Here is a 47148-nt window from a genome sequence, read left to right as displayed (position 1 = left end):
CGTGTTACTCACCCGTCCGCCGCTAACTTCTGAAGAAGCAAGCTTCTTCATCCGTCCGCTCGACTTGCATGTATTAGGCACGCCGCCAGCGTTCGTCCTGAGCCAGGATCAAACTCTCCATGAAAGACCATCCGAGGATGATCGATTGTAAGAGCGATAAGCTCATTTTGAATCTGACGAGATAAAATATCTCAATGATCCGTTCCGGTTTCCATACTGTCATAGACATGTACCCAAAACCTTCACGGGGCGATTTCACTTCGTGAAATCTACTCACTCGTTGTTCAGTTTTCAAAGATCAAACTTTTATTCCATCGCTTCAGCACTTCGCATCAGCAACTTTTATATCATAACACGCTCTTAGAAAATTAACAACCCTTTTTTCAAAAAAAGCTGCCGTCTTTTTCCTCAACCTAATTCATCTACGACAATAACGGAGGAGCCCCCAAAGAAAACTCCTCTTTATACGCTGCACTATTATTGATACGCTACCCTACCGTTTACGACTGTCATCAAAACTTTTTGCTTAGGCAGACTATCCGGAGCCACCTCAAAAATGTTCTGCTCTACAACTGTAAAATCAGCCGCATAACCTTCCGATATTAGGCCACGCTGATCCGTTTCACCCGCTGCGGCTGCACTTCCGCTCGTAAAGAGGCGCAGTGCCTCCCTTATATCAAGCTTTTCTTCAGGCAGGTAACCGTCATGAGTTTCTTCGAGCTTACGCCGGGTCACCGCCGCATGTATACCAAGGAACGGATCAAGCGGCTCAATCGGAGCATCGCTTCCCCCTGCGCAGGCAATACCTGCATCAAGAAGCTTCCTCCATGCATATAGGTAATCGGTCCGGTCTGGGCCCAATCTTTCCAGCACCCATGGAAAATCACTCGCCACGAAACGTGGCTGAATATCCGCAGCTACTCTGAGCCGGGACATCCTTGCAACAAGCTCCTCATCCAGCACCTGTGCATGAATGAAACGATCCGGCAAGCGAGCATGTGAATCCAACCTATTGGTCTCCATAGAAGTAAGAACCATATCTGCAGCCCCATCTCCAATGGAGTGCACAGCTATCGGAAAGCCGGCTCTTCGCGCACCTTGTGTGATATCATTAAGCTTCTCCTGACTTAATATTGCCATGCCTTTCGTTCCAGGAGCATCATGATACGGCTTGCGAAGCAAGGCTGTTCTTCCCCCAATTGCCCCATCAGCAAACAGCTTCACCGCTCCAATCGCCAGCCATTCATCAATGGAACCGGCCCGTAGCCCCATCTTTTGGGCCTCTTCAAGGAAGGGATAATAGATCAGTTGGTGTGTTCTGAAAGCTAGTCCTTCCTCACGCAGTTCCTTGTAAATACGAAGCATCGTCTCAACACTGCCCAGAAAGCGAAGATCCTCGGTATGGGCCGCCGTCAGGCCGAGCCGGAGCGCATCTTCGCAGGCCCGCTTAATACAAGCCTTTTTGACAGCATATTCAGGCTCAGGCTGAGCCTGGTTAAATGGCAGGGACGCTTCTTCATAAACCCAGCCGTTCAGCCTACCGTGTTCATCCCGCCCATAGGCTCCGGACACTGGATCAGTCGTATTTTCACCAATCCCGGCTCTCCGGAACGCTTCAGAATTGCCTAAAAAAGCATGAAAGCAGGTCCTTGTCAAGAAAACAGGATGTCTGTCAGTGACCGCATCCAGCTCATGAATGTCAGGCGCAATAGCCGGTTGGAACGCATTTTCATTCCAATTTAATCCCAGAATCCATTCTCCCGGAGGCGTTATCTGCGCCCGCTCACGAAGCATTTCCAGCATCTCTGCCTTGGATGTTGCCCTGGTAAAATCCAGCATCCCCAGCTTCATGCCGTGCATGGAAAGATGCATATGCGAATCTGTCAGCCCCGGCAGCACATAAGCACCTTCCCAATCGACAGTACGGTATCTGCGACCGCTAAGCTGCAGCTTCAGTTCGTCCGTTTGGCCAACAGCCAAGATTTTCCCATGCTCTGCGATGACTGCGTCGTTATCTATGCTAAAGCTGGTCAGCGAGGATCCCTGTGCCAGCCTGCCATTTGTAAATAAGGTCAAACTCATGCATGTCCACTCTCCGATCCATACAAACTCAAATCAATATTTCCACACGCAATAAAACGAACCGTGTCAGGAAACTCCTTATGCGCAGCGGCCACCGCCGCTTTGTAGCCTTCATCAATCATATATTTTTTAAAGTAACGAAACGGCGAAGACCAGCCCGCAGTATGTATGATACCTGAATCCACATATTCAGAAAACGTGACGTCCTTCAGCGGAAGCGAAATTCCGCGGCCATCAGCCTTGGCGAAGCTCTCCTTTAAAGTCCATAGCTCATAAAAATAGCTTAATCGCTCCGTTTCCGATCGCTGCCGCATCAGCGTGGCAAACTCCTGCTCCGAAAAGCACAGGCGGCCAACTTCCACATCAATGGGCCTTATTTCTTCAATATCAATGCCAACAGGCACGGTGTCAAGCGCACAGACAACCCATTTACCAGCGTGGGAAATGTTGAATTGCAGCCCGGAATGCCCTGTAATAGAAGGCTTGCCCTTCGGCGACTGTTCAAAGTGAAGCGCCTCATTCGGCAGACCCAGCCTGTTGCATGCCAGCCAGCGGGTCAGCACCTCTGCTCCGAGACTCCGCAGGGCGTCTTCTTTTCTGAGAAACCTATGAATGCGATCTCTCTTCTCAGCAGACACCCAGCTCAGCATCCGCTCAAAACGCGCAGACATCATCTCATCGGATATATCCATTGCAAAGACTTCCATCATAAGTCTCACCCTCCAATCCCTGTGTGCCAAAATGAATTCTATTCATCGCTATCTTAGCAAACATTTCTCCCCTAAAGTACGAAATCCTCTGAGGCATACGCCTATGTGCATGACATTCCTGTGTCAGGTGTGTATGAAATAGTGCAAGCTCTCATGTAATTTTAAGGTTCCACCGTTAATTTATATCTCACCCTATCACATAACAGACCGCTCCCTGAATATACTTAATAACCAAAGAATCTGATTGAATGCAGGGAAATCCACAAGGGGGTGCCTAACGTGTCAGAATTGCGCCAGCCATTGTTTGTTGTGTCCCGCGAAGATTGGTCGCTGCATCGTAAAGGGTACCAGGATCAACAGCGCCATCATCAGAAGGTTAAGGAAGTCATCAAACAGAACCTGCCCGATCTCATTACGGAAGAAAACATAATCATGTCCGACGGAAAGCAAATTATCAAGGTGCCGATACGAAGTCTGGATGAATACCGCATTATTTATAACTTCCAAAAGCAGAAGCATGTAGGACAGGGAGACGGAGACAGTCAGGTCGGCGATGTCATCGCACGTGACCCTGCTGCAAGGCAGCCGGGCAAAGGAGAGCAAGCCGGCGATCAGCCGGGTCATAATATTATGGAAGCCGAGGTCAGCCTAGAGGAGCTTGAAGATATCCTCTTTCAAGAAATGGAACTGCCGAATCTGAAGCAAAAGGATAAGGATGAGTTCGAAGTTAAATCCATCGTGTTCAACGACATCCGCAAGAAGGGTATGCAGTCCAACATCGACAAAAAGCGGACCATTTTGGAAAATTTGCGGCGTAATGCGCGAGAGGGTAGTCCAGGTATCCATCATATCAGCCCTGACGACCTCCGTTACAAAACCTGGGAGGATAAAGTCGTTCACCAATCCAGCGCCGTCATCATTGCCATGATGGATACGTCCGGGTCCATGGGTTCATTTGAGAAATACTGTGCGCGCAGCTTCTTTTTCTGGATGACCCGGTTTCTGCGACGCCAATATGAAAAAGTGGAGATTGTATTCCTCGCCCATCATACCGAGGCCAGAGAAGTTACCGAGGAAGAATTTTTCACCCGCGGCGAAAGCGGCGGCACGATCTGCTCCTCAGCCTATGTAAAAGCGCTGGAAATCATCGATAAACGCTACCCACCAGCAAGCTATAACATCTACCCTTTTCATTTCTCGGACGGAGATAATCTAACCTCGGATAACGAGCGCTGCGTCAAGCTTATCGGCGAGCTGATGAAGCGGAGCAATCTGTTCGGATACGGAGAGGTCAATCAATATAACCGCAGCAGCACTTTGATGTCCGCCTACCGCAATATTAAAGTAGAGCAGTTTATGTATTATGTCATCAAGGAAAAGGGCGAGGTGTATCAGGCTCTTAAATCCTTTTTCCGAAAAAGGGAAGACAATCCGGCCTAAAACCTTACGCGAGAAGGCAGTTGCCCACTCATTGGCAACTGCCTCTTTGATTCACCTGCTCATGGAAAACGTTCATCGTCCTCATAAATCGGTTGTCCCCACATACAATGGGATGAACCGTACTTCGACAAGCGGAGGGATTGCTATGATCCATGATGAAATGGAACTGCTGGAACGGTCCATTGCTGAAATCACCGAAATTGCAACAGGCTTCGGCCTTGATTTTTATCCAATGCGCTATGAAATTTGCCCGGCTGACATCATTTATACGTTCGGGGCCTATGGAATGCCGACCCGTTTCCACCACTGGAGCTTCGGAAAAAACTTTCAAAAAATGAAGATGCAGTATGACTTCGGATTGAGCAAAATATACGAGCTTGTGATCAATTCCAACCCCTGTTACGCTTTTCTGCTGGAGGGTAATTCCCTGGTCCAAAATAAGCTGATTGTGGCGCACGTGCTGGCTCACTGCGATTTTTTCAAAAATAACGCACGCTTCTCGGCGTCCAACCGCAATATGGTAGAAAGCATGTCGGCCACAGCCGAGCGGATCAGCAGCTATGAGCTTGAGTATGGCACCGAAGCTGTGGAAACGTTTATCGATGCCGTGCTGGCGATCCAGGAGCATGTCGATCCCCAACTGATCAAGCCGCGCCAACTGGATAAGCAACGCTACCTTGAGCTTAAAATGCAGGAGCAAAAACAAGCGCCCAAAGTGCATCGCCTCCCTGGTAAATATGATGATCTCTGGGCTTTGGACGACCTGAATGATGACCTTAACAAACCCAAAGAGGGGACAGCATTTCCTTTTCCGCCTGAGCCCGAGAAGGATATTGTCTGGTTCATTCAGGAATTCTCCGAGGTGCTTGAGGACTGGCAGCGGGATATCATGACCATGCTGCGGGATGAAATGCTGTACTTCTGGCCGCAAATGGAAACCAAAATTATGAATGAAGGCTGGGCATCCTACTGGCATCAACGCATTATCCGCGAAATGGACCTTACCAGCGAAGAAACGATTGAGTTTGCGATGCTGAATGCATCTGTGGTGCAGCCTTCCCGGCAAAGCCTCAACCCCTATTATCTCGGGCTGAAAATATTTGAGGACATTGAGCGCCGCTGGGATAATCCAACGAAGGAAGAACAAGAACGCGGAGGCCGGATTCCCAATCAAGGACGCGCCAAAATATTTGAAGTAAGGGAGTTTGACTCCGACACCTCATTTATCCGCAACTACATGACTAAACAGCTCGTGGAGGATCTCGATTTATATGTATTTGAAAAACGGGGACCAGATTGGAAAATTACCGATAAATCATGGGAGCATATCCGTGATGAACTCGTTTTCTCCCGCATCAACGGCGGAGCTCCTTACCTGGTCGTGCAGGATGCCGATTATAATCGCACCGGCGAGCTCGTTTTGAAGCATCATTACGAAGGCGTCGAGTTGGACCTTAAATATTTGGAGCGTACCCTCCCTTATATCCATTTCTTATGGGGAAGAACCGTCCATCTGGAAACCATTGTTGAAGACAAGAAAGCTATGTTCTCTTATGACGGCAACAAGCATCACCGGAAATTCTTGTAGCAGCCTGGGCGCTCATTTTGTATGTTCTGAGGCGCTCCGAGAACGAAGCATTCCTACAATCGCTGTTGACCCTTCGCGCCAAAGGCGAACGCTCCGCTTTTCCGGAATTGCTCCGTTCTCTCCGCTGCTGCGTGCGTACGCCTACGGAAAGCAACAAAACAGGTCGAGAACAAGGCAAGCTTCCCGTTGTTCTCGACCTGCTCCTTTAATCTAAGAAGTCGTTTCGGTATTTATGGTGCTCTATATGGTTAGCTAGGACTAGGTGTTTATTTTGTATTATTCACCTTTTTAGATACCGGACAGGATTGCACCACCTTCGACTTGAAGTACGGATCCGGTCGTGTATGTGTTTTTCGCCAAGTACACGTACGCCTCGGCGATCTCTTCGGGTTTGGCAACATGCTGTAGTAAAAGTGTCTGGGCTGCTTTCTGGAACATTACTACGCGACTTTCGGCGTCCATTCCACTGAAAACAGGTGTATCCACCACCCCTGGCGACACAGCGTTGACTCGTATCGGCGCCAAATCCATCGCCAAAGCACGGACAAGGCCCTCAAGGGCTGAGTTTAGTGCAACCACCGTCGAGGCGCCCTTTACCGGTCGTGCGGCAAAAGCACCGGAAGTCAGCGTGATCGACCCGGACTCCCTGATGAAAGGCAAGGCGGCCTTCACTGTTGCATATTGCCCCCAGAACTTGCTGTCAAACTCAGCCCTCGCAACATCGATTCCCAAAGTACCAAAAAGGCCATGGGAAGTCGCGTCACCGGCAGCAGTAACGACGAGGTGATCGAAGTCACCAATCGTTTCAAAGAACTGTTGCATCTGGCTTTCATTCTGGAAATCCAGGGCGTACCCTTGTGCTGTCCCGATCTCCTTCACTGCCGCATCTACTCTCTCTTGTGAGCGACTGGCAACGATGACCTGAGTACCTTGAGAAAGAAATAATTTAGCGGTCGCCAAACCAATGCCGGAAGTACCACCTACGATTACGGCTCGATGATTTTGCAATGACATGTTCATACCTCCAGTATAGAGTGATTTTTTTCATAAAACGGAACGTTTACTCCGTTTATTATACGGAACACAAACTCCGTTTGTCAATTTAGTGTATAATGGGTTTGTGAGGAGGTCATTCATATGCCAAAAAAAGAGCCTTCGCAAGCTCGAGAAGATAAGGGTTCAAATCCAATCGGTGCAGTTACAACGGGAAAATCATTACGAGCGGACGCCAGACGAAACAGAGAGCGTATACTCGACGTTGCAACAAAAGTCTTCGCCACTGAGGGATTGGAGATTCCAATAGATGAAATTGCCAATCGTGCAGGGATGGGGATTGGAACGGTATACCGTCACTTTCCGACGAAAGAAGAGTTAATTGAAGCTGTGGTGTTCAGTTTTAAGCAACGTCTCATTGAAAAAGCAAGGGAGATGCTCGAGCAAGACGATCCCGGTCAGGCTTTTTTTAACTTTCTGTCGCTAATTGTCAGAGAGGGTACGGGAAACAAAGCGCTTATCGCCGCTCTGGCCCGCTCTAGTGCAGACATTCAGCGTCCGCTCTCTGGCATCTCCCTGGATTTTCAAAATGCACTAGGGGAACTACTGAATTGCGCGCAGCAAGCGGGTTCAGCTCGCAGTGACATTCAAGTAACCGATGTAACAGCTATTCTATTCGGTGTTATGCGTACTCTTGAATACAATGATGATTCCGGATTATCGGAGCGCATCCTGTCGGTTGTATGCGACGGGTTACGTGGCCGTTCCTGAACTGACTTCAGTAAGGGTTCTCCCATCCGATATGCTGTATCTACCATGTTGAGCTTAACTTAAAAAAAGCGAGCATCGATGGTTAAATTCCCCACCAATCCTCGCTCTTTCTTCCCTGCATGGCATCAGGGCATTAAGAGCAATTGGCCGAGAACAAGAGGAAGCTTACACCGTTCTCGACTTTTTTACCTATGCAGAAATCGCAAAAGATTAGCGGTTTCCTTTTGTTGTTTTCCGTAGGGGGTTGCACGGAGCAGCGGAGAGAACGAAGCAATTCCGGAAAAGCGCAGCGTTCGCCTTTGGCCCGGAGGGTCAACAGCGATTGCAGGAATGCTTCGTTCTCGGAGCGTCTCCCCCCCACCCCCCGTTCATTTTAGCGGTTAAGCAGACTCCCCACATAACGCAGCAGATCATTGGCGCTGACTGCCGTATAACCATGCTCTTCCACAAGTCTGTTAATTACTTCATTCATACGTTTTAACTGGGTTGCATCAGGTGTTTTGGTCGACGTTGTGATCTTCACAATATCCTTCAGATCGGAGAACAGCTTTTTCTCAATTGCCTCGCGCAGCCTGTCGTGATTATTGTATTCGAATTTTTTATCCTTCCGTGAATAGGCCGAGATCCGGATCAAAATTTCCTCACGGAACGCTTTTTTGGCGTTTTCGGATACACCGATCTGTTCCTCAATGGAACGCATTAAACGCTCGTCCGGGTCCATCTCCTCATCCGTGAGCGGATCACGGATTTTTGTCCAATTGCAGAAGGCCTCAATATTGTCCAGATAATTTTCAAATAAGGTTCTGGCCGATTCTTCGAAGGAGTAAACGAATGCCTTCTGCACTTCCTTCTTGGCCAATTCATCGTATTCCTTGCGCGCGATCGCGATAAAATTGAGGTAGCGCTCCCTCTCATCCTTCGTAATAGACGCATGCTGATCAAGACCGTCCTTGATGGCCCGCAAAATATCAAGTGCATTGAGGCATTCCAGATCCTGCTTGATTAGGGCACTGGAAATTCGGTTGATGACGTAGCGCGGATCAACACCGGACATGCCCTCCTCCAGAAATTCGTTCTGCATTTCCTTCAGATCAGCGTCCTTATAGCCCTCAACCTCTTGGCCGTCATACATGCGCATTTTTTTGACCAGATCCATGCCCTGCTTTTTGCTCTCCTTAAGACGTGTCAATATAGAGAAGATAGCTGCTGCTCTGAGGGCATGCGGTGCGATGTGGACATGCTTCATATCACTTTGCTGGATCAGTTTGTGGTAGATTTTCTCTTCCTCGGAGACCTTCAGATTGTACGGAACCGGCATAACAATCATCCGGGACTGCAGCGCTTCATTCTTTTTGTTCGCGATGAAAGATTTGTACTCTGATTCATTGGTATGGGCGATGATCAGCTCATCGGCGCTGATGAGCGCGAACCGTCCTGCCTTGAAATTGCCCTCCTGGGTCAAGGACAGCAGGTTCCACAGAAATTTCTCATCACATTTAAGCATTTCCTGGAATTCCATCAGACCACGGTTGGCCTTGTTCAATTCTCCGTCGAAACGGTAGGCACGCGGATCGGATTCCGAGCCGTATTCCGTAATCGTGGAAAAGTCGATACTGCCGGTAAGGTCCGCTATGTCCTGGGATTTCGGATCCGAGGGGCTGAACGTGCCAATGCCGACACGATTATCCTCGGAAATGAGTACTCTTCTGACCTTGACCTGCTCGATATCACCGTCATACTCGGTGCGCAACCTCATTTGACAGGATGGGCATAAATTCCCCTCAATGCGTACTCCCAATTCTTCCTCCACTTCCGGACGCAGCTCATGAGGAATCAAATGCAGCGGCTCCTCATGCATAGGGCATCCATCTATGGCATAGACAGCCCCTTTATCTGTACGGGAAAATTGCTCCAGCCCACGTTTCAGCAGCGTAACGAGTGTTGATTTGCCGCCGCTGACCGGCCCCATGAGCAGCAGGATCCGCTTGCGGACATCAAGCCGTCTTGCCGCGGAATGAAAATATTCTTCCACCAGCTTTTCAACGGCTCTGTCGAGACCGAAGAGCTCCTGCTCAAAAAACTTGTATCGCTTGTAAGGTCCGGAATTGTCCACCCCGAAGGATTTTATCATTTCATATACCCTGGCATGGGCGGTCATTGCGGGGGTGGGGTCTTTGCTGAGAATTTCAAGATAATCTCGAAAAGTACCGGTCCAGGCGAGCCGTTCGCTCTCCGCCTGATATTGCGCAACTCGCTCAAAAATCTTCATGTCGTACCTCCCATGGCTTCCTTAATCATGTTCCCGACACCGGACTGTAAAAGTTCGACCTCTTTATAAGGCAAAAGTGTATTACATACGTATGCGCCCGGACAGGAATGTTGACCTTTTTTTTGCTTCGACACACTCGATTTATGGTCCGGTTGCCAGGCAGAGTCAGGAGGAGCACAGGCTCCTTATGCTATAATGAACCAGCAGTAGACAGTATCAAAGGAGCGGACAGAGGCATGGCTGTAACAAAGGAAACGGAATTGTATGCACCGGTTAAGGCATTTTTCGAAGCCAGGGGATACGAGATTAAGGGCGAGGTCAGAAACTGCGATCTGGTAGGAGTGAAGCAAGGGCAGAAGGAGCCGCTCATCGTCGAGATGAAAAAAACGTTTAATCTGGCTCTGCTGCTGCAGGGGATTCAGCGATTGAAGCTGAGCAGCGAAGTATATGTGGCTGTGGAACGAAACCGCAGCAAGAAGGGAGCCGTGAACCAGCGCTGGAACGAGCTTACCGATTTGTGCCGCAGGCTCGGAATTGGCCTGATCACGGTGACACACTACAAAACCAAACCACCGTTAGTAGAGGTGCTTTGTGTCCCCGTCGCAGCGGCTGTAAGACCAGCTCACAGAATTGGCTCCCGTCAGGAAAGGTTACTGCGGGAGTTCAACGCGCGCAGCGGAGACTACAATGTGGGCGGAAGCAGTCGGCAGAAGCTGGTTACGGCTTATCGTGAAAAGGCGCTGCGTGTAGCCGCCTCGCTGGCTGCACTGGGTGAAGCATCCCCCATGCAGCTTGCCCGGGCTTCCGCCGTGAGCAGCGCTGCGTCGATACTGCAGCAGAATCATTACGGCTGGTTCCGGCGTATCGTTCGGGGCAAATATGCATTGACCCCTTACGGGGAAGCAGCGCTTACCCAATATGCTGCTGTCCTCAAGGATCATGCGGCAGCCGCAGACTGGCAGACGGCCGACCGGATCGCGGAACTGGCTGCGGAGGTATCCGGGGAAGTTGCGGATCCCACTGAGAAATAAATAGCGTAATTCCGCTACCTGCGTGCAGTAAACTCTGCAATCGTCTCCCCGATCAGATTCATGCCAAGGAGGAGCTCATCCCGTCCTGGATGACTGAAATTCAGGCGAATATGCGATGCCCCCTCTTTACCTGCCGTGCATAACCCGCCCGGCATAAATGCCACTCCTTTCGGGAGTGCCGCTTTCAGCAGCATCGCACTGTCCAGCCCATCGGGAAGCCGTACCCACACATACATACCTCCCTCAGGCACACGCCAGGTTACCTCTTTCCAGAGCGGCCGCTTGAGCAGCTCCAGCATCAGCTTCAGCCTTGTCGAGTACTCCTTGTTCAACTGGGCAAGGTGATCATGCCAATTAAAGCGGGGACCCGTGAGCAGACGGTGCAGCAGCCTCTGATTCATCGTGCTGGACTGCATGTCGGCAAGCTGCTTCAGCACCGTCATCCCCTCAATGACAGGAATCGCTCCAGCCGCCCAGCCGGTTCTCAGCGCCGGAGCTATCGTTTTGCTGAACGAGCCGATATAGAGCACCTGCCCTCCCTGCCCCCCATCATCTAACGCAAATAAAGAGGGGTGCATTTCCCCTCTCTTAAGATTCAAGTCCAAGTCTCCGTAGGAATCGTCCTCGACGAACAGCACGTTATGACGTCTACACAGGTCAAGCACATCTTTCCGACGGCCCAGATCCCAGACGCCTCCCGTAGGATTAGAGAATGTGGGCGCTGCGAACAGCAACTTCGGACAATGCAGCTTCATCTGCTGCTCAAGCTCATGAACCAATAATCCGTTTCCGTCGGATACAACCGGAATGACCTTGGCTCCCTGCATGGACAACACCTGAAGGCAACCGGGCGATGTCGGATTTTGTACCAGCACCGAATCCCCTACATCCACTATAAGGCGCACTACCAGATCGATAGCCTGCTGAGTTCCGGTAGTCAGCAGCACCTGTGAAGGATCGACAAGTGTGTTCTTTCTGCCTCCCCACTCGGCTGTAAGCCATTCCCGCAAAGGCTTGAAGCCTTCAGGCTCACCATACTGGAGCACGTCAGGCCCCGACGCCAGCACGTCCCGGGCGGCCTCCTCTAGCAGCTTGACAGGAAATAGCTCCTGCGCAGGAAGTTCTTCAGCAAGAGAGATGAACGAGTTCAATCGCGCATTCTCCCTGATCTGGCGCAGGGGAGACGATAAAAGTGATACTGTCCGTGATGCAAAGGAATAACGCATACAGAGCCTCCTCGCCTTCATCCGTCGTTTCCTCCATCCGGACCACGTGTCCGCGAACGAAGCCGGAAGGAACTGCTACAGCATATTCGGTTCATTCCACGAGTATGCCCAGGTCTTAAGCGTACATCTGCTTGCTCTGTCGTGCATATAAAGCATAGTGCTCAATCGCCTGCGCGCGGCTGGACACACCGAGCTTCGCGTAAATTTTGCGCAGATAGTTATCAATTGAACGGCGGCTCACTTCAATTTCAAGCGCGATTTTGTCGTATGTAATGCCTTGAACAATTCGCTCCATAATAAATATTTCGGTCTCCGTAAGCTCGTCAAAGGGCTCATGTGCCATCAGCGGCATATTAGGCCAGCTTCCGCTACGTACCCACTCGAGTGGCACGGAAACAACATCTTCTCTTAAGCCATTGATTAAATGGATCAACTGATTCGTTGAGGCTTGTTTCGACAACACTCCACTGGCTCCCAAGAAAGTAACCTGCTGAAACAGAGCTACACTGTCTTCATCCGTCATCACTACAATATGACTGTCCGAGGAAATGCTCTTCATTTCTGTCAAGAATGGTTCGACCGTGCCCTCCGGCAATTTATAATCAATCAATATCAGATCCGGCTGAATTGAGCGAACCAGATCAAGCGCTTCTGTTCCGGTGGAGGACATGCCTCTTACGAGCAGGTCCTGCTGATCCTCTAGAATCAGCTTGGTCCCCAGCATACTCGTCGGATGAATATCAACCAGCACTACCTGCCATACCTTCTTCATTTCCGAACCTCCCGATGTTTTCACAAAAAACGACATCCTTCCCCTGTAAATCTGCCTGCATTGCGTTCGCTAACTTTTGCAGTGCGCTAGCTTTTTTTAGGTGAAGTTTTAAATAAAAATTGTTAAATTTTCATAAATAAACCATTTTTAACACACAATGCAGGCTATTCTAGTAGTTTTTGCGTAATTTATTACGGTCCCAGAACCTTTTCAAGGAAATAATATCCTAGTACTTCCCCCGCTTGCAATTATTTTTTCATATCTTAAAGTGGAAACTATTACACTTTTGCGTAAATTATAGAGCCCATGGTAGAATGAATTTGGAAAAACGAACAAACTGCGGGAGTGATTCAATTGCAACCAACCACCGAAAAGGCTGTCGAACCGTCTCAACGGCGCGACACCCAGACAAAGGGTCCTTCCGTCAAAGCTTTTCTCATACTTTGGTTACTGTTCATTGCCTTAGGCATTACAGCAACCTACCTGTATAGCAACCATCTGAAGCAGCAAGTGGTACTCCAGGTTCAAAGCCATACCGACAGCCAATTGGCGTCGTTGAAGGACGATTATGAACAAAAGCTTGACGGGATGTCCAAAGAAATGGCCGAATTGCAAAGCAAGGTGGACTCATTTAACGAGCTTCTTACCTTCACCAAGGATAACGCCAGCAGTAAAACGGATAACAGCAACAAACTCTACACCCAGCTCAGCGAGGTCCAAGAACAGCTCGATAAGCTGGAGAAGCAGATGGACTTATTAAAATGAGAGCTACTGAAATGAAAGTTATTGAAGTCAAACAGATGAACCGTTTTTTCATGATGGCTCTCGCTCCCTTCATCGGGCTGCTGCTGTGTCTGCTGCTGTTTAACCGTCCTGTACCCGTTACTTCTCCGGCTGCAGATTATGCATCGAACGGCAGCTTGACTGCCGAGAGCAAATCCGTGCTGCAGAAGCTAAATGAAGCTGAGATGTTAGCTGAAAGCACCCTATCCACGATCCATAAAACTGCCGAGCTGTACAAACAGACAACCCATGTAATGAGTGGTATTGTGAAGACCGCTGCCGCTCAATCTGCTAGACCCGGCACCCTATATAATCACCGGATCACGGTCAGACTGGGAACGCCATACCAAACGATTGACAGTGATAGGATCACCATCGAGCTGTATAAGGTAAACCCCGGTGCATACCGGGGGTATGCCATGAAGGTGAAGCTCAAAGATCCTTCAGCCATGCAAATGTCTCTTGGCAGCGGACAGCCCGGTTCTTCGGAAACGACATTGCGGGCCGTGCAGCGGACTGGAGCCGTAGCCGGCATCAATGCTGGCGGTTTCGCCGACAGTGGGGGCAAGCGTTATCCGTTAAGCACAACCGTTCTTGGCGGTAAATACACAAACGGCTTTCAACCCAGCTACAAGGATCTGACCTTTGTCGGTTTGAACGAGAATGGAAAGCTGATTGGCGGCAAATTTTTCAGCAAAAGCATGCTGGACAACCTCAAGCCTATCTTTGGGGCCACCTTTGTCCCCATTCTTCTCCAAAATGGACAGAAGGTTACCATTCCGAGCAAATGGAGGGATTCCCCCAAAAGGGCACCGCGTACTGTCATCGGCAATTACAAGGACGACCAGTTGCTAGTTATCGTCGTTGACGGCTATAACGAAAGCGGAAGCTCCGGTGCCACACTGCAGGAACTGCAAAATAAAATGTATGCTCTAGGCATTCAGGATGCCTACAATCTGGATGGCGGCGGCTCCTCTTCACTCATCGTCAACAGCCGAGTCGTCAATAAACCGTCAGACGGAAGTCTTCGGCCTGTCCCCACCCATTTTTTGTTTTATAAATAACCGTTTATTTTAGAGTATTTCAATTTCAAGTCTTAAGAATTTTATACAAAGAGCATCACGAATGAACCACATCGTGATGCTCTTTGTCACGGTGTCAGCCGTGCTCCGGCAGTTGAGTCATTTCAGACATGCATTGACCGCAGATATAACGTTCTTTAAACTCGGTCACATCTTCCATGGAACCGCAAAATACGCACTTCGGACGGTAACGTTCCAGAATGATATGGTCGCCCTGCACTAAAATTTCGACAGGATCCCCTTCATTCATTTGATATCTCTTTCTCAACGATTTGGGGAGAACAATTCTGCCCAGTTGATCCACTTTCCGAACAACACCAGCAGGTTTCATATGTTTCATACACCTCTCTGTCCTAAATATAACTATGTATATGGTTCTACACAATATGATACATTCGCCATTTTTGTGTCGAATCCTGCTGTACATAGCAGATTTTGTTATATTCTTTCATAAAGTCGCTAAAGCTGCAATATGCAAGAATTTTTACGCTATACTTATGTTATCGTCCGACAGCGCATGTATCATTAGACCTAAACGAAAATTATAGTTTTAGAGCATCCCTCCCCTTATTCCAAACCTGGGAAATCCAACTGTCTCAACGCTTCATAGACGATGATGGCCGCCGAATTCGACAGATTTAGAGACCGTACTTCATCCGTCATAGGCATACGCATACATGTACTTCTATTGGCATTGATCAGGTCTTCAGGTAGGCCTCTGGTCTCTTTGCCAAATACAAAAAAATCATGCTCTTGAAAAGAAAATTCCGTATATTTTTTGTCAGCTTTTGTTGTCGCAAAGAAGAAACGGCTATCAGAATACTTCTGCTGAACTTCCGCAAATGAATCATGATAATGGATATTCACCGCATGCCAGTAATCCAGCCCAGCGCGCTTTAAGGTTGCGTCATCTGTTCTGAAGCCCAGCGGTCTGACCAAGTGTAAATGTGTGCCGGTTGCGGCACAGGTTCTCGCAATATTTCCTGTATTAGCCGGAATCTCCGGCTCCACCAGTACGATATGCAGTGGCATAATTAGACCCCCATGTGCTTGTCACTTTCCATTTCTTCAAAAAACCTTCCCTGCCAGTAAGAAGGGAAGGTTTCTAGTATATTTCTTTATCATGAGAATGAAAGCTTATTAACCATGCTGTTTCTGGAATACATCCATAAAATCAGCCAGCGCTTTACAGCTCTCATAAGGAACAGCATTATAGGTGGAAGCTCTCAGCCCTCCCACGCTGCGATGTCCCTTCAGCCCAATAAAGCCTTCCTTCTCGGATTCCTTCACGAATAGCTTCTCCAGCTCTTCAGAAGCCAGTCTGAAGGTGATGTTCATCAAAGAACGGTCTCTAGGCTCGGCACAGCCTCTGTAGAAGCCGCCGCTTTGGTCTATGCCATCATACAGGAGCGCTGCCTTCTCACGGTTCATTTGCTCCATAGCGGTTAATCCGCCTTCCTCTTCAATCCAGCGCAGCACTTCATTTACCATGTAAACAGAAAAGGACGGTGGTGTATTGTACAGAGAGTTGTTCTTTAAAAATGTGCTGTAACGGAACATGGTGGGGATATTCTCCACCTGCTCAGCGAGCTTATCTTCCTTGGCAATGACTACAGTAACGCCAGATGGCCCTAGATTCTTCTGAGCACCGGCGTATATCATACCGAACTTATTGACATCTGTTACGCGACAAAAAATATCACTCGACATATCGGCAATGAGCGGCACCTGTCCCGTTTCCGGATATTTCTGAAATTGTACCCCCTCAATCGTTTCGTTTGAAGTAATATGAAGGTATGCTGTACGGTCAGGCAGCTCAAGGTGATCCAGATCAGGGATTCGCATGTATTGATCTTCCTTGGAGGAGGCAGCGATACTGGTTTCACCGAACAGTTTAGCTTCTTTTAAAGCTTTATCAGCCCAGCTTCCTGTCATCACATAACTGCCCACCGTTCCCTGTTTCAGAAAGTTCATGGGAATCATAGCGAATTGTGTACTGGCCCCCCCTTGCAGGAAAAGCACCTTATACCCTTTCGGATTGCCCAGCAGGCGAAGCAAACGCTCTTGCGCTTCATTGTGTACCGATTCATACACGGCCCCTCTGTGCGACATTTCCATAATGGACATCCCAGTTCCACGAAAATCGACAAACTCGGCCTGAGCCCGTTCCAGCACCTTCAAGGGCAGCGCAGCAGGACCTGCATTAAAATTATAGGCTCTCTTGTTCAAACTTTCCCCGTCCTTTCGTCTGCAAATGGCAATTAACCATTACATATCTTGTGAAGTTTTGATTTATGGAACTGTTTGATACGGTAAAGTAGCACAAATATTACCGCTTATAATAGCAGTAATCAATAGGCTGTTCAAGAGTAAGAAGTCACTTTTGTGTGAAACTGTTCACTTTATATTTTGAGGCCTTGACGCCTCAATTAAAAAGGCCCCCCGGATAAACGGGGGACCGAAGGATAAATACAATTTTAGCAATCGAAGTAAAGGCTGAACTCGTGTGGATGAACGCGAATCGCAACATCTTTAGCTTCATTACGTTTGAATTGGATGTAGTTGTCGATGAAGTCTTTCGTGAAGACTCCGCCCTCTGTAAGGAACTCGTAATCGGCCTCCAGAGCGTCCAGAGCCTCGTCTAGTGTTCCAGGAACGCTGCGGATTTTAGCCTTCTCAGCATCGGACAGCTCATAGATGTTCGTATCCAGAGGACCATAGCCCAGCTCGATTGGGTTCAACTTGCGCTTGATTCCGTCCAGACCAGCCATCAGCATAGCAGCAAAGGCCAGATAAGGGTTCGCTGTGGAGTCCGGTGTACGGAACTCGATACGGCATCCTTTAGGTGTTACTGCAGCAACCGGAATACGTACCGCAGCAGAACGGTTGCCTTTGGAGAACACAAGGTTAACCGGTGCTTCATAACCAGGCACCAGGCGTTTGAAAGAGTTGGTGCTTGGGTTGGTCAGAGCGATCAACGCCGGAGCGTGGTACAGGATACCACCGATATAGTTCAATGCCATTTCACTCAGGTTAGCGTATGCACCTTTTTCATAGAACAGAGGAGTATCGCCGTTGAAGATGGATTGGTGAACGTGCATACCACTACCGTTATCTCCAAACAATGGTTTTGGCATAAATGTCGCCACTTTGCCGTATTGACGAGCCGTGTTGTGAACGATGTATTTGTAAACCAGCAGGTTGTCCGCTGTCTTTCTCAGTGTGTCGAAACGGAAGTTGATCTCCGCTTGGCCTGCAGTTGCCACCTCATGGTGATGACGCTCAATGCTCAGACCAGCTTCTTCGAGCAGACGGCACATTTCGCTGCGGATATCCTGCTGCGTATCCACCGGTGCAACCGGAACATAACCGCCTTTTACGCCTACCTTGAAGCCGAGGTTTCCGCCTTCTTCCTTGCGGTTGGTGTTCCATGCCGCTTCTTCGGAATCCACAACATAGGAAGAGGTATTCATGCCACTCTCATAACGTACGTCATCGAAAACGAAGAACTCGGATTCTGGTGCGAAGAATGCAGCTGTACCTACACCGCTTTGCTGAAGATATTCTTCAGCTTTAACCGCGATACCGCGAGGGTCACGATCGTATTTCTCGCCGTCAGGCGTTACAATATTACACATAACGTTCAGTGTCGGGTGTTGTGTGAATGGATCTACATAGCAAGCTTCCGGATCTGGCATCATAACCATGTCGGATTCTTCGATACCGCGGTAGCCGGGAATGGAAGATCCGTCGAAAGCTACACCATTAACAAAGGTTTCTTCATCTACTGCGGAAGCCGGTAACGAAATATGATGTGCGCGACCGGAGAGGTCAACAAAACGGAAGTCCACCCACTCAATATTGTTTTCCTGGATCGTTTTCAAAACATTTTCAACGGACATGTTTTCTTCCTCCCAATTTTCCCGAACATTAAACGGATTTTACGCAACCAATGTTCATGAACGAATTATATTTTCTGTCGTCATTATAAAGCCCAAATGTGACATGGGTCAAGTGCTATGTCAGGTATTTTTTAAGCTTATGTCAGCTATGCTCACGCTTTCGACACGGTTTATAGAAGTAGAAAAAGCCCAAAACACGCGGTATCTGCGCGCATTCGGGCTTTTCCCCCTTTTTTCGCTTTCTAGCAGTATTGCTTTTATGCATTAATGCTCGAAGGAAACCGTTGCAATGGCTTTTTGGCTGTTGTGAACGATTTGCCCACGAGTGGCGCAAGCTTCTCCAAATCCTGGAGAAGAGCCGCAAACTGGTCCGGAAATAAAGATTGAACCCCGTCGCCTGTCATGGAATTGTCCGGATCGGTATGCATTTCAATAATTAAACCATCTGCCCCTGCCGCAACAGAAGCCTTGGTCATCGGTTCCACCAATTCTCTACGTCCTGTTCCATGGCTCGGATCGGAAATAACCGGCAGATGGCTGAGTTGCTGCAATACCGGAATCGCTGATAAATCGAGGGTGTTGCGTGTATACGTCTCAAAGGTCCGTATCCCTCGTTCGCACAGCATGACATTCGTATTGCCTCCGGCAAGGATATATTCCGCAGCATTCAGAAATTCATCGTAGGTGGCGCTAAATCCACGTTTCAGCAGCACTGGCTTGCCGCAAGTTCCCAGCTTGCGCAGCAAATCAAAATTCTGCATATTGCGTGTTCCAACCTGCAGGATGTCGGCATATTCCGCACAGATATCCACGTATTCCGGCGTCATAACCTCCGTTATGGTCAGCAGGCCGTGCTTTTGGCCGGCTTCAGCCATCATGATTAATCCTTCGACTCCTGTCCCCTGGAAGCTGTATGGGCCTGTACGAGGCTTAAATGCGCCTCCGCGCAGCACTTGCCCGCCTGCCGCCTTCACGAGTCCCGCAATCTCATCAATCTGCTCGGCAGATTCGACAGCGCACGGCCCCCCCATAACCACCAGCTCTCCACCGCCGATATTAACGCCTTTGATGGAAATTACAGTATTGTCAGGGTGAAAATCACGGCTTGCAAGCTTGTATGATTTCGAAATTTTAACGACATTTTCGACTCCCTTCATCTGTCTTAAATGCTCGGCCAGCTTCGGAGCCACACTGCCGATCAGGCCAACTACGGTCCGGTCTGCTCCATGGGAGACATGAGCCTGCAGCCCTTCCTTTTCAATAACTGCTACGATATCCTGAATTTGCTCCTGAGGTGTATTCTTGCCTGCTATAACGATCATATGATCCCGTCCCTTCCATGCTGATTGATCTATATATTTTTACACTTAAACGCTTGTTCGCTTTTAAGCTTTTATTCATTAAAGTAATTGTATAAAATTAAGCCTCTCTCGTCAATCTCTTTCTGAATCCTGCAATAAAAAAACGGAGTAACAGTTCCTACTGCTCTCCGCTTCTTGTACCACAGCTATGTTAGGTTGCGCTCTTGCTCTTCTCCCTTACAGGCGGTAAAATTTTGCGCATATTAACCGTGCGCTTGATTTCCCACGTCTCTGGATTTTCAGGATCATACTGTTCCAAATATTGAATGACTTCCTTCGTGATCAAGGTAGGGGTTGAGGCCCCCGATGTAACGCCAACTTTGGCCACCCCTTCCAGCCATTCACGCTTAAGCTCCGTTATGTCCGCGATGCGGTAGGCCTTCACCCCGGCAATTTCCTCAGACACCTGCGCAAGCCGGTTAGAGTTGTTGCTGCGCGGATCACCAACGACAATAACCAGATCCGTCCGCCCTGCCTGCTCCGCAACCGCCTCCTGGCGCACCTGGGTCGCGAGGCAAATTTCATTATGAACCTCGGCACCCGGAAATGTCTCCAGCAGCTTTTTCATAATATGCTTGATATCCCATTGGCTCATGGTCGTCTGATTCGTAATAATAATACGTCCGGACTCCACCTTCAGACTGGCAATTTCCTCTTCACGCTCAATTAAATGCACACGCTCGGGAGCAATGCCAATGGCGCCTTCGGGCTCGGGATGCCCTTTCTTGCCGATATAAATAATCTCGTAGCCTTCGGCCACCTTGTCCCGGATCAGGTCATGGGTCTTCGTCACATCGGGACAGGTGGCATCCACCATAGTAAGCCCCTTCTCCCTTGCCAGCTTCCTGACCTCGGGAGAGACACCATGCGCGGTGAAAATAACCGTTCCACGGTCTACCTTCTTCAAAATTTCCATCCGGTTCGGTCCGTCCAGTGTAATAATGCCTTCCTCTTCAAAAGAGTTGGTGACATGGCTGTTATGCACAATCATGCCCAGTATATAAATAGGACGCGGAAGATCCAGGTTTTTGGCCGCCTGCCGGGCCATTACCATAGCATCCACTACTCCATAACAGTAGCCGCGCGGTGATATCTTCAATACTTCCATATAGCACCTGCTTTCTGTAAGCCGGAATGTCTGCGCTATTCGCAGTATTTGTTCAATATAGCCAAAGCTCATTATACCTTATTCAAGCGGAGCGGAAAAGCTTACCGGGAGCCAGACTAAAAAGGTGGTTCCTTCACCGCGACGGGTAACAACCTCGACCGAGCCGTGGTGCTCATCAATGATCCATTTGGCGATAGACAGCCCCAGTCCAATGCCTTCCGTCACCCCGCGGGACTCGTCTGCCCGGTAAAAGCGTTCGAATATATGAGGCACTTCATCTTTATCCATGCCAATGCCCGTGTCACTGATCCGCAGCCCGACCTGCCCCTGATACAGAATCGCGTCAAAGCGTACACTGCCTTCCGGGGTGTATTTAAAGGCATTATCGATAAAAATAAACAGCATCTGCTGTAAATAATCCTTGTTCCCCTCCAGGTAAATTCCGTTCAGGAATGAAAAATCCCCCACGATCCATTCCGCGCTTCGCTCCAAAAACTGCGCCCGCCGCGCTACTTCCGTGACAAGCGGCTGCAGGGCGGTGGATACCTTTTCAAAGGTCTGCCCCGTATCCGCTCTGGCCAGGGACAGCATGTCCGCAACCAGCCTGCTCATCCGCTTTCCTTCGTCGGCCATATCCTCAATGGCCTCTAAAGAAAGCTTACGAATCATCTTGTCATCCATATCCGGCCGTTCTGCCGGGTGTGCAGTCCACAGCTTGTGCAGAAAGTCCACATTGCCACGCAGTGTGGTCAGCGGTGTGCGCAGCTCATGAGACGCATCCGCCACGAAGCGGCGCTGCGCGGCATAAGCATCCTCAAGCTCCTTGTAGAACACCTCTGTCCGTCCAAGCATCTTGTTCACCGTAGCGATCAACTGCCCAATCTCGTCAGCTGGACCATCGTATTCAATCCTTACACTTAAATCATCGCCGGACTGAATCTGATTAGCGCCTTCAATGACGTTTACCAGTGGTTTCATGGATTTACGAGCCAGAAATAGACCGGAAGTCGCCGCCGCAATCAGAGCCACCAGTGAACCGTATACGAGCACATTCTGCAGTCTTTGCAGCAACTTATCCTGGGAATTGGTCAATTGCGCAACCTGCAGCAGCCCGACCACCTGATTGTTATCCTCAAGGATCAAGGGCTGGTGAAAGATCAGGAATGAATTTCCGCTTTCGCTTACTTTTTTGAACCCCTTGCTTGCATACGCGCCTTCTCGCGTAGACGGTACAGGCAGTTGAACGCCTTGAAGATTGGCGGACGTCTTCAGCACGCCCGAGGTATAGTTGTAAATCTGAACATAGACCTGTGTATCGTCCAGCTTTCTGCCCAGGTTAAAGTCCAGATTGGGCTCGGTGCCTGCGAAAAAATCCCCGTTAATCGTAACCTTCAGCTGTTGCCTGATTCGCAGCGCTTCCTGTTGCACCGAGTTTTTTACCTCATTGTAAGTTGAATAATAAACTAACCCGTAAATGGCAACACCGAATATAACAAGCACGATGGCCAAAATACTTGAATACCAGGCGGTCAACCGCCAGCGTATGGACATACTATGAGTCACCTCTCAAGATGTAACCGGCCCCCCGGATGGTCTGAATCAAGCGTTTCCCCCCGTGCTCCTCTGTTTTCTGCCGCAGCATCGCAATGTAAACCTCCAGCACATTGGATTCGCCACTGTAGTCATAACCCCAAATTTTATCCATAATGAGATCTCTAGAGAGCACTCTTTTAGGGTTTTGCATAAACAGATTCAGAAGCTCAAATTCCTTGGCTGTCAATTCCAGGCGCTGCCCGCCGCGGACAACCTCCCGCGAATCATTGTCCAGCTTGAGATCCTCGAATACCAGCTTCTGTCCGCCGCCTTCCTGGTGTTCGGATTTCCGCCGCAATAACGCTCGTACCCGGGCCAGCAGCTCTTCAAGCGCAAATGGCTTGACCAGATAATCATCAGCCCCGGTATCCAGACCCTTGACACGATTCTCCACTTCGTCCTTGGCCGTCAGCATCAGAACAGGTACAGTGCTGCCCGCAGCTCTTAACCTGCGGCATACCTCGAACCCGTCAACCTGAGGCATCATGACATCCAGCACAACGAGGTCAGGCTCATCGGCCAGCATCTGATTCAGCCCTTCCGCACCGTTAGCGGCAGTCGTTACTTCATATCCTTCAAACGCAAGGCCTCTGCGTAGCATAGAAACAATTTTTTCATCATCATCAATAATGAGTACTTTGGAACGCATGCCGGATCGAACTCCTTTATCATCTATTCATCCTTATTGTAACAGGAGCATTTCGTATAAATCCAACAGCTCTCTGCAAGAAAAAAAGGAGCGAAAGGAATATCCTTCCGCTCCGCCGTTTCCGTATTATTGATTGCTATTTTGATCCGTCTGTGTTGTAAAATCGTTTTTGTTGCCTATTTTTACAGTTAGATCCATTTTTTGTCCATTACGCTCAATGTTCAAGGTGATGGTGTCGCCCACCTTCTGTGACTGGATAAATTCGATCAAATCCTGTGCTGTCGCATAATTCTTACCATTGGCACCGATGATAATGTCGTAAGGGCGAAGATCTGCGTCATATGCAGGGGACTTATACACGATCTCGCCAACTACAGAACCTTCCGCAAGCGAGGTACCCATCTGATTTGCCACTTCCGATGTCAGGTCAATCAGACTCGCACCAATGAACGGCACAGGCTCTTGTGGAATCTCCTGATTATTTTTCAGTTGCTCCAAGACACCCTTGATCGTCTTAGACGGGATGGCAAAGCCGATCCCTTGAGCATCTGCGCTCACCGCCACATTCATGCCGATAACCTGTCCTTGGAGGTTAAGCAGCGGGCCGCCGGAGTTACCGGGATTGATGGAGGCGTCTGTCTGAATCAGGTTTTTATACTCGCTAGGCTGTCCTGTACTCTCGTCATTAATGGTAATCGTGCGATCCTTCGCACTCAGTACACCGGCGGTAACCGTGTGTTCAAAGCCTTCAGGGTTGCCGATGGCGACCATCCATTCACCTACCTGGGCCTGATCGGAATCCCCTAGTGAAACGGTCGGAAAATTATTGTCCCCCTCAATTTTGAGGACAGCAAGGTCAAGATCCGCGCTTTTGCCAAGCACCTTGGCTTCATAAGGCTTGTTGTTGCCTTCAACCGTAACCTGAACGACGTCCGCACCCTCAATGACATGGTTGTTAGTCAGAATGTAGCCTGATTTATCAAAAACGAAGCCTGAACCAATGCCCAAAGGTTGTAGTTGTCCGCTCTGGCTGCCACTATTGTTCTGGCTGCTGCCTCCAAAGGAATCTCCGAAGAAGTATTGATACAGCGGATCATCGAACTGGCTGTTGCGGCGGCTGCCGCTCGTTTGACGAGCCAATGTTTCGATTTTGACGACTGCCGGGCTTGCCGTTTTCACCACGGACTGGACATCAGCCGTACCAGCAGGCATAACTGCGGGTATGGCGTTAGAGCCGCTATTGCTGCTTGATGCACTTGGTGAATCGTTTTGTACAGCCGCTGTTGCGGATTCAGCCGCATTACCGGTAAATAAATTCATCCGGTCAGCCGTATACATAAGCACTGTGATGACCAGCATGCCTGCCAGAAATGACAGAAACGCTGTTTTCAAAGTGGATTTGGGCTTCTTCTGCTTGAACTGCCAATTCCCTTCCTGACGGTTTCTGTTACTATTCTGATAATCACGGGAAGCATTGCTGTGCAACGTTGGCACTGGTTTAACCGGAGCAGGCTCCGTTACCTCGACCTCGGTACGATGATGCATGCCGTTCTGCGCACGCTTATCTTCGGCGTTAATGGATGAAAACGGTCCGTAGGAATAATAATAGGAAGAATCATTGCTTTCCGGCTGACGTGCAGTCTCAGTATTCCGTTCGGCTTCATCCCCTTCACGACGTCCGGTATTGTTTTTATTAAACTCATCCATCATGTATCTCCTCCTAAACTTTCACTTGGCAAATCATTCGTTATCAACTGTCTTTATTTTGTACCTTAAACCTTAATGTCACATTAAAAACAACATAAAAGCAGATAAAACCTCGTACAACACGGGATACGGGCATTCGGTTGAATCATTTATGTATGCCTTTCAGCGGAAATAGCAAGCCCCCGATGATCACCGGGGGCTGTTAAATCACTCAAATCAGATTATTTGGAATCAAAATCCTGAACTTTGCTTTTTACGGATTGCTGCGCCTTTTGGCTAAGCGTGCCTTGGGTTTCGGAAGCAAACTCGGAATTAAATTTCTCATTCGGAGTCATAAAATTGTCCTGAATTTTATTCTGCGCCGATTGCTTGGCCCGTTTAGCTACTTGAGCAACGTCACTTTCCTGCGCAAATTCTGCTGTGAATTGTCCTCCCGGCTGTTGTTGGCCTACAGGCATTTTGCTTCTCATTTGACGGTTACCGGGCTGCTTACTACCAAAATTTTTAAAATTGTTCACAGTAAAATTCCTCCCTGACTTATATTGTGGGACGTTTCATCCCTCAAGTAGTATGGGAAGATGCTAAGCACATTATGCAATCCGCGTCCTGAAGAAAAGTCTACATATTTACCGGCTCATCCAGCATTTCGGATGGAATGGTTTTGTGTACTTGAATCGCTTTCTGGAATTGGTCGACCATTTCTTCGGTACATTTTCCGTTACCGAGTTTGATGATCTGCACATCAACTTCCTTTTTGCCCCATTCGTTATACACTTGTTTGATGGTGGAGAAATACAGATCAATTTTCTTTCCTTTTATGGCCGAGCCAGTATCCGCTACAATACCGTAACCGTAGCCTGGAATATACAGGATGCTGCCCAAGGGAAATATTTTGGGATCAGCGGCAATAGTTGAAAGTGAATTTTTATCCCGCTGGACCTTTACTCCCGAATAGGTAATGCCGTAGAGCGGGTGCTTCGGTCCTTTTCCTGTAGATTCATACCCTGCTGTGTATCCGGTAGCCATGACTGTCATCGTTGTCAAAATTTGTTCATCACGTGGCGCAAGAACGGATACAGATTCATTGTTCCCGGACGGGTCGGGTACTGTAAGCGCCGAGAATACCAGGTCTGGCCCGGTAGGCAGAAGCACGGCACATATCATGAGCCATAAAAAAATCCTCCGCCTATACGAAATTGAATTCATCCGACAAACCTCCCTAATGAAAGGTTTTCCAGAGTTCTTTTTCGCTATTCAGCAGAGGATTAAAAATATTAAATGCTCCGAGTAGCAATTTCTTCCTTCAGCATGGCGACTGCCTCATTCAGCGGCTTGGCGCCTAGGTCTCCCTGTCCGCGTTTGCGCACCGAGACGCTACCTTCATTTTTCTCATTCTCACCAACAACAAGCATGTACGGTGTTTTTTCCAACTGCGCCTCGCGGATCTTATAGCCCAGCTTCTCATTGCGCAGATCGGCTTCTACCGAAACCCCTGCACGACGAAGCTGATCCGTAACCTCACGCGCATAATCATCATAGTTGCCGGAAACCGGAATGACTTTAGCCTGAACCGGCGACAGCCAGAGCGGCAGGTTGCCTGCGAAATTCTCCAGCAGGAAGGCTGTAAAGCGCTCCATTGTACCTAAAATACCTCTGTGCAGAACAACCGGACGGTGCTTCTGTCCGTCTTCACCCACATATTCCAGCTCGAAGCGTTCAGGCAGCAAAAAGTCGATTTGCACGGTGGACAGCGTCTCTTCCTTGCCGAGAGCGGTTTTCACCTGTACATCCAGCTTAGGACCGTAGAAGGCCGCTTCTCCTTCCGCTTCGTAAAATGGCAGCCCCGTCTCCTCAACGACCTGACGCAGCATACTTTGCGCCGTATCCCACATCTCATCATTTTGAAAATATTTCTCATTATCCTGTGGATCACGATAGGAGAGACGGAAACGGTAATCATGAATACCGAAATCCTTGTAAGCAATCATAATGAGCTCGATCACCCGTTTAAACTCGTCCTTGATCTGATCCAGACGCACAAACAAATGTGCATCATTAAGCGTCATCGCGCGTACACGATGAAGTCCTGTCAATGCACCCGACATCTCATAACGATGCATCATGCCGAGCTCCGCAATACGAATCGGAAGATCCCGGTAGCTGCGCATTTCACTCTTGTACACCATCATATGATGCGGACAGTTCATCGGACGGAGCACCAGCTCCTCGTTATCCATCTCCATTTTTGGAAACATGTCTTCCTGGTAATGCTCCCAGTGGCCTGATGTCTTGTACAGCTCCACATTTCCCAGAACCGGTGTGTATACATGCTGGTAGCCCAATTGTTCCTCAAGGTCCACGATATACCGTTCCAAGGTGCGACGAAGCTTGGCCCCGTTCGGCAACCAGATTGGGAGACCTTGCCCTACCAGTGAGGAGAAGGTGAACATGCCGAGCTCTTTGCCGAGTTTGCGGTGATCGCGCTTTTTCGCTTCTTCAAGCATATGCAGATGCTCATCGAGCTGAGCCTTTTTCACAAAAGCAGTGCCGTATACACGCTGCAGCATTTTATTTTTGCTGTCCCCGCGCCAGTAAGCACCAGCCACATTCATGAGTTTAAACACCTTAAGCTTGCCGGTTGAAGGAACGTGCGGTCCACGGCAGAGGTCAAAAAATTCTCCCTGCTCATATATGGAAATGACACTGTCTTCAGGAAGGTCACGGATCAATTCCAGCTTATAAGGGTCTCCTACCTCATTGAAAATGGACAGCGCTTCTTCACGGCTTACCTCTTTACGGGTAATTGGCAGATTTTCACCAGCAATTCTCTCCATTTCCTTCTCAATCTTGAGCAAATCCTCAGGATTCAATGGATGCTCCAGATCCATATCATAATAGAAGCCATCCTCAATCACAGGACCTACTCCCAGATGTACTTCCTTGCTGCCAAACAACCTTTTTACGGCCTGTGCAAGCAAATGCGCGGTGCTGTGGCGAATGACCTCAAGACCTTCGGGCGTATCCTGGGTTACGATCTCAATCTGGGCTCCCTCAGTCAATGGAGTGGACAAATCTACCACTACCCCGTTTAATTTACCTGCCACGGCATTTTTACGCAAACCGCTGCTGATCGAAGCGGCAACATCATCGATACTGCTGCCCTCTGCATACTCACGGACTGAGCCATCGGGCAATTTAATATGGACTGCCATTTCCTTTTCCTCCTTTTTGTGAACACAAAAAACACCCGTCCCGTAAAAGGGACGAGTGTATGTACTCGTGGTTCCACCCTATTTCGGCGAATCAGCCTTGGTATGAACTGATCTGCCCTTATTGGCATTCTGTAACGGGAATGATCCGGCGCATCTTAATGCCCACACGTAATGCCCACACGGGGTTCGGAAGCGCAGCTACAAAGTGGTAATCCAAAGCCGGTATCGTAAGGAAATTTCAGCACTAAGTTTCCTCATCTCTGGAACGGCCTGTCTTTGGTTCTTGTCTTTGTCTCAGCTTTTTCTGAAAAAAACGGGTTCACTTGTTTCAGTGCCCCTGATTCACAGTTATTATAATTCCCTGCTTCTTTTCCGTCAAGGTGATCGGAATCACTCTGCCAAGTCCCGCAATGAGGGCAAAAACGGCACAGCTCCACCTTATTTTCAAATATATTGATCAACGTATGCACCACAAAGGCATTCGGTTCCTGTGTATGCAGCATAATGCGTGCCGGAGCAATAGAGATCAGATTGCTGAGAATCATGTCTTCGGCTGGCATACCTATTTCCAGACCCGGAAGTTCTACCGTGATGGGATCCGACTGCCCGAGGCTAATAAGCTTCATTTCCGTATCCAGTATGGTGAAGTTATGCTCTCCCTTGTGAATCACATGTACAAGTGGAACGTGGTGCTCCTGAAAGAAAACAAAGTACTTTAATAATTGAACAAATTCCTCGTATTGCCGTTCTCCCCAAAACTCGTCCAAAGCGTATTCGATAAGCTCCCCAAGCTCCTGCTTGTACGCCTGAAGGCGAAACCGGAGCAATCCCTCCAGATTAACAGACTGCATTTCCTGAAAACTTTGGACCAGTGGTGATACGATCATTCCCCTTCTCTTTTTGCGACCGTTATTCAGATCTTTCTTAAGCAATCCAATGCTGATTTCGCGTATTCTTTGCGTTTCTTCGTCGCTCATATACCTGCATTCCCCGGATAAAGCCTCCAGCAGCAACAGCGGCTCCCTTTGCTGTTGAATGTACCCCGCGAAGGCGTCGGCCATGAAGTTCTTGACGCGGACAAGCTGATCTTGATCCACTTCTTCCCGGCCCTTATATTTACAGGTCCAGGCCACCCTGTTTCCGGACTGGCTGAAGGAAAAGCTTAATCCGTAACGTGACATATGTAAACCCCTGCCTTTGCCTTTCAAGACTTGGTAAAAGCAGTCTGCATCTATTGGATCTTTAGTCTCAGTCCAAACCGTGAACAGTTCCAATTTGCCCACTCCTTTCACTGACTGCTCTAAGTATATGGCACCATGTGCAGGGTTATACGAGGTGGACTACTGGAAGCCCGCAGCCCGCTTATTTTTTCGCTTCCTCTATTTCAATGTACGGTTTCACGTGTTATAGTTTGATTGTTGTTCGTTCGGACGACAGGCCTATGACGATACGGAGAGTGATCGCAACTTGTTCAGGCAATATGTCAAAAGGCATAGAGAACCTTCCAGCAGAACGCTGGAATGCATGTTGTTCTTTATTGTAACCAGCTTGATTCTTACCATCATTTTTGATTTGAACGCAGACTACACCCTTACGGAAAATTTGTTGTCTATAGTCCCGGTAGGGCTTGAGCTTTTAGTCCTGCTTTTTACCAAAATGGTTACAGACAGACTTCGCCCTTCTCTGAAGCATTACGCCGGGATTGCGGGAACAGCCGCCTTCTCAATCATTCCAGTGCTTAGCCATCCGGAGAGCAGCACGATGGTTCTGGTTGTTTTATTCCCCCTGCTGCTTTCCGTCCTCAGCTTCGAGTACAAAAAAATCATTTTCGGTCTGGTCTGCAGCCTGATCAGCCTTGTTGTCTGTTATTATTATGTGGACAGCATACGCAGCCTGCATGTTCAAGACCTGTTATTGCTGATCATTTACCAGCTCTTTTTGACGGCTTTGATGTTCAGCATCGTACAGCATAGTCGGGATTTGATGAACCATCTCGAAAAGTCGCTGAAGAATAACGAACAGCTGATGATTCAAAACGTCATGATGGAATATATGAACAAAACCGACCCGCTAACTGGCCTTTATAATCATATGACCTTCCAGGAGTATTTGGACAAGCTCATCGCTCACAGTGAGCATAATCCCTTCCGAATTCACCTAGCCCTGATTGATGTGGATAATTTCAAATGCGTCAACGACACCTACGGGCATCGCGCAGGAGATCTTGTGCTGAAAAACGTATCTCTGATCATACAAAAGCATGCGGGTCCGAATGATTTTGCCGCCAGATACGGCGGGGAAGAGTTTACTGTGATTTTCACGGAAAAAAGCACCTCTGAAGTATATGCGGTAGTTGAATCGATCCGCCGGGAAATTTCGGCTCATACTTTTGAACGGTTGAATAAATCGGCTGTAACCATCAGTACGGGAATCAATGCGTATCAGCAAAGCAAAGGAAAAGAAGATTTCTTTCACGGGGCGGATACAGCCCTTTACACAGCCAAACGAACCGGCAAAAACAAAACCGTATTTCAAACTGAACAATAGCCTAGCTTACTATTATAAAATAAACAACGCCTTCAGCCAGAAAGTGAATTTCTTTCCGGTCCTGACAGGCGTTTTTTTGCTGATGGATTTGAATGAGATCAAGATTGTGTGATAGAGTAAATATGATACGCTATTTATGCTAACATTTTTACAAGGAGGGAGAACCATATGAACCCAATCATTTCGACTGCGCGTCTATGGACAGTTATGCTGCTCAGCATCATTATGCTGTTCTCCTTCCCTGCTCCTTTTGTTGACGAAGATCGCGGTTCAGCCGCAGGTGCTGACTCCTTGGCGGAAGCTTTCAACCTGAGCCATCCCAAAGAAACCTACCAGAAGCCCGCCATCCGGGCCCACTTTCCTATATTAGTCAAAATGGTTGCTGTATCCAATACCATTCCTGTATTCTCCTTGCCATCTGTTTTGATTATTTCATCCTATCCTCGTCCTTCTTTGCTCTTTCTACCCATTATCTATATTATTTACAAGCGCCTATACCTGAAACCGATTAAATTCACCTCCAGATTTGTAGTGTACTACGCCTAATCACTTCAGAAATCGATTAGAGCTGTACATTTAGAAATCAGGAGGCTAACAATCATGGAAATACGTGAATCAATATTGCCCGGAATTGGAATGAAATATCAGATGGATACCGCAAGCGGAGACCGGCTCGTGGTTATTATTCACGATGACGGCAGACGTGAGCTGTACCATTTTGACTACGAAGACCTGGAACAAAGCATCTCCATGATTACACTCGAAGATCAGGAGGCAAGACAAATTGCATCCATTATCGGGGGCATGGCCTACAGACCAAAGAACCTTGAAAGTGTAGAGATGGCGTTCAACGACCTCATTATTGAATGGTATAAAATCGAGTCCCAGTATGCCTGCGTGGGCAAAACGATCGGTGAATTGGATGTGCGCCAAAATTCAGGCGTATCCATTATTGTCGTCATGGAGGATAAAAAAACAAAGCATATCAACCCGGGCCCTGACGTTGTTCTGAGGGCGGAGTCCACTGTGCTTGCCGTCGGAGAACGTGAACAGCAGAAACGGTTCAAACAAATCCTGATGAACGGAAGCGGGTGATTGGATGGACCATCTCGTATTTGAAGTTGGATTAGCCATCGCACTCATCGCTTTATCAGGTCTGATATCCGCCAAGCTGCGCTTTTCGGTGATCCCTTTTTATATATTAGTCGGCATGATCGTAGGCCCCCATGCCATGGAAATATGGCACTTTGACTTCCGTTTTATCGAAAGCGAGCCTTTTATCGATTTTATGGGCCGAATCGGCGTATTGTTCCTGCTCTTTTATCTGGGTCTGGAGTTCTCTGTAGGCAGACTAATCAAATCAGGGCGGTCGATCGCAGTCGGAGGAACCATCTATATTCTGATCAATTTCACTTTGGGGCTTGCCCTGGGATTCTTCTCGGGCTTCCCCATTGCTGAAACCCTGGTGGTCGCCGGTATTACAACCATTTCCTCCAGCGCCATCGTCGCCAAGGTATTGGTGGATCTGAAACGAACTGCCAACCCGGAAACCGAAATGATTCTTGGTATTATCATGTTTGAAGATGTGTTTCTTGCCGTATATATCTCCATCCTGTCGGGACTTGTGCTAAGCGATTCGTCCTCGGTCGGAGGGGTTGTGCTGTCCGCCTTGATCGCGCTGGGCTTTATGCTCTCAGTCATCATTATCGGACGTAAAGCTGTTCCTCTATTAAACAAGGCACTGCGTATCCGGTCTAATGAGCTGTTTTTGCTTGTGATATTTAGCACACTTTTCCTGGTTGCTGGATTTTCAGAGACGATTCATGTGGCCGAAGCCATTGGAGCGCTTCTGGTGGGACTTGTGCTGGCGGAAACGGACCATGCCAAGCGGATCGAGCACCTGATTGTGCCTTTCCGCGATTTTTTCGGAGCCATGTTCTTCTTCAGCTTCGGACTATCCATCGATCCGTTGTCCCTTGGCGGCACCGCGGTATGGATCGCCCTTGCGGCGGTGCTTGTCACACTGGTCGGGAACTTTACGGCAGGTATGCTTGCCGGGCGCACGGCATCCCTTTCGCCTAAAGCTTCAGCCAATATCGGACTGACTATTGTGTCCAGAGGCGAATTTTCCATCATTATGGCGAATCTTGGACGGGAAGGCGGTCTGATGGATATTCTGCAGCCGTTTGCCGCCATGTATGTCCTGATTCTTGCCATCCTTGGCCCTGTACTGACCAAGCAGTCGAAGCCCATTTTTATGGCATTGAATAAAGTATTTAAGTTTAAGGACCACCGCTTGAGGAAGGAAAACAGCACCTCAAATTAAAAAGAAGCTTGCCGCATGATAGTTGTGCGGCAAGCTCCTTTTTATATTAGAGGTTAGTTCTGCATAATAAAATCGCGCTCAACACTGCTGGCTTCGTCAAAGACACGCAGAATGTCATATCGGGTGTTGCGCTGGGCAGGCGTATGCCCGGTTTCGCGAATCAACTGCAAAATCGACTCAATATTGACTTTATAAGTAGCGCCTGCTGCCGACACCACATTTTCTTCAATCATGGTGCTGCCGAAATCATCGCAGCCGTAGTACAGAGACTTCTTGCCGATCTCTGGCCCCATCGTTACCCACGAGGACTGGATATGCTTGATATTATCCAGCACGATCCGGCTGATCGCAACGGTCTTCAGGTACTCCTCTGGTGTTTGTCTTTCCAGCTTCAGATTGGTATTATCCGGCTGGAACGTCCAGGGAATGAAGGCAAGAAAGCCTTCCGAATCGTACTTGTTGGCAATACATTCATCCTGAGCGTCACGGACACGCATCAGATGCAGCGCGCGCTCCTCCATTGACTCACCCAACCCGATGACCATCGTTGCTGTCGTATTCATGCCGATTTTGTGGGCTGTTTTCATGACGTCCATCCAATCCGTCCAGGAGCCTTTCAGGCGGCTGATCTTGCGGCGAGTACGGTCGTCCAAAATTTCAGCACCCCCGCCAGGCAGGGAGTCCAGACCTGCTTCATGAATCTGCCGAATCACCTCTTCAAGAGAAAGCCCGGAAATGACCTTCATCTTCTGGATTTCAGCCGGTGAGAAGGAATGCATCGTAATATCCGGGAAGCGCTCCTTAATGGCCCTTAACAAATCTGTATAATAGCTGAAGGGCAGGTTCGGATTGGTTCCGCCCTGCATCAGAATTTCCGTGCCGCCAACGTCCTGTGTCTCCTTAATCTTCTGAAAAATGACCTCATCGGGAAGGACATACCCCTCCTCTGACCCAGGTCTGCGGTAAAATGCGCAAAAACGGCAGTACACATCACATACGTTCGTGTAGTTTACGTTTCGTCCGATGACGAAGGTTTTGATCGGATCCGGGTGCATCCGGTTCATGATCACATTCGCCGCATCCCCCATCTTCTCAACCTCATTGGATTCAAACAGCGTTATAGTATCCTCCAGGGTCATTCGTTCACCGCGCAGCGCTTTATCTAAGATACGATCTATTCCACTCATCGTACGCTTCCTCCTATCCTTCATCCTTAAAAAAGTCGATTATGACAATTAAGATATATGAAATCACTATATTACCATCGTAACACAGGTGCAATGTGAAAAACAGCACCTATTCCAAAGGTACTGTTTTTGCAAGGTCATTTATTCAAATAGCAGAGCCTGTTCGAGATCGAAAATAAGGTCTTCAATATTCTCCAAACCTACCGAGAAGCGCAATAATCCGTCCGTAATTCCACGCTCAAGCCGGACGCTGTGCGGCATGGCCGCATGAGACATCATGGCAGGGTAGGACAGAATGCTTTCGACTGCGCCAAGGCTCACGGCAACGATCGGAAGACCGACGCGGCTCAATACTGTCTTGGCACGTTCGCCAGAGCCGACGTCAAAGGAGACTACGGCACCGAATCCGCTGGATTGTCTCTCGTGAATTTCGCGCCCTGGATGCTCTGAAAGACCGGGGTAGTAGACTGCCTTGATATCCTCCCGAGCATACAGCCATTCGGCCAGGCGGCGTGCGCTTTTCTCACTGTGCGCCATGCGGGCTTCCAGCGTCTTCATTCCCCGCATTAGCAGCCAGGATTCCTGGACGCCTAATACGGTGCCTAACCCATTCTGAAGCTGCTTCAACTGCACCGCTATCGCTTCCGTGCGCGCAACGGCCAGACCTGCCAGGACATCGCTGTGGCCGCCGAGAAACTTGGTGGCGCTGTGCAGAACGATATCCACTCCCTGTTCGATCGGCCGTTGATAGTAGGGGGTCATAAAAGTATTGTCCAGCATAGTGATGAGCCCATGCTCGCGGGCCCAACTCGTTACCGCAGCAATATCCGTTATTTTCAAAGTCGGATTAGACGGCGTCTCCATATAAACCGCCTTGGTGTTAGGCTTCAGCGCTTGTCTAACCTCATCCAGATCCGTCATATCCACAAAGGTGGACTCGATATTCATCCGGCTCAGTATCGCGGTCAGCAGACGGTAAGTCCCTCCATACACATCCTCGGTTACAATGATATGATCGCCAGCCGACAGCATCATAAAAGTGCTGGAAATCGCGGCCATTCCGGATGAGTAAGCAAACCCACGCACTCCGCCTTCCAGCAGCGCAATATAATCCTCCAAAGCCTGCCGCGTCGGATTGCCAGAACGGCTGTAATCATGCTGCGGCGGATTAAAAATGTCATGATGATGAAAGGTGGAGGCCTGGTAAATCGGTACGCTTGACGCCCCTGTCTGGCCGTCAATTTCTGCGCCGAAGTGCAGCAGACGGGTACCGAATTTCAATTCTTTGTCCGCTTTATTCCGCTGTCCGCCACCACTCATGCCGATGCCCCCTCTTCAATCTCCCGGCGGGCAGCTTCAAGCGCATTGCCCAGATCCTGAATGAGATCCTCTGCATGCTCGATGCCGACGGAGAAACGAAGCAACCTGTCATCGACACCTACCGCATCCCTGATTTCAGCAGGAATGTCCGCATGAGTCTGAACAGCCGGATAGGTCATCAGCGATTCAACCCCGCCCAGGCTTTCGGCAAAAGCGATTAGCTTGATATGACGCAGCAAAGGCTCTACGTAGCGGGCATCCTTGACTTTGAACGAGAAGATTCCCGTATTGCCTGATGATTGCTTTCTTTGAATTTCATATCCCGGATGGCTTTCCAGCGCTGGATAGTATACGTCCGTCACGAGCGGGTGGGACAGCAGATACTGTGCGATCCGGGTTGCATTCTGCTCATGCCTGTCCATACGCAGGGCAAGGGTCTTCATGCCTTTCATCAGCTGGTAGCTGTCGGTGGGGGACAGTACTGCTCCGATCGAGTTATGGAGAAACGCCATTTCTGCGGACAACTCTTGTCCTTGGGTGATGATCAGTCCGGCCAGGACGTCATTATGACCGCCCAAATATTTGGTGGCGCTGTGGACTACAATGTCGGCCCCCAATTCAATGGGTCTTTGGAAATAAGGCGTAAGCAGTGTATTGTCCACAATGGTGAGCATTCCATGCTGCTTGGCCCAGTTGGCCACTGCCGCAATATCGGTAATCATCATGAGCGGATTCGTCGGCGTTTCGATAAAAACGGCCTTGGTATTCGGGCGGCGTGTCGACTCCAGCGCATCAAGATCATTCGTATCCACATAAGAGGCAGTTACGCCATATTTGGAAAGAATGCGTTCAAGCAGGCGGTAAGTTCCTCCATATAAGTCCAGGGAGACGATCAGATGATCCCCTTGACCGAACAGCGTAAAGATCGTCTGCAGGGCGGCCATGCCGGAGGAGCAGGCGAATCCGGCATCTCCGGATTCCAGCTCTGCCGCTGCTTCTTCGAGCACCTTACGGGTGGGATTCGTGGTACGGATATAATCGAAGCCTGTGCTCTGTCCGAGCCGCGGGTGGCGGAAGGCTGTCGATTGGTAAATCGGAAAATTCACCGCACCGGTGACCGGCTCGTTGACGGAACCGATTTGGGCAAGTCTGCTTTCGATCTTCAACTTTTGATTATCCATATGAATCCTCCTGTCCGTTTCTATCCTTATATTAAATTTGAGGCCCGATATCACCGATGTCATAAGGGGTCTCCTGGTACACATAGTAGTTCAACCAGTTCGAGAAAAATAAGTTGGCATGCGCCCGCCACGTGGACGGCGGGGTGCGGGACGGGTCGTCCTGCGGGAAATAGTTTTTGGGCAAGGGAACATTATCCATGCCCTTGGCCATATCCCGGTCATACTCCCATTTTAATGATAACGGATCATATTCGGAATGGCCTGTAACAAAAATCTGTTTGCCGTCGGTTGTCGCCACAATATATACGCCGGCTTCTTCCGATTCCGAGAGCAGCTCCAGCTCGGGAAAACGCTCGATATCTTCGCGCCGCACTTCCGTATGGCGGGAATGAGGCGCATAAAAGACCTCGTCAAAGCCGCGAAGCAGCTTCACATGCGGCTTGTTCACCGTATGCGGGAAGATCCCAAAGCATTTGGAGTCCAGTCCATATTTGGGAACACCGAAATGATGGTACAAGCCCGCCTGCGAAGCCCAACAGATATGCATGGTGGAGGTTACATTTGTCCGGGTCCAGTCAAAGATGCCGCGAATCTCCTCCCAATAGCTCACATCTTCAAACTCCAGTTGCTCCACAGGCGCCCCCGTAATAATCATGCCGTCAAAGCGGGTATTTCTGATCTCGTCGAACGTCTTATAAAACATATCCAAGTATTCCTGCGAGGTATTCTTGGATACATGCGACTGCGGATGCACGAGCGTAACATCCACCTGCAGCGGTGTATTACCGATCAGCCGCAGTAATTGAGTTTCGGTCGTTTCTTTGGTCGGCATCAGGTTAAGAATTGCAATGCGGAGCGGACGAATATCCTGGTGATAGGCTTTGCTTTCGTCCATTACAAAAATGTTCTCACCCGCAAGAATTTCCTTCGCGGGCAGGGCGTCTGGAATTTTAATTGGCATAAAAACTCACTCCTGTTCGTGAAGTTGGCGAAAATCATTGCTGAGATGCCGGGCATATTAAAATGACCCTTCTCGGTATACGAGAAAGGTCATATCATACTCATATGCGCCTCTCTCATCTCTCAGGTCCCCATTCTTAAAGAATGTGTGATCTGCAAGAATTAGCACCGTGCGAGTAATCGCCGGTTGCCGGGTTTCATCGGGCTAGTCCCTCCACCTGCTCTTGATAAGATTTCGCTATTTTCATTTTTAGTTAATACAAATATCCTGTATCAAACTTTAATGCATTAGCGCCTCTTTCGTCAAGCAGCAAGTTTTCAAAAAAATCCGACCTTTGCACACCCAGACCGGGGTTCACCCATAGGATGAAATCAGCGCTACGAATGTCCCAATTTTATCCTTGAAAGGCTCTATACCGAGCGTTATACTAGACAAGTGCTGCAAGCGGTTGAACATTTGCGTAGTGAAAGTTCTACGTATAAGAAAAACGTTTATCGACATACTTTCAAAGAAGCCGGACCGCGTTTAGCGAAAGTTTTTCAAGGGCTGCAGCAGCTCATCCTAATATAATTCGATAAGAGGTGACACCTACCATGGAAGGCGACCCGAGTCCGAATAGGCGGCGGAAGCATGACAACAGTATAGGAATGACTTCAGCTTGCCGGAGACGGGACGCACGTTCTGTATGTCTGTACAACTTCCAGGGTCTCCGCTAGTCTGAAACATTCCTTGTGAACACCATTCGCCTCAGGCGGAACATAAGGAGTGAGGAAGATGAAAATCCGGTTAGTGAACAACGGGGTATTCACCCTGATTGATGACATCGAAAAAACATTAACGGCTCCGGCCGACGGCTTCTACTGGATCGATGCCGATGTTGATGATCTCGCAGTACTGCAGCCGCTCTTTTCCATTCATGATCTGGCTGTGGAGGACTGCCTGAGCGAGGAAGATCAGCGTCCTAAAATTGAAATCTATGATAACCATTACTTTATCGTTGTAAATAGCATACGATTTGATGACGAAGAAATATTCCTTCGTTCCCTTAATATTTTTCTCGGCAGACATTATATCATCACGATTACCAAGCAAAAAATTAACGAGCTTCGTTCCTTGAAGCCGCTGCTTTGGGAACAGGAAGTACACACGCCCGACCGTTTTATGTATCTCCTGATTGACCTGATCGTAGACAATTACTTTCTCGTCGGTGATCGGATCGAAGTCCGGATCGAAAAGCTCGAAGAGGATATCCTGATGCACACCAAAAAATCCCACCTGAATGAGATTATCGGTCTGCGCAGTGAAATTCTGTGGCTAAAAAAAGTGCTTGGCCCGCAAAAGGAAGTCATTAACACGTTAAACAAACGGGATCTGCGCCTGATTGACGACCAATTGCAGAAATATTTCAGCGACATTTATGAAAATGCCGTAAAAATTTCCGAAACCTTCGACACCTACCGCGATCTGATGGGCAACCTTCGTGAAGCCTATCAGTCCAGCATCGCCAACCGGGCCAACGAAATCATGAGAGTTTTTACAGCCATTACAACTGTATTTATGCCTCTAACCGTCATTACGGGCATCTATGGAATGAACTTTGATTTTATGCCTGAGACACACACAAAATACGGATATTTTGTCGTGATTGGTATCATGATCGTGCTCGGCAGTAGCATGTTTTTGATTTTCCGCAAGAAAGACTGGATCTGAACGGTTCATAGTACAAAACAAAAATGAAAGACGGAGCCTTCCTTCAGGACAGGGTCCGTCTATTTGTATTAGCTGCTAAATGCAGTTGGGCTTAGCTGGCGCTTCGCTTGTCTCCTTCATCACGGCGATAACAGATGCGCACCAGCCGCAGTCGCTCATAAATTTCATCCAGCTTCAAAGTCTCGCTATTCTGGTCGCCGTACACCCGCTGCATGACAGGCTTCAAAAAACGATCCCCCAGCTCCCTATATGCAGCCCGGATCGCCGTTTGCTCCTGCTCTGGAGCACCCGACAGCTCGCTCTGTATGACGTTATCCACATCGTACCCTTCACTCACAAGTACCTCCAGCATTTCAATAACTTCTCTTCGCGGCAGTCCAGACTGCCGGCTGATGGCCTCTAATCCCAGCCCTTCCGCAGATCCCTGGAGAACTGCCTGACGCTGATGATATTTGTCGAGCTCCAGTTTGTATTTCTGTTCCTTCTGACGATAGCTCCAACTGATAAAATCCTGAGCATCAAGTTCTTCCTCAACCCAGCTCAAAGGAAACGGACGGTATTGCTCTACCTGGGAGGTAATCGCCAGCAGGTCCGCTCCATAGGTTCGCACCTTGGTCTCCCCTACGCCCGGCAGCTCAAGCAGATCCGCTTCGTTCCGGGGAAGAAAGACGCTGATTAGCTTCAGCAAACGGTTGCTCGCGATCATGTACGGTGCCCTATTCTCGGCTGCCGCCTGGCGCCGACGCCAGACACTAAGCTCGCTGTAAACACTGTCGCGGGGATGAAGGTCACTGTAGCAGAATAACTTTTGTACAAACAAACTGCGACCTCCGCTCTCTACAGGCTCATGGAACACCCCTTCGATAAGCGGACGGTATCCTTCAGCCAGCTTCAAAGCAAGCTGATAACGGTAAATGGAGAGCATCTCCTGCCATGAACAGCCTTCATACCAGACGCTATCCACTGCCGCGGTCCGCCAGCCGACGCACCATATCCCCTCTTCTTCCCCAATCCACACCTGGGCAGATCCCAGTTCATCCGACTTCTCCGACTTCGAAAGCTTATTCAAGAATACAATCTCCATACCCCAATCCTCCTCGCTATGTATACAGCATTCAGCACAAAAAAAAGCACCTATTTCGCGTGTTTGCAAAATAGGTGCTTCCTTATTCATCATCGTACTATGCTGTTAAGCCCATCTTATAACGGAAGCAGCATCCCCGTCAAAACTTTTTTCACGTCCAGCCAAGAAACTCAGCATTTCACCGCGAAATATTGTCATACTCCAAGGCGTGCCAATGCAAGCGCACCGGACAGGCCGGCATTGTCGCCCAGCCCAGGCGGAACGATATAGCTGTCGATATCCGCCGCAAGACTTGCATGCTGAATGTATCCTTTGAGTATCTCCTGCAGCTTGCGGCGGACCAGCGGAAAGAGATGCTCCTGCTTCATAACTCCCCCACCCATAATGATTTTCTGCGGGGAAAGGATCAGTATATAATTCATCAAAGCCTGTGCGAGATAATATGCCTCCAGCTCCCATGCCGGATGATCCGAGGCCAGCTCAGCTCCCTGTGTTCCCCATCGTCTGCTGATGGCGGGCCCCGCAGCCAGCCCTTCCAGACAATCGCCATGATATGGGCAAAAGCCCTCATAAGAATCTTCTGGATGGCGGCGGGTTAGAATATGCCCCATTTCCGGGTGGGATAATCCGTGAAGCAGTTGCCCTCCGGCAACGGCTCCTGCACCGATGCCTGTGCCAACCGTAATATAGATGCAATTGTCCAGGCCCTTGGCTGCCCCCCACGTATATTCCCCTAATGCGGCTCCGTTCACATCCGTATCAAAGCCCATCGGAACGTTAAAATGAGCCTTCAGCTTGCCGATAAGATTATAGTTGCTCCAGTGGGGTTTGGGAGTTGTTGTAATGTACCCGTATGTACTGCTGCCGATAATCGGGTCAATCGGACCGAAGGAGCCTACCCCGATAGCTTCAACATTTTTTCCGTCAAAATATTCAATGACACGGGCCATTGTAATTTCGGGCGCTTCCGTTGGGAAGCTGACCCTGTCCATAATTTCCCCTTGTTCATTACCTATACCACAAACGAATTTAGTTCCTCCTGCTTCAATAGCACCCAATACAGCCATTTTAACCTCTCCCTTCGCTATGTCATCACATCCCGGTTCAGCCCAAACGTTTACGCAACGAGTACTTCCAGCTCTCAGATAACGCTTCCACATTCAGCAACCGCAATGTCTGTTCAGCCTGATCTTTCTGCTGGTACATAATCCGATTGGCCTCCATTACGGTGATGTGGTCCTGCTGCCTCTCCACCAGTTCCATCGAGTCATCGGGAGCCAGCTCCCCTTCTTCAAGCACCCTGAAATAGTAGCCGGTGTAGCCCGTCTGCTGAAATTGTTGCGGAAGCTCCTTCCACCCGTATTTTGCCGCCAATTTGAAGCAGGGCTGACGGGGCTGGCTGACTTGCACGAGCGCACGGCCCAGGCGGTATAGATCCCCAATACTTACCCTATCCTCCGACGCCCCCGCTGTCGTCACATTTTCCCCGAAAGCCCCGAAGGCAAGCTTACGGTCCATAAGCTGCTCAAAGTGCGCATAGCGACTGTAATCATACACGCATACCACCTTGTCCGGGCCTCCATGATGCACAAGATCCGCCTGTCCGTCACCGGGGATTCCACTGCTAGTGAGAAGAATCGGCCGCTCTGCAGGCAGCTTGTTAATGCCGCTGAGCACTTCTTTTTCACCATGCGTGAGTACGGCTGGCAATCCGATATTCACTGAAACGGCCAATGGAGCTGCATTGCTCATGTTCATTCCCTGAGCCTCCCTGCAAATATATATTAACCCTATCTTCTCCCTAAATGGTGAAGCCGTCAATTGCGTAAAGCTAAAACGTTTGCAAATTTGTTCCGAATATGAGGCGTTATGGCATATCCGGACAGCAAAAAGGACACTGACATCGTCAATGCCAGCATCCAGGTGTTCATTTTCTCCATTGCTTACTCGTCCCGTTGCTCATGATCCAACCGCCACTCCCATCATGGTACAAAGGCTCTTCATTTCAAGCTGTTCAAATTTAGCCACGATCAGTCCGTGATCCAACCGCAGCAGGCTGCTCTCCAGCGAACAGACAATCGGCACCGCACAATGGATTTCCGCAAGCCTACGAGACAAATGGAGCATGTCCAGATCATTCTCGATTTTCTTTCTGACCGAAGGGCTCAGAAGCTCCAGATTTTCCAGTATGCCTTCGATGGAACCGTATTCCTGCACCAGCTTCAGTGCCGTCTTCTCGCCAATGCCGCGCACCCCGGGATAGTTGTCGCTTGTGTCTCCCATCAATCCCTTGACATCTATGATTTGACGCGGCTGCAGTCCCTTCTCCTCCATCAGGCTTGCAGGTGTATAGACCATATAGTTGCCCTGGCCTTTTTTCATAATAATGACTTTAATCCGCTCATCCACCAGTTGCAGCAAATCATGATCGCCTGACAGAACCAGCACGTTCATATTCTCGTCTCGGGAATAATGGCAGGCTAGGGTACCGATGCAGTCATCAGCTTCGTAGCCTTCCGCCCCAATGTTCGGAACCCCCAGACTGTCCATCACGTCACGGATTAGTGTAAACTGGGGGATCAGATCGTCCGGCGCTTCGGCGCGATTCCCTTTGTACGCCGCAAAGTGATCCCCTCTGAACGTCTTGCCTCCCATATCCCAACAGCAGACGACATGTGTCGGGCCAAAGGCCTGCACCGCATCCCAGAAATAACGGATAAAACCGTAGATGGCGTTGGTCGGAGTTCCTTCTTTGGTACGACGTATATATCCATGAGCCGCTGTGGCGTAATAGGCGCGAAAGAGCAGCGCCATGCCGTCTACCAGCATAACCGATTGTTTGTTATTTTGTGTCACTTAAATGTCTCTCTCCATTTCGATAAAAATAACCTTTTACGAGTATACCATATTGCATCCCATTCAGGGGCTTACCCACGAACTTTTCTGCTCTTTACTCATACACTCCCCACATCGACAAAAACTTAAGGACCGAGTTTTTCTCATCTCGCTGCTCACCACTCAATTCCGAAAGTCGGGCAGCGACGGTTACCAGTAACCATTCGGACAGCTCTTCCCGGGGAACACCCATTTCCTGCAAATAAACGTCAGTTGCCCTTTTTTTCATCCACAAAATTCGTTCGACATCGCTCATTTGGGAAGGCACAGGGGTCATTTCAATCAAATACACCGTTCTGGCCACGTCTCCGTATTCGTGTCCACGGCATACATTCATGTAGTCTATTATGTAATTCTTCTCATCGTTCACAAGCACATTGTCAAAGTGATAATCACCATGACAAAGCCGGCCACCATCCGGCAACGCTTCCAAGACAGCATACAATTGCGATTTGCATAAGCCCGTTAAATCATTCGCGCGTTCGATATTTCTTTTTAAAATGGACTTCAAACTTGCGGCACCCTCCAATTTACAGGCCAGGATTCGTTTATGAAACTGTGCTAAAACGACCGCGTACCGCTCCACTTCCCCCGTCTGCAGAACTAACTCAAGCAGCGATTGCCCGTCTATTTTATCGTATAGGATGCCGTGTCTTCCTTCGTGCGTAACTAATTCGTAGCTTTTGCTTGTTGGAAGGTTCAAACCGTTCAACAGCCTCGAATTATTAATTTCAAGCCGAACATCATCCAATGGATAACCATACTTGAACAGCTTAACCACTCTGTTATTGCCTGCATCAAATATATCCGCCGTATTGCCTTGGCCGATCAACGTTCCTATCACCGTATCCCATCCTTCCGCAACCTTGGCAAATAACAAACAGCTCTAAATTCCCTTCCCATAAAAAATCTTCGCTCCAGTTACAAAAAGACAGGCACTCACGCCTGTCCCCATACTTCTCCGTACTGTTCCTCTTTGAATCCTATAGTTACCCGCTGCCCGTCGGTGACGACAGGCCTTTTAATCAACATGCCGTTTGAGGCCAGCAAATTAAGCTGCTCTTCCCTGCTCATGCCAGGCAGCTTGTCCTTCAGCTTTAGTTCTTTATACACCTCACCGCTGGTGTTAAAGAACTTTTTGAGATCAAGCCCACTCTTGTCCACTAGTTCCGCAAGCTGCCCGACTGTCGGTGTTTCCTCCACAATGTGGTGAAGCTCAAGCTCATGCCCCTGGTTTTGCAGCCATTTGACCGCATTGCGGCAGGTGCTGCATTTTGGATATTGATAAACCGTCAATTTACTCATACTTTGGTGTCCTCCGTCATTCCTTGCAAATTCCATATTCTTCTTAGTGGTTGTGTCATGTAACAGTACGTAACGCCTCTTCCAAACGAAGCAAATCCGGCGGCAACGGGGCCCGGAACGTGCAGCGTTCTCCGCTGAGCGGGTGATCGAAGGAAAGCTCGGCGGCATGCAAAGCCTGTCTGGAGATCAATCTATCGAGAAATTCTCTGCGCGAACGTTCAGCAGTCCCCTCCTTCTCATCCGGCAAATCAGCGAAATACATCGGGTCTCCGATCAGCGGGCAGCCGATATGGGTCATATGCACACGAATCTGATGAGTACGCCCCGTTTCCAGCTTCAGGGAGATTCTGCTGCCTTCCGGCCAGCTCTCCTCCAGAGTATATAGCGTAAGGGCAGGATACCCGTCCGGGGTGACGATGCGTTTATGCAGGTTGGCCGGGTCACGGTCGATCGGGCCATCTACTCTTCCTACAGGCGGCTCCGGGCTGCCGTGCACATAAGCAATATACCGCTTATCCACCGTTCCTGCGATCATTTGCTCAGATATATGCTGGTGGGCGTATGGGTTTTTGGCTATAGCCAGCACACCTGATGTGTCCTGATCCAGCCGGTGCACTGGTCGAAAACGGAACGATTGTCCCTTGGACTGCCAGTAATAGACAACCGCATTGGCAAGCGTTCCAGTGTAGTGACCGTGCGTCGGGTGCACAATCATGCCTGCGACTTTATTTACAATCAGAAGGTGCGCATCCTCGTACAGGACGTCAAAGGGAAGGGGCTCAGGCAGGATATCCTCCGAAATCTCCTGCTCCATACGGATTTCCACCCGGTCACCAGCTCGCACCTTCACGTCAATATACACGCGGATTCCGTTGAGCATAATCCCCTTCTCCGTCAGCTTCAAACGGGAAAGCAGCTTGCGTGAAATCCCCATTCTTTTGTTCAAAACCGTCTTCAGCAGAATGCCTTCATCTTCGGGGGGGACATCGTAAATGATTGGGTCATAGTAAGCGGTCATTCTTTTCTACCAAACACCTTTTTGCTACGCACGTATTCCACATCAGCCACACCTAGCCTTACATTAGCCGTACGTGCAGCCACGAAGAAATAATCGGACAGCCTGTTCAAATATCTGCGGACCGCAGGATTGATCTCTGTATGGGAGCCAAGCGTAACCGTCCGCCGTTCGGCGCGGCGACAGACCGTACGACATACATGCAGGGCCGAAGAGAGACGGCTTCCTCCTGGGATAATAAACCGCTCCACCTTCGGATTCTCCTCTTCACAGTGGTCGATCCACTGCTCCAGCCGCAGCACCATTTCTTCCTTCACCTTATATTTTTTATCACTCAGCTTGACAAAAGCCAGATCGGAACCGCAGTCGAACAGCTCCTGCTGAATTTCGGCCAACTGCTCCCGCAGATCCTCAAGCACCTCTTCCTCCGCAAAACTGAGCGCCTGCCCCACAAAACTGTTTAATTCATCGATTGTACCGTAAGCCTCAACCCGGTCATCATCCTTGCGGACTCTTCCTCCAATGACAGAGGTTTCGCCTTCATCCCCGGTTCTTGTATATACGCCCATCATACTCCTCCTTTATCGATCAAGCGCCTATCACAGCGCTCTTCCTTTTCAATACCGAAAGCTGCGTTCCTTCAATTCCACTGGTAAACCTGATATAAGATGGTACACTCTGTCCGCACGCTCCGCTATTTCCATATTCAAACGGGTGACCAGCCTGGCGAACAGCGCCTCTTCTTCGCTGGGATACAGCATGGGTGACAGCTCGTTCGTAATCACGAGCAGCATCCCCTGATAGCTCAGCAGCTTGTCGGATAATCGCTCTGCCTTCACTTCAAGACGCCTTCTATCCGCTGGTTCCAGCGGTCCAGTGCCGAACTCACTGCCAATCCAGCCTGTAACGCTGTCAACAATAACCATTCTCCGGTCAGCGCGGAAGATATTGGACTCCATATTGAGATGCTCAAGCACATTGGGTAGCGGCATCTCACGGTCTGTGCTGATTCTGTGGTAAGACGACGGCAGTACAAGTCCTTCAGCCGGTATCCCAACAGCAGCAGTACGACCGGGAGACGAAATATAAATCCCTTCACGGGCAAGACGTGCAGCCATCGACAAAGCAAATCGCGTCTTCCCTGTTCCCAGTCCCCCTGTAACCATGATTAGCATGCAAATTCCCTCCCAGTCAGCGTACAGAAACAGCGGTAAATAATAATATTATTCAGCCAATGCCTGCAATACACTGACCGCTTCTTCCAAATTGCCCGTTCTTGGCGGAATTGTTGCAAACAGATTGGATGAAGCGTAACCGACGTCCTTAAACAGAGCCATC

At 49.1% G+C, this 47148-nt stretch carries 44 protein-coding genes, 1 rRNA gene and 1 riboswitch (1 of these 46 only partly in view); of the genes, 11 read left to right on the top strand and 34 right to left on the bottom strand.

Annotation, left to right across the window (positions count from 1 at the left end):
• The 3 genes from OIN60_RS01890 to OIN60_RS01880 form a co-directional block, all read right to left on the bottom strand.
• Positions 1–124, bottom strand: a 16S ribosomal RNA gene (locus tag OIN60_RS01890); the annotation flags it as partial.
• Between the two features lie 353 nt (positions 125–477).
• Positions 478–2082 (bottom strand): amidohydrolase, encoded by a 1605-nt coding sequence (locus tag OIN60_RS01885; protein WP_305753165.1) that lies wholly within the window; start codon positions 2080–2082, stop codon positions 478–480.
• Positions 2079–2792, bottom strand: coding sequence for a 4'-phosphopantetheinyl transferase family protein (locus OIN60_RS01880; protein ID WP_305753164.1), 714 nt, complete (start codon positions 2790–2792; stop codon positions 2079–2081). Before OIN60_RS01880 ends, OIN60_RS01885 begins: the two co-directional genes overlap by 4 nt.
• Before the next feature lie 279 nt (positions 2793–3071).
• Between OIN60_RS01880 and yhbH the strand changes: the two genes are divergently transcribed.
• Together yhbH and OIN60_RS01870 are read left to right on the top strand one after the other, a co-directional pair.
• Entirely contained in the window at positions 3072–4232 is a 1161-nt protein-coding gene (gene yhbH / locus OIN60_RS01875) for a sporulation protein YhbH (RefSeq protein ID WP_305753163.1), read from the top strand.
• 145 nt (positions 4233–4377) lie between these two features.
• The gene (locus tag OIN60_RS01870; protein WP_305753162.1) at positions 4378–5820 is read left to right on the top strand and encodes a SpoVR family protein; all 1443 of its coding nucleotides are present in this window, start codon (positions 4378–4380) and stop codon (positions 5818–5820) included.
• A 288-nt stretch (positions 5821–6108) separates the two neighbouring features.
• On the opposite strand, the gene OIN60_RS01865 is transcribed toward OIN60_RS01870, so the two are convergent.
• Entirely contained in the window at positions 6109–6834 is a 726-nt protein-coding gene (locus tag OIN60_RS01865) for an SDR family oxidoreductase (RefSeq protein WP_305753161.1), read from the bottom strand.
• Positions 6835–6957: 123 nt separating this feature from the next.
• Here OIN60_RS01865 and OIN60_RS01860 point away from each other — a divergent pair, with 123 nt between their 5' ends.
• Positions 6958–7584: a TetR/AcrR family transcriptional regulator gene (locus OIN60_RS01860; RefSeq protein WP_305753160.1), complete on the top strand. Its 627-nt coding sequence runs from the start codon at positions 6958–6960 to the stop codon at positions 7582–7584.
• Between the two features lie 373 nt (positions 7585–7957).
• On the opposite strand, the gene OIN60_RS01855 is transcribed toward OIN60_RS01860, so the two are convergent.
• Positions 7958–9853, bottom strand: coding sequence for a PrkA family serine protein kinase (locus OIN60_RS01855; RefSeq protein ID WP_305753159.1), 1896 nt, complete (start codon positions 9851–9853; stop codon positions 7958–7960).
• A 236-nt stretch (positions 9854–10089) separates the two neighbouring features.
• Between OIN60_RS01855 and OIN60_RS01850 the strand changes: the two genes are divergently transcribed.
• Positions 10090–10884, top strand: coding sequence for a DUF2161 domain-containing phosphodiesterase (locus OIN60_RS01850; RefSeq protein ID WP_305753158.1), 795 nt, complete (start codon positions 10090–10092; stop codon positions 10882–10884).
• Between the two features lie 14 nt (positions 10885–10898).
• On the opposite strand, the gene OIN60_RS01845 is transcribed toward OIN60_RS01850, so the two are convergent.
• Both OIN60_RS01845 and OIN60_RS01840 read right to left on the bottom strand, forming a co-directional pair.
• Entirely contained in the window at positions 10899–12110 is a 1212-nt protein-coding gene (locus tag OIN60_RS01845; protein ID WP_305753157.1) for an aminotransferase-like domain-containing protein, read from the bottom strand.
• Between the two features lie 115 nt (positions 12111–12225).
• On the bottom strand, positions 12226–12882 hold the full coding sequence (locus tag OIN60_RS01840) for a response regulator (RefSeq protein WP_305753156.1): 657 nt from the start codon (positions 12880–12882) through the stop codon (positions 12226–12228).
• A 354-nt stretch (positions 12883–13236) separates the two neighbouring features.
• Here OIN60_RS01840 and OIN60_RS01835 point away from each other — a divergent pair, with 354 nt between their 5' ends.
• On the top strand, positions 13237–13647 hold the full coding sequence (locus OIN60_RS01835) for a hypothetical protein (RefSeq protein WP_305753155.1): 411 nt from the start codon (positions 13237–13239) through the stop codon (positions 13645–13647).
• 11 nt (positions 13648–13658) lie between these two features.
• On the top strand, positions 13659–14729 hold the full coding sequence (locus OIN60_RS01830) for a phosphodiester glycosidase family protein (RefSeq protein WP_305753154.1): 1071 nt from the start codon (positions 13659–13661) through the stop codon (positions 14727–14729).
• A 94-nt stretch (positions 14730–14823) separates the two neighbouring features.
• Here the strand turns inward: OIN60_RS01830 and OIN60_RS01825 are convergent, their stop codons facing one another.
• From OIN60_RS01825 to ytxC, 13 genes are all read right to left on the bottom strand, one after another.
• On the bottom strand, positions 14824–15078 hold the full coding sequence (locus tag OIN60_RS01825; RefSeq protein ID WP_305753187.1) for an AbrB/MazE/SpoVT family DNA-binding domain-containing protein: 255 nt from the start codon (positions 15076–15078) through the stop codon (positions 14824–14826).
• Positions 15079–15314: 236 nt separating this feature from the next.
• A complete protein-coding gene (gene trmL / locus OIN60_RS01820) occupies positions 15315–15779 on the bottom strand; it encodes a tRNA (uridine(34)/cytosine(34)/5-carboxymethylaminomethyluridine(34)-2'-O)-methyltransferase TrmL (protein WP_305753153.1) in 465 nt (154 codons plus the stop codon).
• A gap of 108 nt (positions 15780–15887) precedes the next feature.
• Positions 15888–16976: a 3-phosphoserine/phosphohydroxythreonine transaminase gene (gene serC / locus OIN60_RS01815; protein ID WP_305753152.1), complete on the bottom strand. Its 1089-nt coding sequence runs from the start codon at positions 16974–16976 to the stop codon at positions 15888–15890.
• 248 nt (positions 16977–17224) lie between these two features.
• The gene (gene glnA, locus OIN60_RS01810; protein WP_305753151.1) at positions 17225–18649 is read right to left on the bottom strand and encodes a type I glutamate--ammonia ligase; all 1425 of its coding nucleotides are present in this window, start codon (positions 18647–18649) and stop codon (positions 17225–17227) included.
• A gap of 257 nt (positions 18650–18906) precedes the next feature.
• On the bottom strand, positions 18907–19971 hold the full coding sequence (gene aroF / locus OIN60_RS01805; RefSeq protein WP_305753150.1) for a 3-deoxy-7-phosphoheptulonate synthase: 1065 nt from the start codon (positions 19969–19971) through the stop codon (positions 18907–18909).
• 190 nt (positions 19972–20161) lie between these two features.
• Entirely contained in the window at positions 20162–21118 is a 957-nt protein-coding gene (locus OIN60_RS01800) for a 4-hydroxy-3-methylbut-2-enyl diphosphate reductase (RefSeq protein WP_305753149.1), read from the bottom strand.
• Positions 21119–21196: 78 nt separating this feature from the next.
• On the bottom strand, positions 21197–22669 hold the full coding sequence (locus tag OIN60_RS01795) for a sensor histidine kinase (RefSeq protein WP_305753148.1): 1473 nt from the start codon (positions 22667–22669) through the stop codon (positions 21197–21199).
• Position 22670: 1 nt separating this feature from the next.
• On the bottom strand, positions 22671–23360 hold the full coding sequence (locus tag OIN60_RS01790) for a response regulator transcription factor (RefSeq protein WP_305753147.1): 690 nt from the start codon (positions 23358–23360) through the stop codon (positions 22671–22673).
• 126 nt (positions 23361–23486) lie between these two features.
• Positions 23487–25067, bottom strand: coding sequence for a S1C family serine protease (locus OIN60_RS01785; protein WP_305753186.1), 1581 nt, complete (start codon positions 25065–25067; stop codon positions 23487–23489).
• A gap of 221 nt (positions 25068–25288) precedes the next feature.
• Positions 25289–25585 carry a gamma-type small acid-soluble spore protein gene (locus OIN60_RS01780; RefSeq protein ID WP_305753146.1) on the bottom strand — a complete coding sequence of 99 codons (297 nt, stop codon included), beginning with the start codon at positions 25583–25585 and terminating at the stop codon, positions 25289–25291.
• 100 nt (positions 25586–25685) lie between these two features.
• Complete coding sequence (locus tag OIN60_RS01775; protein WP_305753145.1) at positions 25686–26273, bottom strand: 3D domain-containing protein; 588 nt, start codon at positions 26271–26273, stop codon at positions 25686–25688.
• 68 nt (positions 26274–26341) lie between these two features.
• Positions 26342–28279, bottom strand: coding sequence for a threonine--tRNA ligase (gene thrS / locus OIN60_RS01770; protein WP_305753144.1), 1938 nt, complete (start codon positions 28277–28279; stop codon positions 26342–26344).
• Between the two features lie 254 nt (positions 28280–28533).
• On the bottom strand, positions 28534–29460 hold the full coding sequence (ytxC, locus tag OIN60_RS01765; RefSeq protein WP_305753143.1) for a putative sporulation protein YtxC: 927 nt from the start codon (positions 29458–29460) through the stop codon (positions 28534–28536).
• Positions 29461–29746: 286 nt separating this feature from the next.
• On the opposite strand from ytxC, the gene OIN60_RS01760 reads away from it, so the two are divergent.
• The 4 genes from OIN60_RS01760 (at position 29747) to OIN60_RS01745 (ending at position 33152) form a co-directional block, all read left to right on the top strand.
• Complete coding sequence (locus tag OIN60_RS01760) at positions 29747–30826, top strand: GGDEF domain-containing protein (protein WP_305753142.1); 1080 nt, start codon at positions 29747–29749, stop codon at positions 30824–30826.
• Positions 30827–30994: 168 nt separating this feature from the next.
• The gene (locus OIN60_RS01755) at positions 30995–31372 is read left to right on the top strand and encodes a hypothetical protein (protein WP_305753141.1); all 378 of its coding nucleotides are present in this window, start codon (positions 30995–30997) and stop codon (positions 31370–31372) included.
• Positions 31373–31426: 54 nt separating this feature from the next.
• On the top strand, positions 31427–31921 hold the full coding sequence (locus tag OIN60_RS01750) for a cation:proton antiporter regulatory subunit (RefSeq protein WP_305753140.1): 495 nt from the start codon (positions 31427–31429) through the stop codon (positions 31919–31921).
• Positions 31922–31925: 4 nt separating this feature from the next.
• Positions 31926–33152 (top strand): cation:proton antiporter, encoded by a 1227-nt coding sequence (locus OIN60_RS01745; RefSeq protein WP_305753139.1) that lies wholly within the window; start codon positions 31926–31928, stop codon positions 33150–33152.
• 53 nt (positions 33153–33205) lie between these two features.
• Here the strand turns inward: OIN60_RS01745 and mqnC are convergent, their stop codons facing one another.
• The 4 genes from mqnC to metA form a co-directional block, all read right to left on the bottom strand.
• Positions 33206–34339: a cyclic dehypoxanthinyl futalosine synthase gene (gene mqnC / locus OIN60_RS01740; protein WP_305753138.1), complete on the bottom strand. Its 1134-nt coding sequence runs from the start codon at positions 34337–34339 to the stop codon at positions 33206–33208.
• A gap of 141 nt (positions 34340–34480) precedes the next feature.
• Positions 34481–35659, bottom strand: a complete 1179-nt coding sequence (locus OIN60_RS01735) for an aminotransferase class I/II-fold pyridoxal phosphate-dependent enzyme (RefSeq protein WP_305753137.1) — start codon at positions 35657–35659, stop codon at positions 34481–34483.
• On the bottom strand, positions 35656–36840 hold the full coding sequence (locus OIN60_RS01730; RefSeq protein ID WP_305753136.1) for an aminotransferase class I/II-fold pyridoxal phosphate-dependent enzyme: 1185 nt from the start codon (positions 36838–36840) through the stop codon (positions 35656–35658). The genes OIN60_RS01735 and OIN60_RS01730 overlap by 4 nt, the downstream gene beginning before the upstream one ends.
• 31 nt (positions 36841–36871) lie before the next feature.
• A complete protein-coding gene (metA, locus tag OIN60_RS01725; protein ID WP_305753135.1) occupies positions 36872–37801 on the bottom strand; it encodes a homoserine O-acetyltransferase MetA in 930 nt (309 codons plus the stop codon).
• A gap of 112 nt (positions 37802–37913) precedes the next feature.
• Positions 37914–38034: riboswitch (SAM riboswitch) on the bottom strand.
• A 541-nt stretch (positions 38035–38575) separates the two neighbouring features.
• On the opposite strand from metA, the gene corA reads away from it, so the two are divergent.
• On the top strand, positions 38576–39511 hold the full coding sequence (gene corA, locus OIN60_RS01720; RefSeq protein WP_305753134.1) for a magnesium/cobalt transporter CorA: 936 nt from the start codon (positions 38576–38578) through the stop codon (positions 39509–39511).
• 91 nt (positions 39512–39602) lie between these two features.
• Here the strand turns inward: corA and OIN60_RS01715 are convergent, their stop codons facing one another.
• From OIN60_RS01715 to OIN60_RS01670, 10 genes are all read right to left on the bottom strand, one after another.
• Positions 39603–40595: an HRDC domain-containing protein gene (locus tag OIN60_RS01715; RefSeq protein WP_305753133.1), complete on the bottom strand. Its 993-nt coding sequence runs from the start codon at positions 40593–40595 to the stop codon at positions 39603–39605.
• 194 nt (positions 40596–40789) lie between these two features.
• Positions 40790–41662 (bottom strand): ROK family protein, encoded by an 873-nt coding sequence (locus OIN60_RS01710; RefSeq protein WP_305753132.1) that lies wholly within the window; start codon positions 41660–41662, stop codon positions 40790–40792.
• 37 nt (positions 41663–41699) lie between these two features.
• Positions 41700–42347 (bottom strand): MOSC domain-containing protein, encoded by a 648-nt coding sequence (locus tag OIN60_RS01705; protein ID WP_305753185.1) that lies wholly within the window; start codon positions 42345–42347, stop codon positions 41700–41702.
• A gap of 207 nt (positions 42348–42554) precedes the next feature.
• On the bottom strand, positions 42555–43451 hold the full coding sequence (locus OIN60_RS01700) for a 5'-3' exonuclease (RefSeq protein ID WP_305753131.1): 897 nt from the start codon (positions 43449–43451) through the stop codon (positions 42555–42557).
• A gap of 94 nt (positions 43452–43545) precedes the next feature.
• Positions 43546–44334 (bottom strand): phosphotransferase, encoded by a 789-nt coding sequence (locus OIN60_RS01695; RefSeq protein WP_305753130.1) that lies wholly within the window; start codon positions 44332–44334, stop codon positions 43546–43548.
• Positions 44335–44429: 95 nt separating this feature from the next.
• Positions 44430–44795 (bottom strand): arsenate reductase family protein, encoded by a 366-nt coding sequence (locus OIN60_RS01690; RefSeq protein WP_305753129.1) that lies wholly within the window; start codon positions 44793–44795, stop codon positions 44430–44432.
• Positions 44796–44850: 55 nt separating this feature from the next.
• The gene (locus tag OIN60_RS01685; protein ID WP_305753128.1) at positions 44851–45813 is read right to left on the bottom strand and encodes an RluA family pseudouridine synthase; all 963 of its coding nucleotides are present in this window, start codon (positions 45811–45813) and stop codon (positions 44851–44853) included.
• Complete coding sequence (locus OIN60_RS01680; RefSeq protein ID WP_305753184.1) at positions 45810–46379, bottom strand: cob(I)yrinic acid a,c-diamide adenosyltransferase; 570 nt, start codon at positions 46377–46379, stop codon at positions 45810–45812. Before OIN60_RS01680 ends, OIN60_RS01685 begins: the two co-directional genes overlap by 4 nt.
• Before the next feature lie 48 nt (positions 46380–46427).
• A complete protein-coding gene (locus tag OIN60_RS01675) occupies positions 46428–46985 on the bottom strand; it encodes a bifunctional adenosylcobinamide kinase/adenosylcobinamide-phosphate guanylyltransferase (RefSeq protein ID WP_305753127.1) in 558 nt (185 codons plus the stop codon).
• A 48-nt stretch (positions 46986–47033) separates the two neighbouring features.
• Positions 47034–47148, bottom strand: the 3' portion of a protein-coding gene (locus tag OIN60_RS01670) for a hypothetical protein (protein WP_305753126.1). It continues 449 nt past the right edge of the window; 115 of the gene's 564 nt are visible here — the last part of the coding sequence; its start codon lies off the right edge, out of view; the stop codon is at positions 47034–47036.

The sequence above is a fragment of the Paenibacillus zeirhizosphaerae genome, assembly GCF_030705605.1.
Classification (GTDB): Bacteria; Bacillota; Bacilli; order Paenibacillales; family Paenibacillaceae; genus Paenibacillus; species Paenibacillus zeirhizosphaerae.
Note: the sequence above shows the minus strand (reverse complement) of the source record. Positions and strands in the feature narration are given on the sequence as shown.

Bases quoted from the DNA above. Each gene is read 5' to 3' on its own strand.
- OIN60_RS01850 (WP_305753158.1), top strand. From the start codon at position 10,090: ATGGCTGTAACAAAGGAAACGGAATTGTATGCACCGGTTAAGGCATTT.
- OIN60_RS01785 (WP_305753186.1), bottom strand. From the start codon at position 25,067: ATGGATGAGTTTAATAAAAACAATACCGGACGTCGTGAAGGGGATGAA.
- OIN60_RS01690 (WP_305753129.1), bottom strand. From the start codon at position 44,795: ATGAGTAAATTGACGGTTTATCAATATCCAAAATGCAGCACCTGCCGC.
- OIN60_RS01800 (WP_305753149.1), bottom strand. From the start codon at position 21,118: ATGGAAGTATTGAAGATATCACCGCGCGGCTACTGTTATGGAGTAGTG.
- OIN60_RS01825 (WP_305753187.1), bottom strand. From the start codon at position 15,078: ATGAAACCTGCTGGTGTTGTTCGGAAAGTGGATCAACTGGGCAGAATT.
- ytxC (WP_305753143.1), bottom strand. From the start codon at position 29,460: ATGTCACGTTACGGATTAAGCTTTTCCTTCAGCCAGTCCGGAAACAGG.
- OIN60_RS01710 (WP_305753132.1), bottom strand. From the start codon at position 41,662: ATGGCTGTATTGGGTGCTATTGAAGCAGGAGGAACTAAATTCGTTTGT.
- mqnC (WP_305753138.1), bottom strand. From the start codon at position 34,339: ATGAGTGGAATAGATCGTATCTTAGATAAAGCGCTGCGCGGTGAACGA.
- trmL (WP_305753153.1), bottom strand. From the start codon at position 15,779: ATGCCACTGCATATCGTACTGGTGGAGCCGGAGATTCCGGCTAATACA.
- OIN60_RS01860 (WP_305753160.1), top strand. From the start codon at position 6,958: ATGCCAAAAAAAGAGCCTTCGCAAGCTCGAGAAGATAAGGGTTCAAAT.
- OIN60_RS01870 (WP_305753162.1), top strand. From the start codon at position 4,378: ATGATCCATGATGAAATGGAACTGCTGGAACGGTCCATTGCTGAAATC.
- glnA (WP_305753151.1), bottom strand. From the start codon at position 18,649: ATGTCCGTTGAAAATGTTTTGAAAACGATCCAGGAAAACAATATTGAG.
- OIN60_RS01745 (WP_305753139.1), top strand. From the start codon at position 31,926: ATGGACCATCTCGTATTTGAAGTTGGATTAGCCATCGCACTCATCGCT.
- thrS (WP_305753144.1), bottom strand. From the start codon at position 28,279: ATGGCAGTCCATATTAAATTGCCCGATGGCTCAGTCCGTGAGTATGCA.
- OIN60_RS01715 (WP_305753133.1), bottom strand. From the start codon at position 40,595: ATGGAGATTGTATTCTTGAATAAGCTTTCGAAGTCGGAGAAGTCGGAT.
- corA (WP_305753134.1), top strand. From the start codon at position 38,576: ATGAAAATCCGGTTAGTGAACAACGGGGTATTCACCCTGATTGATGAC.
- OIN60_RS01705 (WP_305753185.1), bottom strand. From the start codon at position 42,347: ATGAGCAATGCAGCTCCATTGGCCGTTTCAGTGAATATCGGATTGCCA.
- OIN60_RS01730 (WP_305753136.1), bottom strand. From the start codon at position 36,840: ATGGATAATCAAAAGTTGAAGATCGAAAGCAGACTTGCCCAAATCGGT.
- metA (WP_305753135.1), bottom strand. From the start codon at position 37,801: ATGCCAATTAAAATTCCAGACGCCCTGCCCGCGAAGGAAATTCTTGCG.
- OIN60_RS01750 (WP_305753140.1), top strand. From the start codon at position 31,427: ATGGAAATACGTGAATCAATATTGCCCGGAATTGGAATGAAATATCAG.
- OIN60_RS01880 (WP_305753164.1), bottom strand. From the start codon at position 2,792: ATGATGGAAGTCTTTGCAATGGATATATCCGATGAGATGATGTCTGCG.
- OIN60_RS01790 (WP_305753147.1), bottom strand. From the start codon at position 23,360: ATGCGTTCCAAAGTACTCATTATTGATGATGATGAAAAAATTGTTTCT.
- OIN60_RS01840 (WP_305753156.1), bottom strand. From the start codon at position 12,882: ATGAAGAAGGTATGGCAGGTAGTGCTGGTTGATATTCATCCGACGAGT.
- OIN60_RS01855 (WP_305753159.1), bottom strand. From the start codon at position 9,853: ATGAAGATTTTTGAGCGAGTTGCGCAATATCAGGCGGAGAGCGAACGG.
- OIN60_RS01885 (WP_305753165.1), bottom strand. From the start codon at position 2,082: ATGAGTTTGACCTTATTTACAAATGGCAGGCTGGCACAGGGATCCTCG.
- OIN60_RS01680 (WP_305753184.1), bottom strand. From the start codon at position 46,379: ATGGGCGTATATACAAGAACCGGGGATGAAGGCGAAACCTCTGTCATT.
- OIN60_RS01865 (WP_305753161.1), bottom strand. From the start codon at position 6,834: ATGTCATTGCAAAATCATCGAGCCGTAATCGTAGGTGGTACTTCCGGC.
- OIN60_RS01675 (WP_305753127.1), bottom strand. From the start codon at position 46,985: ATGCTAATCATGGTTACAGGGGGACTGGGAACAGGGAAGACGCGATTT.
- aroF (WP_305753150.1), bottom strand. From the start codon at position 19,971: ATGATCGTTATAGCAGGCAAGAATACACCTCAGGAGCAAATTCAGGAT.
- OIN60_RS01795 (WP_305753148.1), bottom strand. From the start codon at position 22,669: ATGTCCATACGCTGGCGGTTGACCGCCTGGTATTCAAGTATTTTGGCC.
- OIN60_RS01830 (WP_305753154.1), top strand. From the start codon at position 13,659: ATGAAAGTTATTGAAGTCAAACAGATGAACCGTTTTTTCATGATGGCT.
- OIN60_RS01775 (WP_305753145.1), bottom strand. From the start codon at position 26,273: ATGAATTCAATTTCGTATAGGCGGAGGATTTTTTTATGGCTCATGATA.
- OIN60_RS01755 (WP_305753141.1), top strand. From the start codon at position 30,995: ATGAACCCAATCATTTCGACTGCGCGTCTATGGACAGTTATGCTGCTC.
- OIN60_RS01685 (WP_305753128.1), bottom strand. From the start codon at position 45,813: ATGACCGCTTACTATGACCCAATCATTTACGATGTCCCCCCCGAAGAT.
- OIN60_RS01845 (WP_305753157.1), bottom strand. From the start codon at position 12,110: ATGCGTTATTCCTTTGCATCACGGACAGTATCACTTTTATCGTCTCCC.
- OIN60_RS01735 (WP_305753137.1), bottom strand. From the start codon at position 35,659: ATGAGTGGTGGCGGACAGCGGAATAAAGCGGACAAAGAATTGAAATTC.